This window comes from Roseimarinus sediminis (assembly GCF_050433125.1).
In the GTDB taxonomy this organism is placed as follows: domain Bacteria; phylum Bacteroidota; class Bacteroidia; order Bacteroidales; family Prolixibacteraceae; genus Roseimarinus; species Roseimarinus sediminis.
Genome location: NZ_JBNPXV010000019.1, coordinates 1 through 51,453, shown reverse-complemented (window position 1 = coordinate 51,453; position 51,453 = coordinate 1). Strand labels below are relative to the sequence as shown.

At 38.9% G+C, this 51,453-nt stretch carries 51 protein-coding genes and 1 pseudogene; 2 read left to right on the top strand and 50 right to left on the bottom strand.

Annotation, left to right across the window (positions count from 1 at the left end):
* Nucleotides 1–2,927: 2,927 nt before the first annotated feature.
* Together FHS86_RS17855 and FHS86_RS17850 are read right to left on the bottom strand one after the other, a co-directional pair.
* On the bottom strand, nucleotides 2,928–3,626 hold the full coding sequence (locus FHS86_RS17855) for a nucleotidyl transferase AbiEii/AbiGii toxin family protein (protein WP_429417010.1): 699 nt from the start codon (nucleotides 3,624–3,626) through the stop codon (nucleotides 2,928–2,930).
* Nucleotides 3,619–4,197: a hypothetical protein gene (locus FHS86_RS17850; protein ID WP_429417007.1), complete on the bottom strand. Its 579-nt coding sequence runs from the start codon at nucleotides 4,195–4,197 to the stop codon at nucleotides 3,619–3,621. Before FHS86_RS17850 ends, FHS86_RS17855 begins: the two co-directional genes overlap by 8 nt.
* 418 nt (nucleotides 4,198–4,615) lie before the next feature.
* Between FHS86_RS17850 and FHS86_RS17845 the strand changes: the two genes are divergently transcribed.
* Together FHS86_RS17845 and FHS86_RS17840 are read left to right on the top strand one after the other, a co-directional pair.
* A complete protein-coding gene (locus FHS86_RS17845) occupies nucleotides 4,616–4,948 on the top strand; it encodes a hypothetical protein (RefSeq protein WP_429417004.1) in 333 nt (110 codons plus the stop codon).
* 478 nt (nucleotides 4,949–5,426) lie between these two features.
* Nucleotides 5,427–5,999, top strand: coding sequence for a hypothetical protein (locus tag FHS86_RS17840; RefSeq protein ID WP_429417001.1), 573 nt, complete (start codon nucleotides 5,427–5,429; stop codon nucleotides 5,997–5,999).
* 1,209 nt (nucleotides 6,000–7,208) lie between these two features.
* Here the strand turns inward: FHS86_RS17840 and FHS86_RS17835 are convergent.
* The 48 genes and pseudogenes from FHS86_RS17835 to FHS86_RS17600 form a co-directional block, all read right to left on the bottom strand.
* Complete coding sequence (locus FHS86_RS17835) at nucleotides 7,209–8,348, bottom strand: GDP-L-fucose synthase family protein (RefSeq protein WP_429416998.1); 1,140 nt, start codon at nucleotides 8,346–8,348, stop codon at nucleotides 7,209–7,211.
* Nucleotides 8,349–8,465: 117 nt separating this feature from the next.
* Nucleotides 8,466–9,617: an adenylyltransferase/cytidyltransferase family protein gene (locus FHS86_RS17830; protein WP_429416995.1), complete on the bottom strand. Its 1,152-nt coding sequence runs from the start codon at nucleotides 9,615–9,617 to the stop codon at nucleotides 8,466–8,468.
* A 64-nt stretch (nucleotides 9,618–9,681) separates the two neighbouring features.
* Nucleotides 9,682–10,080, bottom strand: coding sequence for a four helix bundle protein (locus tag FHS86_RS17825; RefSeq protein ID WP_429416992.1), 399 nt, complete (start codon nucleotides 10,078–10,080; stop codon nucleotides 9,682–9,684).
* Between the two features lie 27 nt (nucleotides 10,081–10,107).
* On the bottom strand, nucleotides 10,108–11,289 hold the full coding sequence (gene gmd, locus FHS86_RS17820) for a GDP-mannose 4,6-dehydratase (RefSeq protein WP_429416989.1): 1,182 nt from the start codon (nucleotides 11,287–11,289) through the stop codon (nucleotides 10,108–10,110).
* A 736-nt stretch (nucleotides 11,290–12,025) separates the two neighbouring features.
* Nucleotides 12,026–12,424, bottom strand: coding sequence for a helix-turn-helix domain-containing protein (locus FHS86_RS17815; protein WP_429416986.1), 399 nt, complete (start codon nucleotides 12,422–12,424; stop codon nucleotides 12,026–12,028).
* 201 nt (nucleotides 12,425–12,625) lie between these two features.
* The gene (gene rfbC / locus FHS86_RS17810) at nucleotides 12,626–13,207 is read right to left on the bottom strand and encodes a dTDP-4-dehydrorhamnose 3,5-epimerase (RefSeq protein WP_429416983.1); all 582 of its coding nucleotides are present in this window, start codon (nucleotides 13,205–13,207) and stop codon (nucleotides 12,626–12,628) included.
* 62 nt (nucleotides 13,208–13,269) lie between these two features.
* Nucleotides 13,270–13,656, bottom strand: a complete 387-nt coding sequence (locus FHS86_RS17805; RefSeq protein ID WP_429416980.1) for a GxxExxY protein — start codon at nucleotides 13,654–13,656, stop codon at nucleotides 13,270–13,272.
* 70 nt (nucleotides 13,657–13,726) lie between these two features.
* Nucleotides 13,727–14,599 carry a glucose-1-phosphate thymidylyltransferase RfbA gene (rfbA, locus tag FHS86_RS17800; protein ID WP_429416977.1) on the bottom strand — a complete coding sequence of 291 codons (873 nt, stop codon included), beginning with the start codon at nucleotides 14,597–14,599 and terminating at the stop codon, nucleotides 13,727–13,729.
* 256 nt (nucleotides 14,600–14,855) lie between these two features.
* Complete coding sequence (locus FHS86_RS17795) at nucleotides 14,856–15,530, bottom strand: sugar transferase (RefSeq protein ID WP_429416974.1); 675 nt, start codon at nucleotides 15,528–15,530, stop codon at nucleotides 14,856–14,858.
* Between the two features lie 16 nt (nucleotides 15,531–15,546).
* Nucleotides 15,547–15,843: a GIY-YIG nuclease family protein gene (locus FHS86_RS17790; RefSeq protein WP_429416972.1), complete on the bottom strand. Its 297-nt coding sequence runs from the start codon at nucleotides 15,841–15,843 to the stop codon at nucleotides 15,547–15,549.
* A 466-nt stretch (nucleotides 15,844–16,309) separates the two neighbouring features.
* Nucleotides 16,310–17,563, bottom strand: a complete 1,254-nt coding sequence (locus tag FHS86_RS17785) for a polysaccharide biosynthesis protein (RefSeq protein WP_429416969.1) — start codon at nucleotides 17,561–17,563, stop codon at nucleotides 16,310–16,312.
* Between the two features lie 12 nt (nucleotides 17,564–17,575).
* Nucleotides 17,576–18,511, bottom strand: coding sequence for an NAD-dependent epimerase/dehydratase family protein (locus FHS86_RS17780; protein WP_429416966.1), 936 nt, complete (start codon nucleotides 18,509–18,511; stop codon nucleotides 17,576–17,578).
* Nucleotides 18,512–18,559: 48 nt separating this feature from the next.
* Nucleotides 18,560–19,300 carry a WecB/TagA/CpsF family glycosyltransferase gene (locus FHS86_RS17775; protein WP_429416963.1) on the bottom strand — a complete coding sequence of 247 codons (741 nt, stop codon included), beginning with the start codon at nucleotides 19,298–19,300 and terminating at the stop codon, nucleotides 18,560–18,562.
* A 143-nt stretch (nucleotides 19,301–19,443) separates the two neighbouring features.
* The gene (locus FHS86_RS17770) at nucleotides 19,444–20,244 is read right to left on the bottom strand and encodes a 6-hydroxymethylpterin diphosphokinase MptE-like protein (RefSeq protein WP_429416960.1); all 801 of its coding nucleotides are present in this window, start codon (nucleotides 20,242–20,244) and stop codon (nucleotides 19,444–19,446) included.
* Between the two features lie 7 nt (nucleotides 20,245–20,251).
* Nucleotides 20,252–21,232: a phosphoglycerate dehydrogenase gene (locus tag FHS86_RS17765; protein WP_429416958.1), complete on the bottom strand. Its 981-nt coding sequence runs from the start codon at nucleotides 21,230–21,232 to the stop codon at nucleotides 20,252–20,254.
* A gap of 4 nt (nucleotides 21,233–21,236) precedes the next feature.
* Nucleotides 21,237–21,914, bottom strand: a complete 678-nt coding sequence (locus tag FHS86_RS17760; RefSeq protein WP_429416955.1) for a cytidylyltransferase domain-containing protein — start codon at nucleotides 21,912–21,914, stop codon at nucleotides 21,237–21,239.
* Nucleotides 21,911–22,693: an HpcH/HpaI aldolase family protein gene (locus tag FHS86_RS17755; RefSeq protein ID WP_429416952.1), complete on the bottom strand. Its 783-nt coding sequence runs from the start codon at nucleotides 22,691–22,693 to the stop codon at nucleotides 21,911–21,913. The genes FHS86_RS17760 and FHS86_RS17755 overlap by 4 nt, the downstream gene beginning before the upstream one ends.
* Nucleotides 22,694–22,920: 227 nt before the next feature.
* Nucleotides 22,921–23,607, bottom strand: coding sequence for an acylneuraminate cytidylyltransferase family protein (locus FHS86_RS17750; RefSeq protein ID WP_429416949.1), 687 nt, complete (start codon nucleotides 23,605–23,607; stop codon nucleotides 22,921–22,923).
* The gene (locus FHS86_RS17745) at nucleotides 23,597–24,487 is read right to left on the bottom strand and encodes an NAD-dependent epimerase/dehydratase family protein (protein ID WP_429416947.1); all 891 of its coding nucleotides are present in this window, start codon (nucleotides 24,485–24,487) and stop codon (nucleotides 23,597–23,599) included. Before FHS86_RS17745 ends, FHS86_RS17750 begins: the two co-directional genes overlap by 11 nt.
* Before the next feature lie 4 nt (nucleotides 24,488–24,491).
* The gene (locus FHS86_RS17740) at nucleotides 24,492–24,938 is read right to left on the bottom strand and encodes a YhcH/YjgK/YiaL family protein (protein WP_429416945.1); all 447 of its coding nucleotides are present in this window, start codon (nucleotides 24,936–24,938) and stop codon (nucleotides 24,492–24,494) included.
* A gap of 334 nt (nucleotides 24,939–25,272) precedes the next feature.
* On the bottom strand, nucleotides 25,273–26,370 hold the full coding sequence (locus tag FHS86_RS17735) for an O-antigen ligase family protein (RefSeq protein WP_429416942.1): 1,098 nt from the start codon (nucleotides 26,368–26,370) through the stop codon (nucleotides 25,273–25,275).
* A gap of 91 nt (nucleotides 26,371–26,461) precedes the next feature.
* A complete protein-coding gene (locus FHS86_RS17730; protein ID WP_429416939.1) occupies nucleotides 26,462–27,451 on the bottom strand; it encodes a hypothetical protein in 990 nt (329 codons plus the stop codon).
* Between the two features lie 89 nt (nucleotides 27,452–27,540).
* Entirely contained in the window at nucleotides 27,541–28,677 is a 1,137-nt protein-coding gene (locus tag FHS86_RS17725) for an NAD-dependent epimerase/dehydratase family protein (protein ID WP_429416936.1), read from the bottom strand.
* A gap of 1 nt (nucleotide 28,678) precedes the next feature.
* Nucleotides 28,679–29,929, bottom strand: coding sequence for a lipopolysaccharide biosynthesis protein (locus tag FHS86_RS17720; RefSeq protein WP_429416933.1), 1,251 nt, complete (start codon nucleotides 29,927–29,929; stop codon nucleotides 28,679–28,681).
* Nucleotides 29,930–29,947: 18 nt separating this feature from the next.
* Nucleotides 29,948–30,511 (bottom strand): acyltransferase, encoded by a 564-nt coding sequence (locus tag FHS86_RS17715; RefSeq protein ID WP_429416930.1) that lies wholly within the window; start codon nucleotides 30,509–30,511, stop codon nucleotides 29,948–29,950.
* Between the two features lie 45 nt (nucleotides 30,512–30,556).
* Nucleotides 30,557–31,975 carry a capsular polysaccharide export protein, LipB/KpsS family gene (locus FHS86_RS17710; protein WP_429416927.1) on the bottom strand — a complete coding sequence of 473 codons (1,419 nt, stop codon included), beginning with the start codon at nucleotides 31,973–31,975 and terminating at the stop codon, nucleotides 30,557–30,559.
* Nucleotides 31,976–32,068: 93 nt separating this feature from the next.
* Nucleotides 32,069–33,100 (bottom strand): pseudaminic acid synthase, encoded by a 1,032-nt coding sequence (gene pseI, locus FHS86_RS17705; protein ID WP_429416925.1) that lies wholly within the window; start codon nucleotides 33,098–33,100, stop codon nucleotides 32,069–32,071.
* Nucleotides 33,084–34,079 (bottom strand): hypothetical protein, encoded by a 996-nt coding sequence (locus tag FHS86_RS17700; protein ID WP_429416922.1) that lies wholly within the window; start codon nucleotides 34,077–34,079, stop codon nucleotides 33,084–33,086. Before FHS86_RS17700 ends, pseI begins: the two co-directional genes overlap by 17 nt.
* Nucleotides 34,080–34,082: 3 nt before the next feature.
* Nucleotides 34,083–34,739: a PglD-related sugar-binding protein gene (locus FHS86_RS17695; protein ID WP_429416919.1), complete on the bottom strand. Its 657-nt coding sequence runs from the start codon at nucleotides 34,737–34,739 to the stop codon at nucleotides 34,083–34,085.
* Complete coding sequence (locus tag FHS86_RS17690; protein WP_429416916.1) at nucleotides 34,736–35,641, bottom strand: HpcH/HpaI aldolase/citrate lyase family protein; 906 nt, start codon at nucleotides 35,639–35,641, stop codon at nucleotides 34,736–34,738. The genes FHS86_RS17695 and FHS86_RS17690 overlap by 4 nt, the downstream gene beginning before the upstream one ends.
* On the bottom strand, nucleotides 35,638–36,099 hold the full coding sequence (locus tag FHS86_RS17685; protein WP_429416913.1) for a MaoC family dehydratase: 462 nt from the start codon (nucleotides 36,097–36,099) through the stop codon (nucleotides 35,638–35,640). The genes FHS86_RS17690 and FHS86_RS17685 overlap by 4 nt, the downstream gene beginning before the upstream one ends.
* A gap of 55 nt (nucleotides 36,100–36,154) precedes the next feature.
* The gene (gene pseF, locus FHS86_RS17680; RefSeq protein WP_429416910.1) at nucleotides 36,155–36,820 is read right to left on the bottom strand and encodes a pseudaminic acid cytidylyltransferase; all 666 of its coding nucleotides are present in this window, start codon (nucleotides 36,818–36,820) and stop codon (nucleotides 36,155–36,157) included.
* Nucleotides 36,813–38,024 (bottom strand): UDP-4-amino-4,6-dideoxy-N-acetyl-beta-L-altrosamine transaminase, encoded by a 1,212-nt coding sequence (gene pseC / locus FHS86_RS17675; protein ID WP_429416907.1) that lies wholly within the window; start codon nucleotides 38,022–38,024, stop codon nucleotides 36,813–36,815. The genes pseF and pseC overlap by 8 nt, the downstream gene beginning before the upstream one ends.
* A 134-nt stretch (nucleotides 38,025–38,158) precedes the next feature.
* Entirely contained in the window at nucleotides 38,159–38,521 is a 363-nt protein-coding gene (locus tag FHS86_RS17670; protein ID WP_429416905.1) for a four helix bundle protein, read from the bottom strand.
* A 76-nt stretch (nucleotides 38,522–38,597) separates the two neighbouring features.
* The gene (gene pseB / locus FHS86_RS17665; protein ID WP_429416902.1) at nucleotides 38,598–39,614 is read right to left on the bottom strand and encodes a UDP-N-acetylglucosamine 4,6-dehydratase (inverting); all 1,017 of its coding nucleotides are present in this window, start codon (nucleotides 39,612–39,614) and stop codon (nucleotides 38,598–38,600) included.
* Between the two features lie 17 nt (nucleotides 39,615–39,631).
* Entirely contained in the window at nucleotides 39,632–40,102 is a 471-nt protein-coding gene (locus FHS86_RS17660; protein WP_429416899.1) for a dTDP-4-dehydrorhamnose 3,5-epimerase family protein, read from the bottom strand.
* Nucleotides 40,103–40,411: 309 nt separating this feature from the next.
* On the bottom strand, nucleotides 40,412–40,696 hold the full coding sequence (locus FHS86_RS17655) for a hypothetical protein (protein ID WP_429416896.1): 285 nt from the start codon (nucleotides 40,694–40,696) through the stop codon (nucleotides 40,412–40,414).
* 180 nt (nucleotides 40,697–40,876) lie between these two features.
* Complete coding sequence (locus FHS86_RS17650) at nucleotides 40,877–41,263, bottom strand: GxxExxY protein (protein ID WP_429416893.1); 387 nt, start codon at nucleotides 41,261–41,263, stop codon at nucleotides 40,877–40,879.
* Nucleotides 41,264–41,291: 28 nt separating this feature from the next.
* Nucleotides 41,292–42,146, bottom strand: a complete 855-nt coding sequence (locus tag FHS86_RS17645) for a virulence RhuM family protein (protein ID WP_429416890.1) — start codon at nucleotides 42,144–42,146, stop codon at nucleotides 41,292–41,294.
* A gap of 447 nt (nucleotides 42,147–42,593) precedes the next feature.
* Entirely contained in the window at nucleotides 42,594–42,959 is a 366-nt protein-coding gene (locus tag FHS86_RS17640; RefSeq protein ID WP_429416888.1) for a four helix bundle protein, read from the bottom strand.
* Nucleotides 42,960–43,148: 189 nt separating this feature from the next.
* Nucleotides 43,149–43,445 (bottom strand): type II toxin-antitoxin system RelE/ParE family toxin, encoded by a 297-nt coding sequence (locus FHS86_RS17635; RefSeq protein ID WP_429416885.1) that lies wholly within the window; start codon nucleotides 43,443–43,445, stop codon nucleotides 43,149–43,151.
* 116 nt (nucleotides 43,446–43,561) lie between these two features.
* Nucleotides 43,562–43,804, bottom strand: a complete 243-nt coding sequence (locus FHS86_RS17630) for a hypothetical protein (RefSeq protein WP_429416883.1) — start codon at nucleotides 43,802–43,804, stop codon at nucleotides 43,562–43,564.
* A gap of 215 nt (nucleotides 43,805–44,019) precedes the next feature.
* Nucleotides 44,020–44,223, bottom strand: coding sequence for a HEPN domain-containing protein (locus tag FHS86_RS17625; RefSeq protein ID WP_429417013.1), 204 nt, complete (start codon nucleotides 44,221–44,223; stop codon nucleotides 44,020–44,022).
* A gap of 270 nt (nucleotides 44,224–44,493) precedes the next feature.
* On the bottom strand, nucleotides 44,494–44,817 hold the full coding sequence (locus FHS86_RS17620) for a nucleotidyltransferase domain-containing protein (protein WP_429416880.1): 324 nt from the start codon (nucleotides 44,815–44,817) through the stop codon (nucleotides 44,494–44,496).
* A 509-nt stretch (nucleotides 44,818–45,326) separates the two neighbouring features.
* Nucleotides 45,327–45,860, bottom strand: coding sequence for an ArsR family transcriptional regulator (locus FHS86_RS17615; protein ID WP_429416877.1), 534 nt, complete (start codon nucleotides 45,858–45,860; stop codon nucleotides 45,327–45,329).
* Nucleotides 45,861–47,171: 1,311 nt separating this feature from the next.
* Nucleotides 47,172–48,386, bottom strand: coding sequence for an ATP-binding protein (locus FHS86_RS17610; RefSeq protein WP_429416874.1), 1,215 nt, complete (start codon nucleotides 48,384–48,386; stop codon nucleotides 47,172–47,174).
* Between the two features lie 1,116 nt (nucleotides 48,387–49,502).
* Nucleotides 49,503–49,841: pseudogene (locus FHS86_RS17605) on the bottom strand (PIN domain-containing protein); the annotation flags it as partial.
* A gap of 42 nt (nucleotides 49,842–49,883) precedes the next feature.
* Nucleotides 49,884–50,126 carry a hypothetical protein gene (locus tag FHS86_RS17600; protein ID WP_429416871.1) on the bottom strand — a complete coding sequence of 81 codons (243 nt, stop codon included), beginning with the start codon at nucleotides 50,124–50,126 and terminating at the stop codon, nucleotides 49,884–49,886.
* Nucleotides 50,127–51,453: the final 1,327 nt, after the last annotated feature.

Sequence of the window (51,453 nt, the reverse complement as noted above, 5' to 3'; positions counted from 1 at the left end):
TGCTTGTTGCTTGTTGCTTGTTGCTTGTTGCTTGTTGCTGGTTGGGGGCGTGTGGTGCGGATGTTGGGGTGTGATTATTTGGTTGTCGTTGTTGTTGTTGTCGTCATTGTAATGGTTGTAATGGTTATAATGGTTCCCGCTCCGCGGGACTGCGGCTTCGCCTTGTGTCATGGTTGGGGGCGTGTGGTACGGATGTTGGAGCTATTATTTTTTGATTGATTAATCCTCGTTAGTAAAAAAAAACCGACTAAGTCGGGGGAAAGGTTTACCATTGAAGTTGCTGGCTCCGTTTACACCGCAACAGGTGGCTCCGTTTCACCGATATAAATAGTCGGGGGACAAGTTCGATGTGAGCTTAAGGCCAAAGGCCTTAAAGCAACAGCGCGGGGCGCAGCCCTGCGTAAGGTTGGAAGTTAGCCCCAAAGCCCTGAAAGGGCGCAAGCAAATGATAAAAAGCCTGGTAAATATATAATTGGGCTAAAGCCCGCTCTTAACAACGATCTTTTTGTTACACCACCTAAATGTGGTGCCTATTGAAGAATCGTACCGTATAATCAGAAGTAGGAATATTAATGACTCCCGGTTTCACCGGGATGTGGGTGTAATTGTTAATTTGTTTTTAGTTTAAATCCCGACTGAGTCGGGGGAAAGGTTTACCATTGAAGTTGCTGGCTACGTGGATGTTAGGGGTTTATACCCCCCTTAATCCCCTCCCGGTTGCACCGGGACTCACCGCCCGTCGGTGGACGGTCGGATTCGCCTCCAGGGGGGAGATGGGGCAGTGCGATACGAGTGTTGGAACTATTATGAACCTACATAAACCCCGACTGAGTCGGGGGAAAGGTTTGCCATTGAAGTTGCTGGCTACGGGGATGGTAGGGGTTTATACCCCCCTTAATCCCCTCCCGGTTCCCGGGACTCCTCTACGCTTCGCCTAAAGGGGGGAGATGGGGCAGTACAGTGCGAGTGTTGGAGCTTTTATGAACCTACATAAACCCCGACTGAGTCGGGGGAAAGGTTCGCGTTGAAGTTGCTGACTACGGGGATGTTTTGGGTTTTATACCCCCCTTAATCCCCTCCCGGTTGCACCGGGACTCACCGCCCGTCGGTGGACGGTCGGATTCGCCTAAAGGGGGGAGATGGGGCAGTGCGATACGAGTGTTGGAACTATTATGAACCTACATAAACCCCGACTGAGTCGGGGGAAAGGTTTGCCATTGAAGTTGCAGACTACGGGGATGGTAGGGGTTTATACCCCCCTTAATCCCCTCCCGGTTGCACCGGGACTCACCGCCCGTCGGTGGACGGTCGGATTCGCCTCCAGGGGGGAGATGGGGCAGTGCGATACGAGTGTTGGAACTATTATGAACCTACATAAACCCCGACTGAGTCGGGGGAAAGGTTTGCCATTGAAGTTGCTGGCTACGGGGATGTTAGGGGTTTATACCCCCCTTAATCCCCTCCCGGTTGCACCGGGACTCACCGCCCGTCGGTGGACGGTCGGATTCGCCTCCAATACCCCCTCTTAATCCCCCCTTGAGGGGGGAGATAGGGCAGAGCGGTGCGGGTGTTGGAGCTATTATGAACCTACAAAAACCCCGACTGAGTCGGGGGAAAGGTTTCCCATTGAAACTGCTGGCTACAGGTTTGGTATTTTGTTTTTATTTTCAACCCCGACTGAGTCGGGGTTCAGGTTTTTCAAACCCCGACTTAGCCGGGGGAAAGGTTTCCATTGAAGTTGCTGGCTACAGGTTTGGTATTTTGTTTTTAGTTTTTCAACCCCGACTGAGTCGGGGTTCAGGTTTTTCAAACCCCGACTGAGTCGGGGGAAAGGTTCGCGTTGAAGTTGCTGACTACGGGGATGTTTTGGGTTTTATACCCCTCCCGGTTCCCGGGACTCCTCTACGCTTCGCCTCTAATACCCCCCTTAATCCCCTCCCGGTTGCACCGGGACTCACCGCCCGTCGGTGGACGGTCGGATTCGCCTAAAGGGGGGAGATGGGGGCGTACAGTGCGAATATTTGTGTTGTTATTATTTGGTTGCTTGTGTACCCCCCTTAATCCCCCCTGAAGGGGGGAGATGGGGCAGTACAGTGCGAGTGTTGGAGCTTTTATTATAGTTTCTTCATTGGTAGCATTATGAATTGCTCCCGGTTTCACCGGGACAAGCTGTTTCGCTTTAGCGAACGGCAAGAAGGGTACAAAAATTTATCCGGCCACGGTAGCGGGTTTGAAAATGGGTTATGGCTGTATGGCCGATTTAATCGGCCGGCGTGCAACTGGCTGATTAGATGTGATTAAGCTCCAACTTTAATGTGCGCAATGGAAAGCTTATTTCACTGCGAAACACTTATTTCATGCGGACAGGGTACCGTTCGGGCCATAGGGCTGTATGCCTTTGGGGGAGGGTGGTAGGTGGCCGGGGGGGTGTGGGCTTGATAATGACCCATGAAGGTCGGAAGGTCGAAGGTCGAAGGTTGGTTTCTAACTTGCTTTTTTCTGACCTTTGACTTTGTGACCTTCGACTTTGTGACCTTTGACTTTGTGACTTTTAGACTTTTTATTGATTGTTGGTGTACCATTGGTACATTCGTTCAATTCCTTCGTCGATATCGATTTTGTGGTGCCAGCCCAGTGCGTGGATCTTGGAGGGATCGGTGAGCTTTTTCATGGTGCCATCGGGCTTGGAGGTGTTGAATACCAGCTCGCCATTTAAGCCTACTTTTTCCTTGATCAGCTCGGCTACCTGACGGATGCTGACCTTACGGCCGGTGCCGATGTTGATGTGGGTGTTACGGACTTCGGTTGCTGGTTGTCCGCCAGCTGGTGGACTGGTTGCTGATTTCAGTCTTCGCTGTCTTGCATTGTCCCAATTTCTTCCGTTGGCTAGCGGTGAGGTATGAAGGGGCTTTTACAGTGTCTTTTGTTTATTTTGTAATTGGAAATTCTTTATAAAAGTTCAGCAGGCTCATTGTCTCATTTTTTAGCTTATTACGAACAAAGGTTTTTGTTTTATCGTCCATAAGTTCACCAAGTCCTTGCAATAAATTGTTGTTTTCGTTGCTTTCAAGAAAATCAATACACTTTTGTACGTATTCTTTGTAAGGCATTTTCATTCTCGTTTCAATAATTGATTGATTGATCGGAGTTTGTTTCTGCATAAAAAACCAATTGTCAAAGATATCACGGTTTGTGGCAGTATTTCTGTCAAGTAATGCACAAAGTTTATGAGCAAACATATCTTGTTGTACCATTACTTTCATGGAGATACCCAGGTAGTTCTTTATTTCATATTGATCATCAAATACTCGATTGGATATCTCAATTTTAAGTTTTCGTTCACCTGTTCCATAATTAAGCACTACAATTATTCCAAAGTGTTTTTGTGCTTCATCGTGAATGGTGCCGTATTTCCTGGCAATCTTCCTAAGCTTTGTATAAACGCTTCTCTCAATTGATTTATCCAATAGATTAAAGTCCAAATCAACAGAGAAACGTGGTAGCCCATAAAAGAACATTAAGGCAGTACCACCTTTAAAACCTAAATTATTAGCTAATTCAAAATCGGCATAAATGTCTTTTAGGATTTGTACCATGAAAAATTTATGTCGATTGGTATCAAACATCTTTTAGTATTTTGTTTACCCTTTTTGACAGCGTGGTGGAACTGTAAATGGGTAGAATTTGTTTCACTTTCGTTTTATTTAAGATCGAAGGGTTGTCGATATAGCTATCACCGTTCAGGTAAAGGTAATCAAGAAATGCCCTTTCTGCGCTTGCAACGAATATACCATCATTAATGATATCTATCCCTGTTGTATTTGTCAGTATTTCATTTTTAATTTTTCTATATGAGAAAATAAAACCTTGAAGCTTAACTGCTCTTGAAAGGTAGCTTACTGAGCTGAAAGCAGAATCATACTGGAAAATTACGCCCTCTTTTTGTAAAATATAATCGATTGAAAGGTAAGAAGGTGTAAATATTTTAGATGCTAATTCTTCATTCTTGTATTCCGGCAATGCATAAATACCTTTACGAATGTTGACCAGTTCTTTCTTTTTTACCAGGTAATTAACTCTTTTGTTTAAAGATTGAAAATTTGTTTCTCCCGTCAATAGTGCAATATCTTTCAAACGAAAAACCGTTTGATCCGTTTTGTATAAAACTAAAAGTATGTTTTTTCGTGAACTATCCATTCTTTATTTTGGTATGTTTGGTTCACAAAAATACAAATAAAAGAAGATAGATCAAAATCCGGTTATTACAAAAATATAAAGCGGTCTCTCAATCGGTATTGAATAACCAGGCACGACGTTTCATACCATGAATATTTTAGTTTAAACCCCGACTGAGTCGGGGGAAAGGTTTACCAAACTCCGACTTAGTCGGGGGAAAGGTTTCCCATTGAAGTTGCTGGCTACGGGGATGTTTTGGGTTTTATACCCCCCTTAATCCCCCCTTGAGGGGGGAGATGGGGCTGTGCAGTGCGGGTGTTGTAGCTTTTTATAGCTTCTTCATTGGTAGCATTATGAAACAGCGTTCAACGTAATGAAATGGAGTTAATAGCTCCCGGTTGCACCGGGACAAGCTCCTACATTTATGTAGGGGTCAACAATGGTAACAATTTATCCGGCCAAGGTAGCGCTTAAGACAAAGGTTATTGTTGTATGGCCGGCAAAGGTCGAGGATGTTCAAGGCATTTTATGCCAGAAAGGTTTCGGTGCGCTGCACCTTGGCTTGTTTGGCTTTGCGGATGGCTATAAACATTGGCGGTGCGCTGCACCTGGGTGTTACTTTGGTGAGATGGTGTTGCGAAAAATCTTAAGGCCAAAGGCCTTAAAGCAACAGCGCGGGGCGCAGCCCTGCGTAATAAATTGTGTTAGCCGAAAAGCCCTGAAAGGGCGCAAGCAAATGATAAAAAGCCTGGTAAATATATCATTGGGCTAAAGCCCGCTCTTAACAATGATCTATTTGTTACACCCCATCATCCCGATAATTATCGGGAGGTGCCTATTGAAGAATCGTACCGTATAGTCTATTAAAGACGGGATCACCTCCCGATGTATATCGCGGGTGGGCCTGTTGGGCGTGGTTGCATAGCAGGATTAAAAGAGGGAGGAGTGGATGCAATTAGGATTCGAAAATGAAGGATCTTTTTAAGGTTGGGGTGAGCTATTAATAAGTTGTTGTGCAGAAAGAGTGGATGGCTGAAGCGGCGTACAGTTGAAAAATTGGTGTTTATAAGCCTGTATTAAGGATGAGTATAGGATGAGTATAGGATGAGTATAGGATGAGTATAGGATGAAATTTTATTTTTTTTAGTCATTTTTAAACTAAAAAATAGTTTGAAATGTTTGTATATTTTAAGTTATAAGATTCCCAGTAACCAAACGTACGCTATCTTATTCAATTTAGATTAAAATTCATGGCTGAAGTAAAATCAAACTTGGCCACCAAAGGATTGAGCGGAATGATAGGCAAGACGCTTGTATTTCGTCAATCGTTTGGAAAGACCTATGTATCGGCTGCCCCGGTTCGTAGTGAACAGGAGCCGACAGCGGTTCAGTTAGAGCACCGCGGCAGATTTCAGGAAGCTGTTTTTTATGCAAAAGCAGCGATTCATGAAGCAGAGACAAAAGACGCTTATGCGGCGGTAGCCGAAAAGCGGCAATTACGCAGTGGCTATATGGTTGCTGTGGCTGATTACTTCCATGCGCCGGACATCAAAGAGGTTGATCTCGATGCATATACCGGAGTTGCAGGAGATTTGATTACTATCAAAGTTACTGATGATTTCAAGGTGAAATGGGTGACCGTTGAGATTTACGAATCGGACGGTACCCTGCTGGAGCAAGGTGCTGCTGTTGAGTCGCCCGACGGGTTGAGTTGGGTGTATGCAGCAACAGCTGAGAACAGTTCCCGTGAGGGAGACCGGATTGTGGTGAAAGCCTCCGATCTTCCCGGGAATGTCTCTGAAAATGAGACCACTTTGAGCTAAGCGGTAGCTGTGTTCAACCATGGCGAAGGGTTGCAAATCGTTTGGTTACTGATGAAGCCCTTCGCCTTTTTTTAAGATTTAAAGGTACAAAAGTATAGGTTCGGGGGAACAAGACTTCTTATTGCTTTTTCCCGCCTGGCGGTAAGCGACGGTGGACGGTCGGATTCGCCTGAAGGGGGGAGATGGGGCGGTATTGTGCGAATATTTGTGTTGTTGTTATTTGGTTGCTTGTTGCTTGTTGCTTGTTGCTTGTTGCTGGTTCCCGCTCCGCGGGACTGCGGCTTCGCCTTGTGTCATGGTTGGGGGCGTGTGGTGCGGATGTTGTACCCCTCCCGGTTCCCGGGACTCCTCTACGCTTCGCCTCTAATACCCCCCTTAATCCCCTCCCGGTTGCACCGGGACTCACCGCCCGTCGGTAGACGGTCGGATTCGCCTTGAGGGGGGAGATGGGGCAGAGCAGTGCGGGTGTTGGAGTTGTTATTTTTTGGTTGCTTGTTGCTTGTTGCTTGTTGCTGGTTGGGGGCGTGTGGTGCGGATGTTGGAGCTATTATTTTTTGATTGATTAATCCTCGTTAGTAAAAAAAAACCGACTAAGTCGGGGGAAAGGTTCGCGTTGAAGTTGCTGACTACGGGGATGTTTTGGGTTTTATACCCCCCTTAATCCCCCCTTGAGGGGGGAGATGGGGCAGTACAGTGCGAGTGTTGGAGCTTTTATTATAGTTTCTTCATTGGTAGCATTATGAATTGCTCCCGGTTGCACCGGGACAAGCTCCTACATTTATGTAGGGGGCCAGGATGATCATTAGAACAACCGGCCACGGTAGCGCTTCGGACATAGGTTATGGCTGTATGGCCGATTAAATCGGCCGGCATGTAACTGGCTGATTAGATGTAATTAAATTCCAACTTTAATGTGCGCAATGGAAAGCTTATTTCACTGCGAAGCATCATATTTCATGCGGACAGGGTACTGTTCCGGCCATAGGGCTGTATGCCATTGGCGGTGGGCGGAGCGTGGCCGGGGGTATGGGCTTGATAATGACCCATGAAGGTCTGAAGGTCGAAGGTCTGAAGGTCGAAGGTCTGAAGGTCGAAGGTCAAAGGTCTGAAGGTCAAAGGTCTGTTTCTAACTTGCTTTTATCTGACATTTGACATTTGACATTTGACTTTGTGACTTTGTGACCTTTGACTTTATGACTTTACGACTTTTTACTGATTGCTGGTGTACCACTGGTACATTCGTTCAATGCCTTCGTCGATTTCGATTTTGTGGTGCCAGCCCAGGGCGTGGATCTTGGAGGGATCGGTGAGCTTTTTCATGGTGCCATCGGGCTTGGAGGTGTTGAATACCAGCTCGCCACTAAAACCTACTTTTTCCTTGATCAGCTCAGCCACCTGACGAATGCTGACTTCTTTGCCCGTACCTATGTTGATATGTGTATTTCTAATTTCTTGTTTCTTATTATTTATTTCTTGTTTAGGTGTCACATCTTTAAAATCCACCTTCTCCATGACATACACACAGGCTTCGGCCATTTCTTCGCTCCAGAGGAATTCGCGCATGGGGGCACCGGAACCCCAGATCTCGACACCCCCCTTAATCCCCTCCCGATTCCCGGGACTCCGCTCAGCTTCGCTTGAAGGGGGGAAAACTCCGTACTTCGAAAGGAGCTGCGTGATTTCATCGTTGGTGGCTGTGCCGTTGATGCCTTCGATGGGGCGTTGGTTGAGGTCGGTGCGGATGGCGGTCCAGTCGTTGTTCTCGAGGCATTTGCCCAGGTGGATTTTGCGGATGAGGGCAGGCAGTACGTGCGAGGTCTCCAAATTGAAATTGTCGTTGGGACCATACAGGTTGGTGGGCATCACACTTAAAAAGTTGGTGCCGTACTGCAGGTTGTAGCTTTCACACATCTTGATGCCGGCAATTTTGGCAATGGCATAGGGCTCGTTGGTGTACTCGAGCGGCGAGGTGAGCAGACAGTCCTCGGGCATGGGCTGGGGTGCCTCGCGGGGATAAATACAGGTGCTGCCCAAAAACAGGAGTTTCTTTACTCCGTGCAGATAAGCATGGTGAATGACGTTGTTCTGGATCATCAGGTTTTCGTAGATGAACTGTCCACGGTAGGTGTTGTTGGCCACAATGCCGCCTACCTTGGCTGCCGCCAGAATGACGTACCCGGGTTTTTCTTCTTCGAAGAACTGGTTGACTGCATGGGCATCCATTAAATTCAGTTCTTCAATGCTGCGTCCTACTAAGTTGGTGTAGCCCTTGTTTTGGAGGGTCTTCCAGAGTGCAGAACCTACCAGGCCGCGATGGCCGGCAACGTATATTTTTGAGTGTTTTTGCATGATAAAGAGATTAGATTAAAGATGAAAGATGAAAGATGGAAGATGGAAGATGTAAGATGGAAGATGGAAGAAATCCATCTATTTTTCCATCTTCCATTTTAAGGTTTTCCATTTCGTTTAGATTCCGGTTTCTTTGCGGCGAATTTTGATGCGCATGGTGCCGGGGGGTTGTGTTTCGGCCAGCAGGATAAGGTAGCCGCCTCCGCCGGCGCCGGCGAGCTTCCAGGCTAATGCCTGATTCCGGTAGCTGTCGATGACCTTTTCAATTTCGGGGTTGATCATGGCCGGGAAAAGGGTGGTCTGGGCATTGAACGAGGCGCTAAATGCAGCAGCAAAGCCGTGCAGGTCGCGCTGTTGAATGGCTTCCCAGGCCTGTTCGGCAGCCAGGGTCAGCTTTTTGACATTCTCCGTTGTAATGGCAGTGGTCTTGAGCAGGTCGAGGCCAGGGGGACGGGGCCAGAGCAGGGTCATGAAAATATGCTCTTCGAGCCAGCTAAGCAGGTCTTCATCGTTGTTGCTTTCTATCTTTAGCGGCCAGTACTCCTTATCATAATAATGTCGGCTCAGTCCGGGCACACAAATGCCAATGGCATCCTGGGCGCCCGAGACGAGTTCCGATCCGGGAATGTTTTCATAGTGAAAGAGCATTTCGGCCAGTTTTACCGGTTTGATCAGGGGTAACTGCTGTGGCCAGATTTTTTTGGCTGCATTGCGGGTGGAAGTACTCATGCCACAGCGCTCGTTGTACTCGATGATGGGTTCGAGGGACAACGTGATGGCCCAGCCGGGATGGTACTTGTTCACGTAGGGCTGGTCGATCCAGGTGCCGGCCAGGTCGATGCGATAGGGGAGCTGACAATGGTTGCTACCCCGTATGGCTGTGGTTGAGCGGGCTGGTAGTCCGGCCTCGGGAACGCGTTCGAGCACCTTCAGTTCGATGCCCAGTTCATCGCACAGGGCTTTTTTAGATGGTGAATAGCCATCGTCGTTCACCACAAAAACATCGGGCTGCAGTTTTCTCAGGTCCTCTTCAAAGTCCATGATGCCGCTGCCTGAATTCACAAAGGCCTCGTGAACATAGCGCACGGCTTTGACCATGTAGAGGCGTTCCGCTTCGCTGTTGATGGTCGGGCGGCCTTTCAGGTCCTCGATGGTTTTATCAGAGCCTAGTCCAACGTACAAACTGCCAAACCGCGATGCCTCTTTGAAGAAGGCAATGTGTCCGCTGTGCAGCAAATCATAACATCCGGATACAAAGACTTTTTTCATAATTAATGGAAGATGGAAAATGGAAGATGGAAAAAGAATAAGTAAAAGATAGAAGATGAAAAAATTAGAGGGTTTTTTCGAGGTATTTGATGAAGCCGGATAGTTGTTTTGAAATAGATCGGCACTGTTCGATTAGTTTCTGAGCTTTATTAATATCAATATAGTTCAAATCCGGGGCAACAATCAACATCGATCTTACTTCGCCACAGGAGCCTTTCGATATTACCAGAAAGCGAATAAACTCTTTAGTCGAAGCGCGTTCATGTCCTTCGGCTATGTTGTTCATGATTGAAATTGCTGCACGACAGATTTGATCTTTAAACCCATAGTCTTTACAAGAAGAAAAATGATTATAGATTTCTTTCACTAATGTTCTGGAAATTCTCCAAACTTCTATTTCTTCAAAAGATCTCATAAAATTAGATGGAAAAAGGAAAATGGAAGATGGAAGAAATTTTTTCATTTTTAATTTTCCATCTTCCTTTTTCTATTATTCAAAATAATTCATAATCTGATACCCGCCGTCTTTGAGGTAGCTTTGTTTTTTCATGAGTTTGATGTCGCCTTCCATCATGTCTTTTACCAGGCCCGGGAGGTCGTAGCGGGGGTGCCAGCCGAGGACGGTTTTTGATTTGGTGGGGTCGCCGATGAGGAGGTCGACTTCGGTGGGGCGGAAATAGCGGGGATCGACGCCGACTATACCCCCCTTAATCCCCCCTGAAGGGGGGAAACTTTGGATACGTTCTTTTAAAGATGATAAATATTTTTCGCCAACTTTTTCGTTGAATACCTTTTCATTGATGGCGGTGAGGCTTCCCACTTCTTTGACTCCTTCGCCGGAGAAGGTGATTTCGAGGCCGATTTCGGCGGCGGCGAGCTGGATGAAGTCGCGGATGGTGGTGGTGATGCCGGTGGCGATGACATAATCACTTGGCTGATCCTGCTGAAGGATGAGGTACATGGCCCGGATGTAGTCTTTGGCGTGGCCCCAGTCGCGTTTGCTCGAGAGGTTGCCCATGTACACCTTGTCCTGCATGCCCAGGGCGATGCGTGAGAGGGCGCGGGTGACCTTGCGGGTAACGAAGGTTTCGCCGCGGATGGGGCTTTCATGGTTAAACAGAATGCCGTTGCTGGCGTGCATCTGGTAGGCCTCGCGGTAGTTCACCGTGATCCAGTAGGCATACATTTTGGCCACCGCGTAAGGTGAACGCGGATAAAAGGGGGTTTTCTCGCTTTGGGGCACCTCCTGTACCAGACCGTATAACTCGGAAGTAGAGGCCTGGTAGATGCGCGTTTTCTGCGTGAGGCCCAGCAGGCGCACTGCCTCGAGGATGCGCAGGGTACCGATGCCATCGGCATTGGCCACGTACTCGGGTGTTTCGAAGCTCACGGCCACATGGCTCATGGCTGCCAGGTTGTAGATCTCATCGGGCTGCACCTCCTGGATGATGCGGGTGATGTTCATGCTGTCGGTGAGGTCACCATAGTGCAGGATGAGCTGGCGGTTTTCGACATGCGGATCCTGGTAGAGGTGGTCGATGCGGTCGGTGTTAAAGAGCGAGGCACGACGTTTCATACCGTGTACGATGTAGCCTTTTTTTAAGAGGTATTCGGCCAGGTAGGCACCATCCTGACCGGTGATGCCGGTAATAAGGGCGATTTTTTGTGACATATGTTGGTTGTTTTGGAATTACCCCCCTTAATCCCCTCCCGGTTACACCGGGACTCACCGTCCGTCGGTGGACGGTCGGATTCGCCTCTAGGGGGGAGGTGGGGGCGTACAGTGCGAATATTTGTGTTATTATTATTTGGTTGCTTGTTGCTTGTTGCTGGTTCCCGCTCCGCGGGACTGCGGCTTCGCCTTGTGTCATGGTTGGGGGCGTGCGGTGCGGGTGTTGTACCCCTCCCGGTTCCCGGGACTCCTCTACGCTTCGCCTCTAATACCCCCCTTAATCCCCTCCCGGTTGCACCGGGACTCACCGCCCGTCGGTAGACGGTCGGATTCGCCTCCAGGGGGGAGATGGGGCAGAGCAGTGCGGGTGTTGGAGCTTTTATTTTTTGATTGTTTAACCCTCGTTAGCAAAAAACCCCGACTTAGCCGGGGGAAAGGGTTGCTTTGATGTTGCTGTGTGCAAATTTGGTTATGTATTTTTAGTTTCAACCCCGACTTGGTCGGGGTTCAAGTTTTTCAAACCCCGACTTAGTCGGGGGAAAGGTTCGCGTTGAAGCTGCAGTTAATCATCTAGTTGCGCGCTTGGCTGTATAATTCGAATTGTTTCTCCGACTTATTTTGGGGTAAAGGTATGTCAGTTGGTTATGGCCAAGGGCCTTAAAGCAACAGCGCGGGGCGCAGCCCTGCGTAATAAATTGTGTTAGCCGAAAAGCCCTGAAAGGGCGCAAGCACCTTCTTATTTTTTATCTCCCTGCAATTTCTCCAACAGGGCCACTTTTTCCTTTTCGGCAGCGAGTAAACGCTCGTACAATTCAATTACTTTATCCATTGGATTAAAATGGCATTGGTAGTTAACTGCAGATGAATTATCGTGATAACTATTGGCAATAATATTGAACGTTGCTTCTTCATTCAGGCTCTTTAGGGCCTCTACAGGTACTTTCAAAACACCTGCCACCTTCTCCAATACCTTATCATCAATCTCTTCTTTTTGTTCCAGTTTTGAAATGGTTTGCTGGGTCATTTCCAATTCACTGGCAATGAACTCTTGTTTTACACCCAACATTTCACGCAGGCGTTTGATGTTACGGCCATGGTGTACCATTGTTGCCGGGGTGCTGGTATTTGTTTCCATGATGAATGTATTTTATTGGTTGAAGCTAATAAACAAATATACGAATTAGTTTAGGTAACTGAACACTGTAATGGTTAAAACATATGGTGAAGATTAAGAACAATTGAGATTTTTAAATGGTTAAATAATTTTTTTCTTCGACTATAAAATGGCACTGTTGCTCTACTTCACAATTTGTGCCTTCGTGCTATAGTATTGTTGTTATCGATAGATGACTTCTTTTTTAAAATCTTTGAAATTGAAGCAATTAACTTTTTTAATGAGTGGCTGGTTTTTATCTTTGTCTGACAATTTGATGTCAGTCTCAGGGATGCCCCAGTTGATTCCAATGGCGGGGTCGTTCCAGAGTATGCCACCATCGTATTCAGGTGCGTAGTAGTTGTCGCATTTATAGGCAAAAACAGCGGTTTCGCTTAGAACCAAAAAACCGTGGGCAAAACCTTGCGGAATCCACAATTGACGTTGGTTCTGATCGTTGAGTTTTACCGCTACGTGTTGACCATAGGTGGGTGAGCCGATGCGGATATCTACCGCCACATCGAGCACCTCGCCTTGCAGGCAGCGCACCAGTTTGCTTTGGGTGTAGGGTGGACGCTGGAAGTGCAAGCCGCGTAATACACCATAGGCAGATTTTGACTGGTTGTCCTGGATGAAATTGACTTTTCCTACTACCTTTTCAAAGATGTCTTCACGAAAGGATTCAAAAAAATAACCCCTTTCGTCGCCGAATATGCGGGGCTCGAAGATGAGAACGTCGGGGATTTCTGTAGTGATTATGTTCATGATATTTCGTCCACAAATACACACAAATTAACACAAAAGCATTTGTGCTGATTTGAAATGTTTTATTTTATAATTCGTTTGTATTGTAGTTTGGTATTTCCAAAATTTATTAATAAAGCAACTTTTGTATTTGTTGCTTTTAGATAATTCAACACTTGAGCTATATGTTTGCTATCAAATTCGTTGACAGCTTTAATTTCAACAATGATTTTATTGAAACAAAAGAAATCAGCAATGTATGTTTTCTTCAAACAGTAATTTTTATATTGAATTGATAATGTTTTTTCGCGAATAAAAGGAATTTGCTTTGTTTCTAGCTCAATTTCCAGAGCTTCTTGATAAACAGCTTCTAAAAATCCGCAACCCAGCTCATTATGAACGACCATGCAACAACCTATTATGTCATAACATTCCTGTTTCAGAGGATGTTGATTGGCAAGTAGATCCATTAATAATAGGAGAATAGTTTAAAAAAATCTGTGTCAATTAGTGTCCATTTGTGGACAAAATATTTAAGCTTTATTTCAGTAAACGCAGCAAGTACTCCCCATACTGATTTTTGCTAAGCGGCTCGGCGAGGGAACGGAGTTGGTCGTTGGTGATCCAGCCATTGCGCCAGACGATTTCTTCGGGGCAGGCGATTTTGAGGCCCTGGCGGGTTTCGACGGTTTCGATGAAATTGGCGGCCTGGAGCAGGGAGCTGTGGGTGCCGGTATCTAGCCAGGCAAAGCCACGACCCATGTTGGATAGTTTAAGCTGACTACGGTTGAGGTATTCTTGATTAACTGAAGTGATTTCCAGTTCTCCTCTTGCCGAAGGTTTAACATTTTTGGCAATCTCCACCACGTTGTTGGGGTAAAAATACAGCCCTACTACCGCATAGTTGCTTTTGGGTTGGGCGGGTTTTTCTTCAATGCTTACAACATTTTGCTCATTATCAAACTCAGCCACACCGTAGCGTTGCGGGTCTTGCACATAGTAGCCAAATATGCGGGCTTTTTTCTCTTTCTCTACGGTTTCTTTTGCTTCTTTTAAGAGCGCGCTAAAGCTGTAGCCGTAAAAAATATTATCACCTAATACAAGGCAAACCGAATCTTTTCCAATGAATTCTTCTCCGAGTATAAAAGCCTGTGCTAAGCCATCGGGCGAAGGTTGAACTTTATACTGGAGTGAAATACCCCAGTTCGATCCATCTCCTAGAAGTCGTTGATAAAGTGGTGTATCTTCTGGTGTTGATATGATGAGTATCTCGTTGATGCCTGCCAGCAGTAAGGCGGAAAGCGGGTAATAAATCATGGGCTTATCGTAAACCGGTAACAATTGTTTTGATAAACCGTTGGTGATGGGGTAGAGGCGAGTACCGGAGCCGCCCGCAAGGATGATGCCTTTCATATTTTAAGGGTTATTGTTGAACTGTTGAATTGTTTAAAAATGAATTTGTAATCTATTTTGATGCATAGAACTTGCTGTGTTGCAAGGAATCTGCCGTATCAGTGAGGACTCCACTTACGTCAGGAGAGGGATGGGGTAGTGAAACCCTCACAATAGTTGCGTATTTGCATGGAAGTGGCTTGCACTGATGCAATGTAGAAATAAACTTTTCCACAGTTTCGAGCTTTGGAAAAGGTGATATAAATGAATGTTTATATTATTGCAAATCTGTTGGTCTTTCAGGTAAATCTTTAAACACCCTATAAACCAAATTGCTTTCAGGGGAAACAATGACCCAGGCAGTTAGGAAGATTAGCATTAGATCGGTATATAAAGAAAGGTGTTTTTGATACCATAGCTCTAATTCACCTTTGTAGGGGGAGATGTGTTTGGCATAAAACTCTTCCATGGGCATGGTTGTTTCAGAAAGCAAGCGCTCTTCATCCCTGAATACAATGGAGCCTATGCCTGTTAAGCCAGGTTTTACATTGTAGATATTGGCTTTTACTTCATCGGAATAGGGTGCAAAGGTCTTATCTACCAATGGACGTGGTCCCACAATGCTCATGTCACCTTTGAGAATGTTGATGATTTGTGGTAATTCATTAATTTTTGTTTTGCGCAGAAAACCTCCCATAGGCAATATTCTTGGGTCTTTTCTTGTAGTATGAAGACCGCCAGCCAAACTCGGACTTGCTTTTAACATGGTCGCAAATTTCCAGATGAAGAAGGGTTTGTTTTTATACCCAATACGTTTTTGGAAATAGAACACATAATGCTCGCCAGTGAGTAAGAGTCCAATTATCACTGGAATCAAGATAGGGGATAAGATGGTTAAGGCGATTAAGGACAGGATGAAGTCGATGATACGCTTGAAGAAGTGTTGATACATGGGTTAACTTTTTTTGTTAATAGTAGATTGGTGCTTTAAGTTCCTTCCATTCAGGATTGGTTTTTTGAATGAGTTCAATTTTCTTTTGTCGTGAACCTGCTTTGAGCTGCTTCTCTCTTGTTATTGCATCTTCAATGTGATCGAAAACTTCATAATAAATTAAAATATTCGTATTGTATTTTGAAGTAAATGCATTTTTAAATGCACCAGTTTTGTGTTGATGCACATGATTTGCCAAATTACTTGTGACACCTGTATACAAAACCGTATGGTTTTGGTTTGTTAGGATGTAAACAAATCCTCCTTTGTGCATGAGTATTAAGATTATAATTTGCGAGCTACCTGAGAACATGAGATTGCTTCTTCATTTTTCTTCGTGCCTCAGAAAAATTCATCGCAATGACGAGCGGCTTGAGAAAGTATGGGGATTGCTTCGTCCTCCTTCGTCGTCCTCGCAATGACGGGCGGCTTGGGGTATTGGGAGGGTTGGGGTTTGGCGGCGAAGCCGCCAAACCCCAACCCTTATCCCGTGTGCGAAGCCCGTCATTGCGATCCCGATGAGGAACGAAATCGGGAGAAGCAATCTCATTACCGTGTGAAAAGCCCGTCATTACCTAAAAGTGATTTTCGATTGCGATCCCGATGAGGAACTGCCTGCACCGCAAACGGCGGCGAAGCCGCCAAACCCCTTCCCTTACCACTATTGCGTAGCCCGTCATTGCGAGGGAGGAACGACCGAAGCCGTAACGGAGTGGAGCTTCCTTAGAAAATCTTACTTTTTACATTTTTGAATCCAGCCCTTTGCCAGTTTCGATGTGTTCGAAATTGGGGAGGTAGCTTTTGAGAATCTCCACGATGGCAGCCTTTGTGACTTTATTTGATTCAAACAAGTTGTGAAGCTGATCAAAGATGGTATCGATTTCTTTGATGTCGCGTTTTACAGAGTTCTTGATAACCCCCAGGTTAATGAAGGAATCATTGTCCAGCTCTTCTTTTTCGGTAAAGAATTCTTCAAAGCTTTTTTCGCCGGAGGTGTCGGAGCCGAAGAAGTAGATGGGCCAGGTTGCCGGTTGCTGGTTGCTGCTTGTCGGTTGTTGGTTCAGTGCACTTTGGAGCTTTAGTGCTTTTTTACGGGCTTCCTGTTCGGTTTTGCAAATGTCGGGTTCGAGGTTGAGGGAGTGGAGCAGGTCGATGGCCATTTGGTCAAAGGGGATCATGTCTTTTTCTTCATCCAACTTCGGATAGAAGATATCGCCCGATTCACCCATGATGGAGGCCATGAGGCAAAGTTCACCCGACTCCCGGGGTGATACAAAAAAGCGACGTATGCCTAAGGGGCACGACCAGGGTTGTTGTTTATTCAACCTATCGATAAAGCCTAAGGGCAAGCTACCGTTGGAGAAAGCCACGTTGGCAAAACGTGCGGTTTTGATGGGTAGCTTGTTGGCATAAGCCATTATCAATTCTTCCATCAATTTTTTGCTGGCACCCATAATATTTACAGGATTGGCGGCTTTGTCTGTGCTTACGCAAAAGAAATGCTCGGGCGGGTATTGTAGTAATAAATCCAACAGTTTGCGGGCACGCAACACGTTGTTCTCGATCATAGCCTCTATGGAGAAAATGTCTTTTTCGCTGCGCACGTGCTTGTGGGCAGCAAAGTTTGCTACGATCTCAAAAGGACCATGATGGCGAAATATTTTCTCAAATACAGGATGTCCAAAATTCACAGGGTAGGGGATAAACTCCTCAGGGATGTTGTAGCCTTCGGAACTGCGTAAGTCGCGTACCAGTTCGGTTAGCCCGTTTTCATTGATATCAACCACCACTAATTTGGCTATTTTGAATTTTAATATGGCCTTAATGTAGGAGGAGCCAATGGTTCCTGCACCACCAATAACCAACACCTTTTTACCGTTGATGCGTTTACTTAACTCGTAATTGTATTTTTCGAAATCCTCTTTCAACAAACTTATGTCACGCTTGGTAACGAAGGTTTTGATGAATTGATCGAGGTTGAAGTTTGTTTGCATAATAATTGTAATTTATTTCTTAAATGACTCCATTGTTCTTTTCAATCCGTCTTCGGCAGTAACAGGCATCTTTATAATCCCCAAAGCCGTTTTAAGCTTTTGGTTCGATACCACATACGATTCGGTTAATTTTTTGAGGCGTTCGCTGTTTAAAGGCAAATGAAGAAAATCGCCTATGCGGGCAAGTACTTTAATAAAATTAATAGGAATACGCCAAATATTAGCCTGCTTGTTTTGTGAACCTGCTATAATACTGATCAGCTCATTTGTAGCTAAAGCCTCATCATCGGCAACTTGGTAAATACCCGACTCAATTTCTTTTTCTATGAGTTGCTGAACTGCATAGATAAGATTTCCAATAGAACAAAACGAACGCTTATTCTCAAAAGCCCCCAATGGCCATGGAATACCTTTTACCTGAACCTGATACAAAAGGTTTAGGTTCCCCTTGTTACCAGGACCATGAATCATGCAAGGCCGAAGAATGTAAACCTTTTTATTTTCTGATAGAGCCTGGCTTAATATATATTTTTCAGCTACTATTTTACTTTCACCGTAAGGTCCTATGGGAGCTGGTTTAACATTTTCAGTCAATACATCTCCAATAACCTTGTCGGCCACTGCTTTTACCGAGCTGAAGAAGATAAACTTACTGGCATTGGATTTTAAAAACCAGTCGAATATTTGCTTGGTTAACCCGGTATTGATGTCAAAATATACTTGTGCGTTGGTTTGGTTTTTAGTATCGTGGGCTTTGCCTGCCAAATGGATAACTGCGTCAACTTCTGGTATATTATTGTTTGCAAGTTCAGCCCACGAAAAGTTTTTTTGGATCCCTTCTTTCTTGGGAGAAACAATATCGAGACCGTACAACGTATGTTGCATATGCAATGCTTTTGTTAAGTTCGAGCCTACAAAACCATGGATGCCAGTAATTAGAATGTTCATAATTATTTTGGTAATCAATACTTGGTGAGAACGGGTTTCTTTTTAAACTTAAAGACTACGTTCGTTTATTATTTTTTTTCTTTCTTGCCACCAAAGCTTTGGCAATATATAAAGATAAGGTAAAACTCTTGTAATTTGTTTTTTTGGTTCACTAAAAATACGGCTTAACCAGATGAAACGCAGTGTACCTAATCGGGTTTTTGGCAGCACTATTTCTCCAACATAGAAATTAAAAGCTGCTCCAATACCAAACATTATACCGGAATTGATGTGGGGCAATAATTTTGACATAAATATTTCTTGTTTGGGTGCCCCCAAGGAAACCCAAATTATTTCAGGCATGCAATGGTTTATTTCCAGTGCTATTGCCTCGTAGTCAAACTCATCAACAGGCATGAACGGAACCTGCATAAAAGAAAGATGATCAGGTTCAATACCTTTCAGTATTAATTTTTTTTTGATTTTTTCAACTGTTGGCTCTGTACTACCCAACAAAAGTTGCTTGTATTTTTTCTCAATATATATTTCAAAAATTTCAGGTCCGTTGAAGGCTTTATATTTTTTTTTGTGAAGTAAACCTGCCAGCCACGCAATGGAACTGCCATCGCAGCAATTTATAATTGAATTGTTTAATATTTCTCTGTAGTTTTTATCTTTTTGCCCAATGGTTAGTACATTTGCATCTACTACGCAAACATAGCCCTTTTGCCGATCTTTGATTGCTACGTCAAGAGTATGATTAAATATTTCTTGATTGAATTCGAGTTTAATATTGAAGTAAGTGCTCATCAAAGAAATTTAATTTGATTTAAAATAGAACAGATAATAGTGTAGTTAATTAACTACACTATTTATTATTATTGTTATTATTGGATTACTGGTGATGTGTTAAATATTTATAAATGTTTTATTTCAATAATACTACTCTTAATTTAAAAAAATGATTCCAAATCTCTTTTCTCAAAAATAGTACATTTCCCATTAATTGTAGCATCGTAAATGAATCTTTCGTCCATTTCAAACTCCTGTTTAGCAATACGATAGAAATATTCTGTTGCTACTATATCAGGTGTTTCCCATTTTGATCCTTTAGGAAAATAATTGGGTGCAAAATGGTTTATATCTCGTTCCTCGTTTCTTTTTTGAGCTTCATTCGGTTTTCCTTTAAATTGAAAACTATGATCCATACCAATTATGATTACTTCCTTGAAGCCCATATAGAAGATAATTTGAAGGGCAGCATAAGTAACGGTAGCAGCTGGAGTTAAGGATTTAGAAATGTCTTTAGAAAATTTAATACTATTTAAACCATTTCCAACAAAGTAGATGTCATTATCATTCTTATAAATATTGCGACTTTCCCAGTTGAAAAATTTTGGCATTTTTTCATTGTGGAAGTCATTTGCAAATTGATTTAAAACGAGTTTATTAATACATACAAGATAGTTTGGTGTAAATTCCATATTTGGATAATTCAGATAAATCCGATTTAAACCAAAGGTTATCTCATTTGCTAAAAGATTAATATTTGTATTCGTTAAGCTTGGTCCATTGGCAATCAAAAAGCATCTTTCCCCAGAGTGTATATTATAAAACCTTTTAAGTTTATTACGATTATCTTTAGCAGCCTGTGAAAACACCCATGCAAACTTATGTGGAATATTAATTATTCTCCTTTGTACACCCTTAAAAATTCTTTTTAAGGATAGTTCTTCTATTTTATATTTATTCATGACTTTTTTAATCTTTGCTAACTTTTAAGTTTTCTTCGATAAGTGCATTATTATTAAGACTATTGCCGTTAATAAAATGAATGCAATCTTCAGCTGCTCCCAGTTCCATGAGGAATCGTGATTTCTGTGCTGATGCACCCATGTGAGCTGTGAAAATAACATTATCTAATTTGGTTAGATTACCTTCATATGGTTCTTCATTAAAAACATCTAAAGCAGCACCACCTAAATGGTTTTGAATTAGTGCATCATAAAGAGCATCTTCATCAACCACTGGACCACGAGAAGTGTTTATTAAAAAACTTCCTGTTTTCATCCATGCTATGGATTCTCTGTTCGTGTATTTAAAGTTCTCCTTATTACTGGGAATATGTAGTGAAATTAAATCACTTTTTCGGAATAAGGTTTCTTTATCCACCAGTTCAATTTTTAATTCTTTTACCAAATCGGTTTTATCAATTATTTCGGTGGCTAGTATTTTTGTGTTAAATGGTTGCAATAGTTTAGCTACTTTACTACCAATTCTACCTAAACCAACAAGGCCAATGGTCATTTCTTCCAAAAGGAAGCCCAAATACCTGTTCCATGCTCCTTCACGCACGGAATGGTCTGATTTCAATATCATTCGACTTAGGTTTAATATGTTTGCAACCGTAAGTTCTGCAACACCCTGAGACGGCGCATCGGGCGTATAGGCAACAGTAATTCCTTTTTCCTTGCAATAATTAAGGGGGACATTATCAAGACCAATACCTACTCTGCAAATTGCCTTTACGTTCGAATTTTCAATTGCTTCAATAGGGTAAGGTTCTGTTCCTGCAATGATTATGTCAAAATCTTTTATCAAATCAGGTATTTCAGATGCTCTAAGCCTTCGGTTTAACGGATTATTCACTACAATGTGCCCTGTTGATTCCAGGATTTCCAATGGTTTAATACCACATTTGCCAAATGGATAGGTAGTGATTAAAATTTTATATTTTTCCATCTTATTAAAGTTCTTGATACAACATTAAGATTTCAGCCAATTTGTATGATAGTCCATCTTCCAACTCAATCGCTTCGATAGAAGAAATATCAAATAGAAATGGTTTATTACCGATTCTATGATTTGTAGCATTAAAAGATTCTTTTGTGAAAATATAGAAACATGAATTTTCTTCATAAACAGGATCTAATTTTCTTGTTCTTATGAGATGTTCTTTTTCGTGATTTATTGGCTGATTATGGTGATTATAAAACCGACTTTTATAGGTGTTTACAGAAAAAAGTGAATCATACTGATCTTCCAATTCAACAAATTTTTTCAGTGCTTTTGCGATTGTTTCTTTTTTCAATAATGGTTTATTGATATGGGTTTGGATATATATTTCACCATCTGGACTTTGTGAAACATCATATTTTAGAACATCATTAATATCAATATCAGAACCTGATAGTTCTAAGGGGCGTGAAACGAATTTAACTTTATTGTAAAGTTTTGCTAATTCGGATTCAAGCTCTTTTATGTCTGTATCTACAAGAATTTCGTCGATTGCAAAAATATTTTCAAGCTTATCCAACAACGATTTATAAAGTGGCTTGTTATTGAACATTCTTAAATTCCCGTTTATTAGCTCAGTGTCGGCTTTGATTGGAACAAGGGCAGTTACTTTTTTATTGTAGATCATAACGAGTTATTTATTTGGTTTAATGCATTTCGACAATTCGATCCAATAATGGTAATATCCAAACTATATGCTATCATGTTGTAGCCCATACTGTGCTTTTCAAGTACTTCTTGTGGGTTTGGTTGCACAACATGAATTCCGCCAATAATGTTGTGCTTTTTACAACCAGAGTTAATTTTTTCTAAAACTTTCAGATAATCGGGATGGTCAAATTGACCAGTTATTCCCATTGATGCTGTTAAATCGTAAGGTCCAACAAAAATGGCATCTAAACCCTTTACTTGTGCCATTTCTTCAAAATTATTTACAGCATCAATATGTTCTATTTGAATGGCTATGAAAATGTTATCCTCTGCATCTTGCATGTATTGATCGAATGCAAAACCATAAGCATGACTTCGACCGTATCCGACCCCTCTATTGCCTAATGGGGGATATTTTACTGACTTAATTAAGTATTCTACTTCTTCTCTGGAATTAACTAAAGGTGCAATCACCCCCAAAGCTCCCGCATCAAGGTAACGTTTGGTGTCGGCATAATTATTCCCTTGCATTCTGACCAATGGAGTACAAGCAGGATTTCCCGCTTTTATTGCCTGAAATAATTGCAATGAAGTATTAATATCAATGGCCGAGTGTTCAGCATCAATACATAGAAAGTCAAAGCCTGCATTACTCATTATCTCAGCTACAATTGGACTTGCAGTGTTTATCCAACTACCCAGAATCAATTCTTTATTACCTTTCTGAATACTTCTAACTTTTTCAATAAATTTCATCTCTTTATTTCTTTTAAGTTACTGATTATCTTTATGGATCGAAACTATTTTTATCATAACAAAAATGCTACCCTGATGGAACTCCTATGAGAAATATTCATCCTCCTGTGTGTCAGATTTTTATCATGGTTGTTTCATTTGTTTATTTTTTGTTATTTTTTGTCACATGGAACTCGCCATCATAATCATCTACCTCTGTGAGAGATAACACCTTATGGCTTGTTTCATTAAATATTGTTTAATGTTTTGTAAATGTGTTGGGCTAAATTAAAATTGAACTCAGTATCGATATCTACAGCCTCCATAGGTGGCATCTCAAACATAAATGGTTTTACACCGATGCGTTTACCTCCTGATGCTTTAAATGAATCTTTTGTGAAAATATAAAAGTTTGAGTTTTCTTCGAACATTGGTGGTAAATCCTGCGTACGTAAAAGTTCCTGCGGATTGTGGTTTATCGGTGAGCCATCCTGCCAGTAAAAACGGGTTTGCCATTTGGTAACAGAGAACACGGAATCGTGTTTATCTTGATTTTTAAAAAAAGCCTCAATACCCTTATCAAGGGTGTCAACTGTCAATAGTGGATTGGTACTGTGTGTTTGAAGAAATACCTGACCATTAATTTGTGATAAATCGTATTCAATAATTTTATTCATTGAAACAAAATCACCCACTAGTTCTGTAGGACGATTTATTATCTTAACTGAAGGAAAAAAATCACTTACATTCTCAATGATCTTTTCAGAATCGGTATTGATATAAACATTTTCCAAATATTTACTTTTTAATAATTCTTCTAAAACATAATGGAATAGAGGTTTATTTACAAAAATTTTTAGGTTCTTATTGGGAACTCGTTCCGAGTGACCTTTCATTGGCATTATAAAATTTACTTTTGGCATATTATTTATCATTGAGGTTTATTTCATTTGAAATATTCTTTATACATTCTAATAATCCCTGCCCCAAATCTATATATGGATTTGCAATTAGTTTTTTGCTTGAAGTGGGATGAAATGAGTAGGGGGTTATTTCATAATGGTCATGTTCAGCACTCGTGTTTAATTTGATATTGAGTTCGATGTTCATTATTTCGGCAATCATTTTGAATAATTCAATCCGTTGCATTTTCTCCAGTCCAGTCAATATTAGATGTTGATTTACAAATTTTTCACTTTCCAGAATGTCAACTGAAAGGGAAGCTGCATCAGCTGCATGGATATATTCCCGGTATTCTTCACCATTTCCTTTATGATTAATGGAATGTGTTGATATTGCTTCTTTAATTAGATTGTAAATGTAGTTGTTGTGATGGTTTTGCTCACTATAAAGTGAGCCATACCTTATTATGGAATAGGCAAGGTGGTATTTTATCTGAAACTCTTCGATTATCTTCTCGGATGTTAATTTGCTTATTCCATAGAATGATCCTTTTGAACTCATGGCATAAGCGCTACTTGCATAGATAAATCGCTGGATGTTATTGTTTGCGCATGCCTGAAGTATATTCAAATTTCCCAGAACATTTAATTGAAAGGTTAAGTGGGGATTATTATTAGCATCTTCCAGGTTTGCGAATCCGGCAAAATTGTAAACGTAATCAACCCCTTTTCCAATAATTTCATTAACCTTTTTAGCATCAAGAATATCACACCTTTCAAATTGAGCTGATTGTAAATATCTCGGTTCGCTAAGATCTGCAACAATTACATTGTAGTTTCGTTTTTGTAGCTCGTTAACTACATAACCTCCAATAAAACCACCGCCACCAAAAACCACCACCTTTTTATTCATGCAACTAAATTTTAACCTTAACAACTATTTTTTTCACCGTTGAATTTTCAATGTATTTAATGCAAGGTTTGTGCAGATCATGTGGATAAAAAATGATGAATTCTCCTTCTGAAACCTTCATGTTTACTGTATGATCATTAAAAAAGGCAACGTCATTTTTGTATCCCTCATTTATAGGATTCTGTTCATATAATAAACAATGCCCCATCATCTCAGTCCCAATATAAACATACTGAATGTCGATGTATTCAAGATGAGCCTCCAATTTGCACGCTTCCTCATTTTTAGTTTCAAATTCCTGAACAAGTGCAAAGAGGTTACTTCCATCAATTTCGTACTTTCCTGGTTCTATTTTTGAAAAATCCGTTTCAATTATATATTGGAAAGCCTTTTTGAATTTAGGATGAATATCAAGGTAATTTTGGTAGCTTGTAATTTTGTCATATATCATGTTGGTAGTATTTATGATTAATAGTTATGTCACTATATTTTAAGTTTTAAAAAAATTGTTGATAGAAAGAATATAGTTTAATTTTATAAGCATACCAAATATAATTTGTTGGGTATAGAGATACTCACCAATATTAAATACTAATGTTATCAAGTCTATTAATTTTTATGGTTGCTCTTTTATATAAGGTTTCATGCTATAATGTTAAGTTTTGTCTTTTAATACAAACAGACATAAATGTATGATTTGGCTTTTATTCACAATTTGAATTTAGTTATAATATGTATATTATTCGATAAATTAGGTAGTTATAGATATTACCTAATGTTACATTTTATGACTTTACTTTATTCAATGTTTCTTCTGCGTTAAACTTAAATCTAAGAGTAGTTAAAAGTGGAAGGCAAAAGATAAAAGTATACCTAAAATATGCTTCGGAAAATGAAATGAAATAGATAATAAAAACGATGAAAAGTGAATAAAGCATGTCTTGGTTTATTCGATAGAAGGAATTATACAATCCTAGTGAGAACAGAAAAAATCCGAAAAATCCATATCTAACAATAAGATCTGTAGTTCCATTTGTAATTGAAGCATAATGCTCATCATATTCCAAAAGTCTAGTTTCATTAGAAACTCCCCAGCCAAATATTGGCTTTTCAATAATCTGATCGAGATCTCTAAAAAAATGTACAAATCTAGCACTTGAATATTTTTGATGTCCTGATCTATAATCCAATCCATATTCAATCTGATTATTTATCTTTTCCGATAAAAGATTAGAATTCATGTACATGTATGTTGAAATTGAAATTAGAGATAATAAGAGAATTGGTTTAAATACCTTATTGATCTTATGATTTTTATATAAATGAAATATAGTGATTAAGAAAAGTGCTAAAATCCCGGTGGTAGATTGAGTTGTTAATAAAGTGATTGAAAATAGAAAATATCGTTTTGTAAAGGTATTTTTATTCAATAGAAATTCAAAAATTAATGCGATTATTAAATAACCAGCAAAAGCACCTGGTTCCCAGAATGGTCCAGGGTTTCTATGTCTGTAATTATCCAATAAACTATAAAAAAGTATATTATTTATTCCAAAAGATTCAGAGCGTATTGCATGATTTTTTACAAATTCAAAAAGTGATGGAAATAATGTAAACGATATGAATAATATTAAACTAATTTTAGATAAGAAAGTAAATATCTTCACATAAATATTCAGTATTTTTTCTTTTAGTAAGCTAAATACAAAAAAGCCCGCAAATATTCTGGATAGTATTCCAAAAATTGTTCGAGTTGGGAATAAAGAATTCGAATAATAATGAATAAAGATAGATATTATAAATATACCAATAAAATATATAAGTGTACGGCTAAGTTTAAGTTTGTTGTTTATTAAATACCAAACAGCTAAAACATTGATCATTGTCAGAAATATTATCTCATGATCAACGAAAGAAGGAAATCCGGATATGGCGATGACTATAAATACCAAAACATAGTCATAAATTTTTATTTTATTTATCATTATTACAAAAAATAGTCAAAATCCAGGTATTGATTGAATACTTTTCACGAACAAGCATTTCTTGATATGGAATATTTAAAAATTCTTTTAGGAAGCTTTCATTACGAGGATTAATTATGAATACGTTATTGGGAGAATATATTGGCTCAAAAAGAATTGTCTTATTGATTGTTATTAGTTTTTTACAACTACCTAAAGCCTCTATTGATCGCATCGTAATTCCAGTTTGATCAGGATCGTGAAAATCAACAATAGCATTGCTCATGTCAAAAAGATTTTTTGTTTCTTCAGAAGATAATGTATTGAATTTCACATTTCGTAATAATTTTCCTTTTAGTAACATTTTTAGAAAGAACTTATAATCAGTATAAAGATGAATATATACATTTAATTTATTCTCGGTTGCATATTTTCTGAGATTTTCAACGTACTCATATCTCTTAAAATGGTTTTTAAGCTTACCAACAAATAGCAGATCATATTTAAAATATTCATTTTTAAAGCGTGTGACATTGTAAGAATTTATATAAAAAAGTGGAAGATAATTGATTACTGTGTGTTGAGCTGCATCTTGGTAGTCGAATGAAAAAATACGATCAAAATATTTAATTAAATTTAAATAATCATGTTTTTTCAAAGAATCCCAATGATACATTATAAAGAGTGCCTTAGGTAATTTTTTTTTTAGCTCTTTATAAAACCATTCGTCTTGCTGAAAACCCTGTATAACGAAGACATAATCAAAAGAATCATCATGTATTCTATGGATAATCTTATCCCCATAATTTTTTAAATATTTTTGAAGAAGATTTTTCGATATTAGGTTAAGAAAGGTATATACATTTCCATATTTAACAACTGGATAAAATTTAACTAGAGCTTTATAATATTCAAGTGTCTTTATTATTTCTTTATGATAATTATAAAATTCGATTCCTAAATATAGAATTCTTTTATTTTTAAGTTTGTTTATAGCCATCGGTTTAATCTAAATTCTTTAGCATTAAAAGTTTTTGTATTTTATTTAGTTCTTTCTTAAATTCAGTATAGTTTTTAATTATAGAATTTTTATTTAAATAAATTCTTATTTTTCATTTCTTCAATTGCAGTTTCATATAGAGAAGGTATAATTTTCTGCTGTTTCACCCAATTTGTAAAAGATAATATTCCCTCACTGAAACTGACTTTATGCTTAAAACCTAAGGTTTTTTCGATCATTGTAGTGTCTGCAAAATTATGTCGAATATCACCAATTCTATAATTGCCACTAATTCTATAATTACTTTGACTACTATAGTTTTTCAAAAGTGTTTTTGTTACGTTTTCGACATCTATTGGTATTCCTGTTCCTACATTAAGTGCACAATTGTTAGCTCCATCTTTTTCCAAACATAAAGTAGTTGCATCAACTACATCATCTATATAAATAAAATCACGACTTTCCTTTCCATCTTCAAAAATATTTATTTCTTTTTCTTGCAGTATCAAATTTGAAAAAATAGATAGAATACCTGTATAAGGATTGGATAATGATTGACCAGGACCAAAGACATTTTGATAACGCAAAGCTACAGTGTTAATCCCTAGTACTTTTCCCATCAATAATACCATTTGTTCCTGGTTTTGTTTTGTTATTCCATAAATTGAATTTGGATGAATCTTGGAATCTTCAGTAGTAGGAAGTAAAGATATTGTTTTATTACATAGTGGACATTTACAATCGAAGTCACCTGCAAGCATATCCTTTTCATTTCTTTTATTTGGATAGACACTACCATGTGTTCTGCATAAGTATTTTCCTTCACCATAGATTGATCTAGAAGAGGCAACAATTATTTTCTCTATTGAGTGTTTTTCATTTGCTAATATATCAAGCATTATTGCTGTGCCTCTTATATTCACATCGCAATATCGATGAATTTCATACATTGATTGACCTGTACCTGTTTCAGCTGCCAAGTGAATAATCGCATCTTGCCCATTTATGGCTTTTATCCAGTCTTCTCTTGAAGTAACTGTTCCTTTTATAAAATCTACTTTACCAATTATTGTCTTATATAAGGGAGATGTACTTTCAGGCTTATTGCCATGTATCTGAGGTGATAAATTATCTAATACACGTACTTTGAATCCCATTGAAATTAATTTAATAGCAATATTGGAACCAATAAAACCAGCACCACCTGTAATAAGAATTTTTTTCATTTTAGACGTTTTTTGAGTATTTGTTTTCAGAAATATATTCAAAACTTTTAATCTTTCTCCAACTTGAGAATGTAATAATGAGGAGAAATACTAGTACTAATATACCTTGAAACGATTTGGCGTATGCTACATTCTCGATTGTAAAATTTGAAATTATTAGCAAAAAAACTAGTATTGATACATAACTAAAAAGAGAAACTAAGTTCGACCACAATAATGCCTTTAGGTTTAGAGAAATATATAAAACGTAACTGAATGGTTTTGATAACAACAAAGCAATAATGCCTGGTATCATAATGAATAGAAATTTGAGTTGCTCAATTTTGTCAGGAAAGATAGCACCAATAATTAATTCACCGAACAAAAACAATACAGATGTAGAAAGAAACGCATATAAAGTAAGTATAAAAAAATAGTTTTTCGCAGAATTTATGGTTTGTTTTAAATTACGATTTGTGTAATTATTTACACCGGAAGGCATAAATAAAGAATTTAAATTGACAGGGAATAAATTAAAAATAGTAATAAATGTTGTTGCTAAATAGAATTGACCTAATGCTTCTAAAGAAATTGCCTGAGCGATAAAAAAGCGATCAATTTGATTGTTTAAGAGAACTGCAATTCCACTTAAATAAGGAATAAATCCAAATGAAAGCATTTTTTTTATGATTGTTATGTCAAGTTGTATTTTGCTTGGAACATATTCTCTCTGTAATATAAAGAAAAGCACAACAAAAACAACATACATGCTACCAATAGATATAATTGCACCAATTACACCCCAATAAAATATAGTAAAGGCCAAAGCTGCTGATACAATAGCGCTACAAAAATTTAAGATATTAATTTCTTTTAGTTTTTTGCGAGCTATGAGTAAATTTGAAAACCAATTCTTCAATAAGGAAAAACCGCCGGTTAATGAAGCAATTAGAAAAATTATTAAATCAAACTCAAAAAAAAATGAGAAAAGCAAAGCACCTGAAACAAGTAAGAATGTAATTATAATGACATAAGTAAAGATTGAGTTATTTGTAGTTTTAAAATTATTCTTTTCATTATCAATTGAAAAAATTCTAAGTCCCCCGTTAAACAAACCTACTTGGGCAAGCCCCAGTAACGATATAACAGCCTGAAATAGCATAATTGCACCTAGATCTTTGTCGGGCAAATATTTTAAAAATAGCAGCAACTTTGTGAAAAGGATTCCACTACTAAATATGTTTACAGCAATAAAACTTATTTTTCTTAACATTTTAGGTGCAAATGATCATTAGATTTTTTCCCAAATCTTTTTATCAAGGTTATACTTTTTAATTACTTTTGCAGGAGCACCAACTGCTACACAATAATCAGGTATGTCTTTTGTAACAACAGAGTTTGCACCAATAACACAATTTTTCCCTACTGAAGCACCAATGACGCAAACATTTTCGCCCAACCAAGCTCCATCTTTAATTGATACACAATTAATCTGTTTAATAGGTTGGTCAATAATTGGAGTACTGATATCTTCAAATGAATGTAAATTATCGCTAATGTATACTTTATCTGCAATCAGTACTTTATTCCCTATTATGATTTTTTTAGTACAATAAATATGATTGAAGTTTCCAATGTATGTTCCATTTCCAATTGACAGCAATGATGTCCCATCTTTATTTTTTGGAACTGATGCCATCCAAGTATTGTACCCAATTTTAACATTATTCCCAATACTAATATTTTTTAAGCCCTGTAGTTGAATTGGAAATGAAATTCTAACATTATTTCCAATCCTCTCAAATTTATATTTATATATCGTACAAAATAATTTTGAGAAGAAGGTATTTATCATTCTTTTTAATATCATCTGCTAGTAATGTTACAATATTTTTTATGATTAGTCACTTTTTGAATCCATTACTTCAACTAATGAACTATATATCTGAATAATATTTTTATCATCATTAGCGCATTCTTTGTCATGATGATATGCGCCTTTGTAAAGCGATGTTATGTATGCTGCACAAAATAGTTTTAGTTCTTTATCGTATTGAGAATGATTATCATAAATTGAATCATCAATATTTTTCAAAGCACTTGTTAAGTTATTTATGTTTTTAATCACTTTTGCAAATTTAAATTCTTTGTAATATGTATTACCTAAAATAATTACAGGCTTTCTCATTATAATAGCCTCAAAGCCAGTTGTTCCTGTTAAAACTATTACAGCTTTTGATTTATTAATTAATTCAAATGTGTCTTCCCATGGGTTAATAATAAACACGTTTGGGTAACGTTTTAATTCTTTATAAAAGTCAGTCTTTCTATGCCCAAGTCTGGCATAGTGTTCTTTTACATATAAAACTGAATTGCCAGGTATTTTTTTTGCAAGTAGATCTATTGCAAGTATTTGTTTTTCATAGTTTTGTGCAAATGTTAAAGTTGTAGCTTCAGGTTGAAAATGAAGAGGGAAAAGATAAAATGTTTTTGTAAAATCTGGTTTGTGATAAAACTTTTTATGACTCTGATATTTTATATAGTTTATTGCATTATAGGCTACACTTTTTTTATCATTTTCGTAATTTATTTTTGAATTGTGAGTAAAAAGCAATGAATAGAAGTAATAAGAAACTCTAAATAGATCTTTAAATTTCAAAGCTGGTTTTTTTCCGGTTTTTATCATATAATCCGGTTTCTTTTTATGTACCCTTATTTTTTCAATGAACTTTGATGCCAATTCAATTTCATTGTCCGAAAATTTGCCAGTTTTATATTTATTTTCTAATGAATGGATGGTATATTCATCATCAAAAGAAACATAGAAATAATTATATGAATATTGACTTGCACCTAATGCGAGATATGTGCAATTATGTTTTTTACTAAGGGAATAAAACAAATATGACGAAAACAATGCAATTAATTCATTAATAAAAAATTTTGGCTTATGTGTGTTGTATATTTTTTCAACGAAAGCAACATGGAGTTTTACATGTTTTTCTGAGTCTTCAAAATTGTATTTAGTTAAGTATCTGTCTGTGTAAAATAATCTCCATATAGAATCAATAGAATATTTATTTTCAATATCGCTCAAATTAATACTTTTAAGAATATTTTCATTATCCCAATTTTTTTCAATAAAAGTCATCAAATTATAGATAATTGCATTTTTATTGTATTTTCTTATGTTTTCCTCTTCTTTTTCTTGATTTATAATATAAACAACTTTAAATCCATTTTTAATAAAAATGCTTCCAAGTTTTGAAAATAGTAAATTATGCCCAGAACGAGCATAAAGGCAAATAGTGTTATTCATTTGTAGAAATTCTGAGTTAATAATGAGGGATTTGTTTCATATATTCATTTATGTAAATATAAAATAATGTAATTCATACATTAAATATTTTAGTTATTTAAAAATAATCATCCTATCTAGCGGCTCCCCTTTTTTCATATTCCTTTCTACTTTTCTCCACAATATTTCTTTTAAATATTTCGGGTGCAAGCCATAGCCCGGGCGAATGGCACGTACATTATCTTCGGTAAAAGGTTCGCCGGCTTTTATATCCTTTACAATGAAGAGTGAGCGGCGACGATTTTTGTCATTTTCTGAAACATCGTAACGTACTTTACCTAAAGCAAATTCAACTTGCCTAATAGACTGAACCATTTCCTTAAACTCGTGAGGTTCCATGGAGAAAGCAGAATCGGGACCGCCCAGATTGCGGTCGAGGATAAAATGCTTTTCTACAACCGTAGCACCCAATGAAACTGCAACCGTTGGTACAATACTTCCCATGGTATGGTCTGAAACACCTACTTCAACTCCAAAAAGTTTTTTCATGTCGGGAATAGTCAATAGGTTGGCATCTTCAATGGTTGCAGGGTATTGCGATGTACATTTTAGCAAGGTGATGTCATTGTTGCCCACATTCCGGCATGTCTCCAAGGCCAGTTGTATGTCCTCAATTTCAGCAACACCGGTAGAAATAATCATTGGTTTTCCTTTGGATGCAGCGTATTCTATCAGCGGGATATCTGTTATCTCGAATGAGGCAATTTTATACATGGGAACATCGATACTTTCCAGAAAATTGACTCCCTCCTTATCGAATGGTGAGGAAAAGAAAACAAGACCCAAGTCTTCGGCAATTTTTTTTAGTTTAGGTTGCCATTCATAGGACATGGCAGCTTCTGAATATAGTTTCCAGGGGGTGTATCCCTTCCACAAACCTTCTTTTTTTGGTGCAAAGTAACCGGTATCTGAATCAATGGTTAAACTTTCGGGTTTGTAGGTTTGTACTTTAACCGCATCGGCTCCGGCTTCAGCCATTGCTTCAATGGTTTTTGCTGCCAGTTTAAAATCGTTGTTGTGGTTAGCTGACAATTCCGCAATTACGAAACAATTATTTTTAGGATTCATGTCAATTAATATTCTCAATTATTTTAATAATTCGATTTGTCCCTTTCAAGTCGAGTAATTTTTTTCCTCTTTGAGATAATGCTTCTCTAATTTCATATTGTTGAATCATCTCGAGACTATATTCGATTTTTTGATTATTTAAATTACTAATTTCACCTAAGCTTAGAAATGCATTTGTTTTTTGGGCTAAAACATCAGAAGCTTCTGCATTACTCTTTTGATGGCCATAACTAATTAATGGAATTCCTAAATACAAAAACTCATAAGTGCTGACTCCAAATGATGTAATTAAGATATCATTTGTTAAAATTTCTCTATGATTAAAATGTTTAAACTGGATGTGATTTGGTAATTCCTTTGGTATTGATTCAGCATGCATAAAATCAAGACCATAAAAAAAATTATAAGTGATTCCTTTATTGAATTTGGCAAAATAATTATATAGAGTCAATAAAGTATTTTGTGGGTCACTACCTCCAGCTGCAATTGCGATAGATGATAATTTATTGGATATATTTTGCTTTTGTTCGATTTTGGTAATTACAGAATTAAATGTAAAATATTTTAATCCTATGTATATCTGAGTCCGTTCATTAAAATCGTCAAAAAAAGCATCATTCTGGTGGATGGAAGGTAAAATAAATATATCAGCATTTTTTTTTGATTTACTCAAATTTTGATAAAAAATTATTTTAACACTATTTTTGAGTTTGGAAATAAATTCTTCGCTAAATTCGATAATACCATCGACATAATAAATTTGAATTTTTTGTTTGGTCACGTATTGCAGTGTTTGTTCTTCTGCTTTTTCAGATTCTAAACTTACAGATAGAAAAGGGAAATCATTTTGAATTTCATTTTGCCAAAAGTCAGAATTAATATACGAAAAAAAAATATTATGCCCTCTTTTGCCTAATTGAGTGGCTAAATTCATGCTCCGATAAAAATGTCCTAAGCCAATTTTATTGCCAGCATCAACCCGAAATAATATATTCATATTCTATTTAGTATATCCAATTATTCTGGCAGGGTTTCCAACTACTTTTGCATAGTCCTCAACATCCTTAAGTACAACTGAACCAATACCAGTTACAGACCATTTCCCCAATGTTATAAATTCTAATGTTGTTGCGTTTGTTCCCAAATATGCCCCTTCCATTAAATGCACATCTGCTCCAATACAGGCATTATTAGCTACATAACAATAGTTGTCAAGTTTAGCTCCATGACCTATTAATGACTGAGCAAAAATCTGAACATGATTTCCGATTTTGGTATTTGGGCCGACTGAAACAAATGGCTGAATACAAACCCCAAAACCTATTTGTGAATATTTAGAGATTACTGATGTTGGGTGAATAATTGTTGCAAATCTATTTTCAGGAATTTCCAGATCTAATAATTTGGAAATATATTTGTAGTTAAGCTTTACAGAAATTAATGAATAGAAAAAATAAACATCAGGATCTTTAAGATAGAAATCAATATTTTGCTTATCAATTTTTCCTAGTACTGGATATCCGTTAATTGGCTCCTCTTCGCGGTCATTTAAAAAGCCAAGTAGTTCCCATTCTTTATTAATTTTATTAATATCTTCAATGGTAGATTGTACGACTGTGCCATTGCCAAATCCTCCGATAATTATCAGTCTCTTCATTGTGATAAGTTTTTTTTAGATTCAATTAATTTAATTTTGTCCAAGATTTTTTTTGCTGCTATCACCATTGGAGGTCCTATAAACTTATTGTTTACAACAGCAACTCCTTTTCCTTCTTTTTCTGCCTCCTCTGCCATTGTTATCATTTCTTTGGCATCGTTCATTTCCCCCTCAGTTGGTGAGAAATATCTGTGAACTAAAGGTAATTCTTTGGGATTTAATACCAACATACCTTCGTATCCTAGATTTTTGGCAATGACAAGATTTCTCTCTAAGTCGATCAAGTCATGTACTCTAATGTGAACCGTATCAATTGGTATTACATTGTTTGCTCTTGCAGCTAAAGCAATCATTGCACGTGGGGTGAAAATGCTTTGCCCCCCATGGTCGTGTATTCCTTCTAAATCGGTAACAAAATCTTCACAGCCAAATGCAATTGCTACAACTCTATTTGAAGCTTGACATATATCCTGTGCATTTAAAACAGCAGCTGCCGTTTCAATTAGAGGTATTAATTTAAATGTTCCGACAGGAATTCCTTTCTCATATTCAATAGTATCAAGTAGTTTATCAATGAAATAAACATCTTGACCAGTATAGGATTTGGGATACATAAAACCAGCAACACCAGGTATTGTTAATTCTGTTAAATCTTTAAGTAGCTGCCCGCTTTCTCTATCATTTATTCTTGGAAAAATCACATGATTTTTGAATGCACCTGCACCTATATATTTTTGTATATTTTCTCTAGCTACTTGTTTATTCGATACAGGTTGAACTGAATCTTCTATATCCAATAATAATACATCGGCTTCACTTCGAGCAGCACTGTTCATTAAACGATCGTTATGCGCAGGAACAAACATTAAACTGCGCATGAGTAGTTGAGAAGAATTTTTCATAAGTCACGTTTTTTTATTAATACATTTCTTCTAAATCTTAATACCTCTTTTCCATTTTGATTGTAAGCAATAGTTTCAACATAAACAATTCCTCTATCGCTTTTAGTTTTTGATTCTTTTTTTGAAAGAATCTCTGTTTTAGCATAGATTGTATCCCCAATAAAAACTGGAGCTAAGTGTTCAATTTTTTCATATACTAAATTGGCAATTGCCTTACCACTTATATCAGGCACCGTTATTCCAACTGTAAGTGAAAAAACCAACGTTCCAACTACCAAAATTTTTTCATGTTGGTTTTTGGATGCATAATCAATGTTAGTATGTACCGGATGGCAGTTCATTGTTAAAAGTGAAAAAAAATTATTGTCACTTTCAAATATTGTCTTTGATAGTTGATGTTTGATATTTTCACCAACCGTAAAATCCTCATAGTAATTACCTATTTTAAATGCTTCCATGATATCAAACTTGTATTTAGATTAAATATTAATTGTTTTTATAGTTAAAAAAACCTTAAAACATCTTATGTTTCATTTCAGCAATTTCCCAGTCTTCTTTTGTGTCAATATCCTGAACTAATGATTCAGAAATTTCAAAACCGTATTTATTTGTTCCTCTTAAGCCTGCATCGTATGTCATCCAATAAAACTGCCCTGCGTCATGATATGCCGGTTCCAAATCTTGTGAGCGTGTATTTTGATGTTCAGGATAGAACATATAAATTTTTCCATTGTTCATTTTAATAGCACGCTGTATCGGGTAGGAAAAGCGTGCTACCGGCCGCACTGAGTCTGCATTTTCTTTTTTGAGCATTTCAAATGCTTTTATCAAATTATCAACTGTTAATAATGGTGCAGTAGGTAAAATACAACATATATAATCGAAATTTTTATTTAGAGATAAATATTTATTTTTTACTTCATCAATTACATCGGCCAATGTCGCAAAGTCGTTTGCATTTTCACTTGAGCGAAAGAAAGGAACTTTTGCTCCATATTTTTCTGCCACTTGTGCAATTTCCTCATCATCGGTAGACACTATTACTTCATCAAAAAGCATTGATTTTAATGCCGCTTCAATTGAATAAGCAATAATGGGTTTCCCAAGAAACTCTTTGATGTTCTTCCGGGGAATGCGTTTGCTTCCACCGCGAGCAGGTATAATAGCAATGTTACTCATAGAACTCAGTAATGGATTTAATTACAAATTTTTGTTCTTCGTTGGATAGTGTTGGATACATCGGCAAACTGATGCAGCGACTGTAATAAGCTTCAGCTTGCGGCAAATCCCCTTCTTTCCAACCGAATTGTTTGTAGTAGGGCATCAGGTGTACGGGCACGTAATGGATTTGTGCAAAAATGTTGTGGGCACGTAGATGTTGGTACAAACCCATTCTGTTTTCTACTTCCAATACATATAAATGGTAGGCATGTCCATTTACAATACCGGATTGGCTCTTTATAAAAGGTTTTCTGTTGAATGCTTCGAGATACGTTTTTGATATTTCCTTTCTCCGGGCTAAACCTTCATCGGCTCGCTTTAATTGCGAATGCCCCAATGCTGCCTGAAAATCGGTTAAGCGGTAATTGTAACCCAAGTCTTGCATTTCGTAGTACCAGCCGGGAAACGCTTCAGTTTTCAAGTTAGAGGTTTCAAGTTTTTCGCCGTGAGCGGTTTTGAGCGTGTTTTGAAAAATTCCAGCATCTTTTGTAATACCGTGGGTGCGGAGGGAAAGGAGTTTTTTATACAGTTTCTCATCGTTGGTGGTGACCATACCCCCTTCGCCTGCTGCAATGTGTTTTACCGGATGAAATGAAAAAACCGATAGCTCGGCAAATTGCCCATTTCCACACCGTTGTTTTTCCCCTTTGCTATCCACAAAATAGCCACCGGGTGCGTGGCATGCATCTTCAATCATCCACAAACCGTATTCATCGGCCAATTTTCTGAATTCTTCCAGGTTAACGGCAAAGCCTGCAAAATCGACAGGGATGATTCCCTTAAAGGTTCCTTTTGGGTGGGATTCAAGTAAGACTCGTACTTTTTGGATGTCCAAACAATAGGTCAAGGGATCAATGTCGGCAAAATGCACTTCACCTCCACAATAGCAAATGCAATTGGCACTTGCTGCAAAGGTTATGGGTGTGGTAATTACCTTGTCACCGGGTTGTACATCCAAGGCCATGGCTGCCAAGTGCAAGGCAGCAGTTCCATTGGAAACCGCTACGGCGTATTTGCAGCCTATGTAGTCGGCAAATGCTTCTTCAAATTGTGCAATAGCCGGGCCTTGTGTCAAAAAGTCGCCTTTCAATACCGTTACTACGGCATCGATGTCTTCTTGTGTAATGTTTTGACGACCGTAAGGAATTATTTTGTTTGTCATTTACGTTGTGTCATTTTGCGCTTCGCGCGTCATTTGTTGTCATTTGGCTATGCCTGTCATTGATGGCTATTTGCTTCGCGTCATTAAAGGCCTTTGGCCGTCATTAGCTTTGCTTCATTTTGCGCTAACGCGCTTCATTGGTGGTCATTTTTTCCGATGGAGTTGATGTAGTTGTTGAGTTTTACTCCAATAGTACCAATGTTTGTCATAAATTTTTGAAATTCATCATCAGAAATTAGATTTCGATTATAGGCTTTTGTAAGCCAGGTTTTGGTTTCGTATAATGAGCCTCTGGAGTAATAACCGAAATTCTTAGCTTCTTTGAAATGGTATCTGCCAAAACCTTCTGATAAATTTGCAGCAACCGAATCAGCCGCTCGAACTAATTGTTTGCCAATGGTATCTTTGGTGAAATAATCCCATTTAATAACAATATCCCAAACTTTTTCACCCATTTCCATCGCCATTTGATAAACTCTTAGTTCTTCTAACTTCATAACATTTTGCATAATAACAATAAATAACTATGAATTACTTTCTCAATGACTACTTAATGACTCATTTCAGTGCCTTTTAAAGCGGTTTAAAACTTGGATCTACAAATTCAATAATTTTCTCTCGTAGTGTTTCAATGGTTTCCCATTCTTCATTGGTTCCTGAATTGTATTTAAAACCTTCGGGTACAGGTATTGCTTTATGATGTGCAATAAAGTCGTCCCTGTGTTTAGAGAATGAGACTGAAGGAAGAATTGCATAATACTTACCTAAATCTATGGTATTTAACGCATCCGTTTCGGTAATCATTTCTTCGTGCAACTTTTCGCCCGGGCGTATGCCAACATTTTCTGTTTTGCATGAAGGTGCAATTGCTGTGGCTACATCCAGAATTTTGTATGAAGGAATTTTGGGAACAAATATTTCACCACCCAAATGATTTTCAATGGCAAACATGACCAGGTCAACCCCAGCTTGCAAAGAAATATTGAAACGTGTCATTTCGGCATGGGTGATTGGCAAAACTCCTTCTTGGCGTTTATCCATGAAAAAAGGAATAACAGAACCCCTTGATCCCATTACATTGCCATAGCGGACTGCTGAAAAGCGAATATCACGACTTCCTCTCATGTTGTTGGCTGCGGTAAAAAGCTTGTCGGAAACCAACTTGGTGGCCCCGTATAAGTTAATAGGAGCACAAGCTTTATCAGTTGAAAGAGCGACCACATCTTTTACGTTGGTTGCCAATGCTGCATCGATTACATTTTGAGCCCCATGCACATTGGTTTTAATGCATTCATCGGGGTTGTACTCAGCCGTGTCGACTTGTTTAATGGCGGCAGCATGTATTATTACATCAATACCTTCGCAGGCACGTTTAAGACGTGCAGCGTCGCGTACATCGCCAATAAAAAAACGTAGCTGTGGGTATTCTTTTACAGGATATTTCTGTTTGAGCTCGAATTGTTTGAGTTCGTCGCGAGAATAAATAACAATGCGCTTTACTTCGGGATAACGTTCTAAAATAGTTTCTACAAACTTTTTACCAAAGGAGCCGGTTCCACCGGTGATGAGTACAGATTTGTAATTGAGCATTTGTATTTGCTTTTTAATTATTTTATGGATTGCCAGTCGAGCCACTTATCAGCGCTAAACCTTATTTTTTCATTTAATGATTCTTCAAGATAGAAGTCGGAATAAACCTGAATTATAGAACCTGTTACTAGTGCCTTTAATCCATTGGCATAGCCTTTGGGAATCAGCAGGAATTCGTTGTTTTTTTCTTCTAATATTTTATATTCTGCTTTTAAGTTTTTAGCAGGAGATTGGAAGTTGTCAATTTTCACATATCCAACAATAAATTTTCCCTTTATCACTTTGAAAAGCTTTTGTTCATATTGATGCCCCTGCCAGGCTCTTATTGTATCCGTTTTTGGGTGGGTGATGTAATAAGTGCGTTTAAAGGGGCTTAGATCAAGTGCATTAAATGAAGAAATAGTTCCACGGTGGTCATGGAAGATTTCTTCGGTGTATAGGGTTGGGGTTGTAGTGTTGGTCATATTAAGAAAAAAGTCATTGGTCATTAAGTCAATAAGTCATTGGTTAGTTGCTTCCAGCCCTTTTATTCTTAGTTTTTTGTGCAGTGGCTTCGGCCAGGGCGGAGGCGTTTTAGCAGGGCGATGAACGGCCTGATGTGGAACCGCTTTGGCGGGGCGATTTTATGAGCCCCCGCCGGAGCGAGTGACACACAGGGTGTGCGAGCCCACTAAAAGCCGGAGACCGTTAAGGCCGCCTAAAAATGCTTATCGTATAAAATAGGATTACACGAATTAAATTTCTCGGATTAAAGCGGATTTAGCGGATCGTGCTAAGCCGCCTTCCTGTTCAGTATTTTACATTAACTCCACATCGGCCGGCATTCTCATGAACTTGCTTCGCTCATTCATTACCCGTACCACTTCGACATTAATAAAGAAACGCTCGCAGAGTTGTTGTTTGATTTCGCGGGCGGCGGCCTCGTTCATGCGGCGGCTGGTGAGGTAAATTTCGAGTTCGCGGCCGGGGGTGCGGACACCGGGTCCCTGCAGGACGATGCGGGCCTGCGGGTCGTAACGGCGGATGAGGGTTAGGATGATGTCGTGCTCGGTGTGGAGGAGGAGGTCGGTTATTTGTTTCATGGGGGTTATGGATTTCGCGGATTAGAGCGGATTACGTTTATAAAGATTACGCCGATTAGAGCGGATTACGTTTTATTGGATTTAGCTTCGCTGATCTTCGATTCGCGGATTAGAGCAGATTACGTTTATAAAGATTACGCGGATTAAAGCGGATTACGCGGATGCGGATTACGCGGATCGCTATTCGAGGGCCTTGCTGTTGATGAAGCGTTTCCACTTGAGTGATGGTTCTCCGAAATTTATCAGAAGGCCAACTGCTTTTTCCGCGGCGTTAATATAATTGATTACTTGTTTTTGATTATCGGGATGTAAAAAATTAGCGGCTTTTATTTCCAGGATAATTTGGTCAAAACATAAAAAATCAGCTTTGAAATATTTATCCAGGGGTTTACCGTCGTATAGTACATTCAACCTACATTGTCGTTTGTAGGGAATGTTTCTTTTTGTGAATTCTCTTTCCAATGCTTCTTCGTATACTGATTCGAGAAAGCCATTACCCAGTTCTTTGTGGACCGACATGCACGCTCCTATAATACTGTAGGTTTCCTTTTCGAAAAGTAAGTCCATGACTTATCAGGGTAATACATTAAGTAATTTATTCGTACACCCCGTCCAGTTTATTAAGCATTTCCTGGGCATTGAGGTTAATTTTTGAGAAGGCAAACCATTTCTTCCCAAGGTCTTTCAATGAAGCTCCTATATGGTAAACCGTTTTATTGTCAATAATTAAAAATCGGTCGTGTGCTTTGTTGAATTGTTTTAACTCAATCTTGGCGTATTGTGCGTTATGGCGTTCTAAATCGAGTTTTATTTGTTTTGAAATATTGCTTGTGTAAATGATTGCTTCGACACCTTTGGCTCGTTTTGAAATTAGTGTTAATGTGCTATCGTCGATGTAATTGTCAATCAGTACAATTGACTTTTTTGCTGATTTAAGCAACTTTGATATAAATTGATGGGCATCGAAAATCTGGCCGTCGTAAAAAATACCTTCGTTGGGTGGGAGGTTAGTATGGATTTGAAAATCAATTGCATCCACTTTGGTTTTTAAATACCATACATCACCTTCAATTTTCTCAAATCGTTGATTGATGGCATGCCCTTTTAACAGATAGTCTTTTAATATTTTGTTTGCCCATATACGGAATTGAACACCTCTTTCTGATTTTACACGGTAACCGACCGAAATGATCATGTCGAGATTGAAATATTCTACCTGATAGATTTTTCCATCGTTTGCAGTTGTCGCAAATTTTGCGACAACTGAAATGGATTTTAGTTCTTCTTTTAAGGAATTGGTAATGTGTTTACCAATTGTTTTTATATCCCTATCGAAAAGGAGTGCAATTTGCTGTCTGTTTAGCCAAACCGTTTCATCTTCAACGCGAACTTCGAGCTGGAATTCGTTGGTATCGGATGCCCTGTATATTACGATTTCACCTTGATGCATGGTTGTTGTTTAAAAGTGGCTGTAGGTGAATGAGAATCTAAGTCAATAGTTCATCCTGTGAAATAGCTTGTGTAGGTAACATATTCTCCGGTGGAATAAAGTTGATATTTGTTAATCGCATCATCAAAGATTTTATTTCACGGGGTTCACCCTGTTGAATAACGCTTTGCGTTAAATCTTGGATTTATTCCACAGGGTAAAAAGTCAAAGGTCAGTTGCTTACAGTCCTTTTATTCTTAGTTTTTTGTGCTTGCGGCTTCGGCCAGGGCGGAGGCGTTTTAGCTGGGCGATGAACGGCCTGATGTGGAACCGCTTTGGCGGGGCGATTTTATGAGCCCCCGCCGGAGCGAGTGACACACAGGGTGTGCGAGGCCACTAAAAGCCGGAGACCGTTAAGGCCGCATAATGCTGGTTACTGGTTACTTGTTGCTAGTTGCTGGTTGCTGGTTAGCTACGCCAGCTGGTTTCTACGTATTGGATGAACTTATTAATTTTCATTCCCAGGTTATTGTATCTAATTTCAAGATCACTCCATCCTGCTTTTTCCGGATAGAGCGCAATGATTGTTCGAATTTGATTTAAACATTCGTCATTTGATCCTTGGGCATAGATTAAAAATTTTATGAATTCAGCTTTGTAATGCTTTCTACCATAGCCTTCAACGATTGTATCTTTTACGCTTTTTGATGACCTTCTTACCTGGCTCCCCTGTTCATAAAGTTCAAACTTTGGTAGTTCTAAGCTGAGCTTATGAACTTCAATGGCAAGTTGGAACGATTCTTTATAAATTTCAAGATCCAGATAGCTGCTCATGGTTGCTGGTTGCTGGTTGCTGGTTGCTGGTTGCTGGTTGCTGGTTGCTGGTTGTTGGTTGCTGGTTGCTGGTTGCTGGTTGCTGGTTACTGGTTGCTGGTTGCTGGTTGCTGGTTGTTGGTTGCTAGTTGCTAGTTGCTGGTTGTCAGTTGCCTGTCCGCCTGCCGGCGGCTCGGTTTGTTTTTAGCATTAAAATCTTTTCTTTTTTGGGGATTGGCGGTTGTCGAAGAAATTTAAAATTACAATCTGTTTCTTGTCTACATGGTAAAAGATATTTATTTGCTTTACAATTGTGAATGCGCGTATTGCTTTTTCCTTGTTCTCAATGGTACCCAGATTGGGAAAATCTCTTAGTGTGTCAATAAAATCATAAACTTTTTTTATAAAAGTTGCTGTAACTTGCTCGTCCCATTCGGTCATTAGATACTCAATTATTTTATCGAGTTTTTTTTCTGCCCGTTTGGTCCATCGAATTGTTAAAGCCATTGTGTTGAAAAGTGTCGTATTGCATTACAAATATTACAATGGGTAATGCCGATACTACAACAAAGGAGCAATCAGAGCGAAGCGTATGAATGCGACATTTTGTTGTTAAATCGGTATTAAAGCCATTTTTTATGCTTTAATTTCATGTCATCATGATTAATCAAGTTTTCAGGATTTTTGCTTTCTTCGAATGAAAGTAAAAGTTCCTGTTGTTCTTGTTCGCTTAGATTATTCCACAACTGCCCTTCTTTTGCTATCGATCTTTTCTTTATAAGATCGTAAAAGCTAATGAGGAGATTTTCATTATCAATGCTGTCGATCAGGTGATGAAAGCTTTGTTTTATGTCTATTGTGTTCATTCTGATGTTTTATTCAAATATACAAATTTTGTAGAAATATTGATGTTATTAAAATGGGCATGGTTGATTGTCAGTCGACTGTCGGATTGCTGGTTGCTGGCCTGTCCGCCTTCCGGCGGATTGTTGGTTGTTGGTTGTCGGTTGCTGCCCCGATAGCTATCGGGGGATGGTTGTTGGCCTGTCCGCCTTCCGGCGGATTGTCGGTTTGTTTGGTGCTATTTTATTGTTTTATAAATTGTATGATAAAGGTGCTCTGCCAATAAAAAGAAATCTTCAACCTCGTTTCGGGAAGGTTGTGTGTATTTAGGTCCAGGATATCTATCAGTTTCGTAGTAGTCACTGATGGTTATCAAATCATCTATGTCAACATCTTTCAACCCGGGTGTTTTGTCATTTGCATAACGAAAAAGGGTTATCAGCGAATGAGTTTTGGGTATGGGGTCACCCCAATATGCATAGATTGCTTTAAACGATTTTTCATTCGACTAAAACAAAATTTTTAATTGTGTCTCATGGAACTCGCATATATTAAGTCATTTCATTTATTGATGGACAGCATCATGCTCGTTTCAATAGATTGCTGTATTTCGATAGCAATGCTGTCGGTGAAATGATTTTCGCGAATTAACAACTTCGCAGTTAACAAATGCCTGTTTGCGAAATTCAGCCATTCAAGAGAAAAGGTTTGATTAGGCATAGATTACTTTCCCTTTTGTAATAATATCCTCGTAAAATCGGTCACCCAGCTCAATTCGTTGATTGATCCTCTCTTGATTGTCGACAAGTAAATCAAATTCAATTTTTTGATCTTTAAATAGATTCCACAATGCTTTTTTAAGCATCAGGCGATAGTCCCGAACTTTTGAGGCAGGTATATCTTTAATTACGAACAGGTCAATGTCACTATCCTCATTGGGCTGACCATAGGCATATGATCCGAAAAGAATTATTTTTTCCGGCTCAGCCTTTTTGAGCTCTTCTACAATGAGTGGTATGTATTGTTGGTAATTCATGCCTTCAAAGTTAGTGAATTTTTGCTTAGTGGGTTGTCAGTCGGTTGTCGGTTGTTGGTTGTTGGTTGCTGGTTGCTGGTTGCTGGTTGCTGGTTGCTGGTTGCTGGTTGCTGGTTGCTGGCGGATTGCTTGTTGCTGGCCTGATAGCCAGCTGGCGGATCGGTTGTTTTCAATCGTTTTCAATTACCTTCTATTGCGTCCAATTGCTTTCTATTGCTTCCAATTGCTTCCAATTGCCTTCTATTGCCTTCCTTCTTTTCACAGCTTCCCGCTGCGCGGGACTTCGTCGCCTAAGACTCGCCATTGTATGGCTTCGCCTCCTCAGTCCCATATTGATGTTGGGTGAGTGACCCCCCAGCCCCCTAAAGGGGGGGAATCCTACCAGCTAAGGTAGTGTCGTTTTATTTTCGGCCCCCGTTCCTAAAAAGTGAGCTTGTTTTTTTAAGATTTAGCATCTTAAGTGTGATAACAAGTCCCCTTTAGTGTCTGTCCCGCTTTTACGGGAGGATTTAGGGGTTTTTACTCCACACCAGCAGCCGGGGTTCGCTGTCGGGGAGGTAGTCGGAGAGCTCGTCGGGGCTCACGGCCATGTAGCGGATCCGGAAGGATACCAGCTCTTCGGCCTTTTTGATCAGGCGGCTGATGTAGGCCTGATCGAGTGGCTGCCCCACCAGCAGGATGTCGATTACCTTTCCCTGTATGCCACGGGCCATATCGCCAATGATGTAAGCCTCGACCAAATTGCCCACTTCGTTGATGACCTTATCAACCAGGGTGTCGATGCCTACGTATTTCATCAGCAGATGATGGATGTCGTGGAAAAAAGCGTGCCCGGTGTTGGCACTGAAATATTTGCGGTTGCCCTGTGTTTCGGACACCAGCAAACCGGCTTCCTCAAAACGGTTGAGCTCGACCCTGATCGCATTGGACGATTCGCCAAACTCGGTCTCCAGACTGCGCAGGTAGGACTTTGTTTGGGCATTCACAAAGAATTTGACCAGTAATTTGATCCTTGTTTTCGATGTGATCAGGTTTTCAAGCATTGTTTTGAGTAAGGGTTTTAGTCATTTTTGAGCAAATGTAGGGCAGTGTTTTGAGAAAGTCAATAGGGGGAGGTTAAAATTGAGTAAAATTTTAGCACAATATCGAAATGAGTGATGAATGATGAATGGTGAATGGTGAATGGTGAATTATGAATGGTGAATGGTGAATGGTGAATGGTGAATGGTGAATGGTGAATGGTGAATTATGAATGGTGAATTATGAATGATGATGGTGAATGATGAATGTTGAATGGTGAATTGTGAATGGTGAATTGTGAATGGTGAATGGTGAATGGTGAATGGTGAATGGTGAATGGTGAATGGTGAATGGTGAATGGTGAATGGTGAATGGTGAATGGTGGATGGTGAATGGTGAATTATGAATGGTGAATTATGAATGGTGGATGATGAATGATGAATGGTGAATGATGAATTATGAATGGTGAATGATGAATGATGAATGTTGAATGGTGAATTGTGAATGGTGAATGGTGAATGAAAAAAATGGTAGCAGGTATAAGGAAAAGTGATTTGGTTGTTTGTGACTCACGGCGTCGCTAAACTACTCACGGCGTCGCTGAGAGCGACACCGTGAGTGCAAGCGCTTATGCCGGATCGTTCATGCACTTTTTCTTTGTGATCTTTGTGCGTACGTCGTGTACTTTGTGGTAAAGAAAACAGACATTAGTCATTGGTCATTAAGGAAAAAGGAAGATGGAAGATGGAAGATGGAAGATGGAAGCAAGACTTTAGACTTTTAGACATTAGACTATTAGACATTAGACATTAGACTTTTAGACTTAGGAACTCAGGCACTCAGGCACTCAGGCACTCAGGTACTTTTATTTCTTTCACTTGTCGTGATGTACGTGTGGAACTAATTATGGTAGTCACTATCCCTCCCCTTCAGGGGAGGTTAGGAGGGGTATTTCTTGATTAAAGACACAGGTATCAAGTAGCAGGACACAAGACACAAGACAAAATAAATAATAAATAAGGAATAATAAATAAGGAATAATAAATAAGGAATAATAAATAAGGAATAAAAAATAGAAAAGGGACTTAGCACTCATGAACTTAGGAACTCATTCACTTTTCCTTTGTGATCTTTGTGCGTACGTCGTGTACTTTGTGGTAAAGAAAACAGACATTAGTCATTGGTCATTAAGGAAAAAGGAAGATGGAAGATGGAAGCAAGACTTTAGACTTTTAGACATTAGACTATTAGACATTAGACTTTTAGACTTAGGAACTCAGGCACTCAGGCACTTAGGCACTTAGGTACTTAGGTACTCATGCACTTTTTTCTGCTTACAGTATGGTGTTCAGAAAGTGGGCTATGTGGTAATGCTGTATTCCTTCGATATTGTCGTGCCAGTTTTCTTCGCTTGTTATTACATATTTGGGATGGTTGTCGCTAATGGCCATAAGGGGTAAGAATTCCCTGTCGATTGTGCTTTGGTCGCTGAGACGCCAAGCCACTTGTATGTATATTTTTTCATTCTGTTTTACGGCCACAAAGTCAATTTCTTTGGTATTGAGTTTCCCTACAAACACCTTGTATCCTTTACGTTTAAGCTCAAGCATCACAACATTTTCAAGTACTCCGCTAATGATACGGTCTTTATGGCCCATTAGTGCGTACAACAGTGACTGATCACCCACGAAGTATTTTTCGTTAGTTTTCAATATTTCTTTGCCTTTAAGGTCGTACCGTGGTATCCGGTAGATGATGAATGCGGCTTCGAGAGCGTAGAGATAATTGTATACCGTGTTAAGGTCGATACGGCGCTGCTGGCTTTTAAAATAGTCGGCAATGGTTTTGGCCGAGAAATTGTTGCCTACATTGTCGAAAATAAATTTAACGACCCGTTCGAGTAGTTCTACATCGCGAATGTTGTGTCGTTGTATGGTGTCGCGAAGGATGGCCGACGAGTAGATGTCGTACACGGCTTTGTAAATCATATCGTCGGAATAGTTTCCGGTGTGGATGGCTGGAAAACCTCCTTTTCGCAGGTATAGGTTGAACTCGTTGATGATGTTTGGCTGCGTAATGCCGGAATAGTGTTTGCGGAATTGAAGGTACTCTTTGAACGACAGGGTGAAAACAGGTATTTCGATGTAACGTCCGGCAAGGTAGGTAGCCAGTTCGGACGAAAGCAGGTGTGAATTAGAACCGCTTATGTAAATGTCGGCATCGAAATCAACTCTCAATGCATTGACTGCTTTTTCCCAGCCTTCAACTTCCTGTATTTCATCGATTAACAGGTAATGCTTTTGATTGTTGTTGATTTTGGTTTTAACATATTGATAAAGTTTTTTATAGTTATCGATGTCAGAAAACTCGAAGCTTTCGAAGTTGATCAGGATGATGTTTGTCTTTTGGATTCCCCTACGAATAAGCTCATTGCTTAACAATAACAGCAACATTGATTTTCCGCTTCGACGAAGTCCGCTTATGACTTTCACAAAGGGTTTATCGATGTAACTGGTGATCGTATGCATGTAATTTGTTCTTTCGATCATGTTATTTAGGGTTATAGCCTTAAAAATAGTATTTTAATTTGAAGTTTTTATGGTTGTAGCCGGAAAAAGAATAAAGACACAAGACAAAAAAGTCATTAGTCATTGGTCATTAAGGAAAAAGGAAGATGGAAGCAAGACCCCGTTGAAATATTCTCCTTCGTCGAATTTCACGGGGCAAGCAACAAGAACAAGAAAGGCACTCAGGTACTCAGGCACTCAGGTACTTTTGTTTCTTTCACTTGTCGTGATGTACGTGTGGAACTAATTATGGTAGCTGCCATCCCTCCCCTTCAGGGGAGGTTAGGAGGGGTACTTCTTGATTAAAGACACAGGTATCAAGTAGCAGGACACAAGACACAAGACAAAATAAATAATAAATAAGGAATAATAAATAAGGAATAAAAAATAGAAAAGGGACTTAGCACTCATGAACTTAGGAACTCAGGAACTTTTCCTTTGTGATCTTTGTGCGCGTACGTCGTGTACTTTGTGCTTAAGAATTGGTAGTCGGACAGAAAACAAAATGGGGCTTTGCCCCAAACCCCACTGACTTTTTTGTCTTGACACAAAAAACTCAGGAAAAAAAGTCATCCCGACAATTGTCGGGACCCAAAAAAAAGCATTTTCATCTTCACAATCACTAAGTGCGGCCGGGTGATCTTCTCCCTGATCGGGAGAAGCTTCCCGGTCTTACTAAGTGATTGTTTTGCTTCGAATGCATTTTTTTGGAGGCCATAGCGCTATGAAGTTGCCTGCTTGATGGCATTCAGGCACTTTTCCTTTGTGGTCTTTGTGGTAAAAAAGATACAGGTATCAAGTATCAGGTATCAAGTATCAGGTATCAAGAATCAAGAATCAAGAATTAAGACAAAAAATAAGAAATAAAAAACAAGAAATAAAAAATAAGAAATAAAAAACAAGAAATAAGAAAGGGACTTAGGACTTGGGACTCACGTACTCATGCACTTTTTCTCTGTGTACTTTGTGCGTACTTCGTGGGCTTTGTGGTAAAAAAGACACAAGTATCAGGAATCAAGACAATGACTGCTGCTCTGCTGGATTGCTGGACAAAAGGAAAAAGTCAGAAAGTCATATACCTTCCCTGGAGCCGGTTGCTTATTGGTTGTCCCCCTGATATAGTTTGAGTCCATCAATAAAATCGAAATCTTTCTTGTTGTATGTTAACAGCGGAAAACCAGTGATCAGTGAAGTGGCAGCTATCAGACAATCAGGCACGGATATAGTCTTCTGACCAGAAATATATTTTAACATGATCTGTACTGCCATTTCAGAAATTTCACGATTTAGTGGAATTCCATGGAATGCACTAAAGATTTGCCGGATTGTTTCTTTTTTTGTTTGGGTATTGGCGCCAGTTAATAATTCAAGTTGAGTGATAACAGAAAATGCAGTAAGGCCTTCGATTTGTTTTAAATCATTTCTTGCTTTATTGTCTTTTCTGAATGCTTTGTATTAAGACACAGCTGTCGATAATGATCAGATTTTTGGCCATGCTGTTTTTCTTATTTCATCAATTGTTGGGAAATCATATAAGAGATCAAATAATGAAAATGGGTTTTTTGCATTCTCAAGCGGTAAAATCAAATCAAATTCTTCCTTACTGCCCGATAATTCCTTTATAGAAATTGAAGTATTGTCATTCTTTTCAAGTTCTCTTGCGAGAAGAATGAGTGCTTTGTTTGCGGGTTTATTCTTTTTTATTGTAATTATTGTTGTCATTGCTGCTGTTTTTTACAAAGATAGTAAATAATCGAATGCATTGTGACTCACGGCGTCGCTATGAGCGACACCGTGAGTGCAGGCACTTATGCCGGATCATTCATCCATTTTTACTTTGTGATCTTTGTGCGCGTACGTCGTGTTCTTTGTGGTAAAGTTTGGTAGCAGGAATCAAGACAAAAAAGTCATTCATGAAAATGGAAGATGGAAAAATGATAATTGCTTGATAATTTGGTAGCCTTTATCCCTCCCCTGACTTGTCCGTCCCCTGACGGAAGGGGAGGCTAGGAGGGGTATTTCTTGATTAAAGACACAGGTATCAAAGTAGCAGGACACAAGACAAAATAAATAATAAATAAGGAATAATAAATAAGGAATAAAAAATAAGGAATAAAAAATAAGGAATAAAAAATAGAAAAGGGACTTAGCACTCATGAACTTAGGAACTCAGGCACTCATGCACTTTTCCTTCTTTCACTTGTCGTGATGTACGTGTGGAACTAATTATGGTAGTCACTATCCCTCCCCTTCAGGGGAGGTTAGGAGGGGTATTACCTGATTAAAGACTCAGGTATCAAGTAGCAGGACACAAGACACAAGACAAAATAAATAATAAATAAGGAATAAAAAATAAGGAATAAAAAATAGAAAAGGGACTTAGCACTCATGAACTTAGGAACTCAGGCACTCATGCACTTTTCCTTCTTTCATTGGTCTGATGTACGAGCGCATCATTATCTGGTAGCCTTTATCCCTCCCCTGACTTGTCCGTCCCCTGACGGAAGGGGAGGCTAGGAGGGGTATTTCTTGATTAAAGACACAGGTATCAAAGTAGCAGGACACAAGACAAAATAAATAATAAATAAGGAATAATAAATAAGGAATAATAAATAAGGAATAATAAATAAGGAATAAAAAATAGAAAAGGGACTTAGCACTCATGAACTTAGGAACTCAGGCACTCATGCACTCATGCACTTTTCCTTCTTTCACTTGTCGTGATGTACGTGTGGAACTAATTATGGTAGTCACTATCCCTCCCCTTCAGGGGAGGTTAGGAGGGGTACTTTCTGATTAAGAACTCAGGAACTCAGGAACTTTTCCTTTGTGATCTTTGTGCGCGTACGTCGTGTTCTTTGTGGTAAAGTTTGGTAGCAGGAATCAAGACAAAAAAGTCATTCATGAAAATGGAAGATGGAAAAATGATAATTGCTTGATAATTTGGTAGCCTTTATCCCTCCCCTGACTTGTCCGTCCCCTGACGGAAGGGGAGGCTAGGAGGGGTATTTCTTGATTAAAGACACAGGTATCAAAGTAGCAGGACACA

Bases quoted from the DNA above. Each gene is read 5' to 3' on its own strand.
- FHS86_RS17855 (WP_429417010.1), bottom strand. From the start codon at position 3,626: ATGTTTGATACCAATCGACATAAATTTTTCATGGTACAAATCCTAAAA.
- FHS86_RS17850 (WP_429417007.1), bottom strand. From the start codon at position 4,197: ATGGATAGTTCACGAAAAAACATACTTTTAGTTTTATACAAAACGGAT.
- FHS86_RS17845 (WP_429417004.1), top strand. From the start codon at position 4,616: ATGGTAACAATTTATCCGGCCAAGGTAGCGCTTAAGACAAAGGTTATT.
- FHS86_RS17840 (WP_429417001.1), top strand. From the start codon at position 5,427: ATGGCTGAAGTAAAATCAAACTTGGCCACCAAAGGATTGAGCGGAATG.
- FHS86_RS17835 (WP_429416998.1), bottom strand. From the start codon at position 8,348: ATGCAAAAACACTCAAAAATATACGTTGCCGGCCATCGCGGCCTGGTA.
- FHS86_RS17830 (WP_429416995.1), bottom strand. From the start codon at position 9,617: ATGAAAAAAGTCTTTGTATCCGGATGTTATGATTTGCTGCACAGCGGA.
- FHS86_RS17825 (WP_429416992.1), bottom strand. From the start codon at position 10,080: ATGAAAAAATTTCTTCCATCTTCCATTTTCCTTTTTCCATCTAATTTT.
- gmd (WP_429416989.1), bottom strand. From the start codon at position 11,289: ATGTCACAAAAAATCGCCCTTATTACCGGCATCACCGGTCAGGATGGT.
- FHS86_RS17815 (WP_429416986.1), bottom strand. From the start codon at position 12,424: ATGGAAACAAATACCAGCACCCCGGCAACAATGGTACACCATGGCCGT.
- rfbC (WP_429416983.1), bottom strand. From the start codon at position 13,207: ATGAACATAATCACTACAGAAATCCCCGACGTTCTCATCTTCGAGCCC.
- FHS86_RS17805 (WP_429416980.1), bottom strand. From the start codon at position 13,656: ATGGATCTACTTGCCAATCAACATCCTCTGAAACAGGAATGTTATGAC.
- rfbA (WP_429416977.1), bottom strand. From the start codon at position 14,599: ATGAAAGGCATCATCCTTGCGGGCGGCTCCGGTACTCGCCTCTACCCC.
- FHS86_RS17795 (WP_429416974.1), bottom strand. From the start codon at position 15,530: ATGTATCAACACTTCTTCAAGCGTATCATCGACTTCATCCTGTCCTTA.
- FHS86_RS17790 (WP_429416972.1), bottom strand. From the start codon at position 15,843: ATGCACAAAGGAGGATTTGTTTACATCCTAACAAACCAAAACCATACG.
- FHS86_RS17785 (WP_429416969.1), bottom strand. From the start codon at position 17,563: ATGCAAACAAACTTCAACCTCGATCAATTCATCAAAACCTTCGTTACC.
- FHS86_RS17780 (WP_429416966.1), bottom strand. From the start codon at position 18,511: ATGAACATTCTAATTACTGGCATCCATGGTTTTGTAGGCTCGAACTTA.
- FHS86_RS17775 (WP_429416963.1), bottom strand. From the start codon at position 19,300: ATGAGCACTTACTTCAATATTAAACTCGAATTCAATCAAGAAATATTT.
- FHS86_RS17770 (WP_429416960.1), bottom strand. From the start codon at position 20,244: ATGAATAAATATAAAATAGAAGAACTATCCTTAAAAAGAATTTTTAAG.
- FHS86_RS17765 (WP_429416958.1), bottom strand. From the start codon at position 21,232: ATGGAAAAATATAAAATTTTAATCACTACCTATCCATTTGGCAAATGT.
- FHS86_RS17760 (WP_429416955.1), bottom strand. From the start codon at position 21,914: ATGATCTACAATAAAAAAGTAACTGCCCTTGTTCCAATCAAAGCCGAC.
- FHS86_RS17755 (WP_429416952.1), bottom strand. From the start codon at position 22,693: ATGAAATTTATTGAAAAAGTTAGAAGTATTCAGAAAGGTAATAAAGAA.
- FHS86_RS17750 (WP_429416949.1), bottom strand. From the start codon at position 23,607: ATGATAAATAATATGCCAAAAGTAAATTTTATAATGCCAATGAAAGGT.
- FHS86_RS17745 (WP_429416947.1), bottom strand. From the start codon at position 24,487: ATGAATAAAAAGGTGGTGGTTTTTGGTGGCGGTGGTTTTATTGGAGGT.
- FHS86_RS17740 (WP_429416945.1), bottom strand. From the start codon at position 24,938: ATGATATATGACAAAATTACAAGCTACCAAAATTACCTTGATATTCAT.
- FHS86_RS17735 (WP_429416942.1), bottom strand. From the start codon at position 26,370: ATGATCAATGTTTTAGCTGTTTGGTATTTAATAAACAACAAACTTAAA.
- FHS86_RS17730 (WP_429416939.1), bottom strand. From the start codon at position 27,451: ATGGCTATAAACAAACTTAAAAATAAAAGAATTCTATATTTAGGAATC.
- FHS86_RS17725 (WP_429416936.1), bottom strand. From the start codon at position 28,677: ATGAAAAAAATTCTTATTACAGGTGGTGCTGGTTTTATTGGTTCCAAT.
- FHS86_RS17720 (WP_429416933.1), bottom strand. From the start codon at position 29,929: ATGTTAAGAAAAATAAGTTTTATTGCTGTAAACATATTTAGTAGTGGA.
- FHS86_RS17715 (WP_429416930.1), bottom strand. From the start codon at position 30,511: ATGATAAATACCTTCTTCTCAAAATTATTTTGTACGATATATAAATAT.
- FHS86_RS17710 (WP_429416927.1), bottom strand. From the start codon at position 31,975: ATGAATAACACTATTTGCCTTTATGCTCGTTCTGGGCATAATTTACTA.
- FHS86_RS17700 (WP_429416922.1), bottom strand. From the start codon at position 34,079: ATGAATATATTATTTCGGGTTGATGCTGGCAATAAAATTGGCTTAGGA.
- FHS86_RS17695 (WP_429416919.1), bottom strand. From the start codon at position 34,739: ATGAAGAGACTGATAATTATCGGAGGATTTGGCAATGGCACAGTCGTA.
- FHS86_RS17690 (WP_429416916.1), bottom strand. From the start codon at position 35,641: ATGAAAAATTCTTCTCAACTACTCATGCGCAGTTTAATGTTTGTTCCT.
- FHS86_RS17685 (WP_429416913.1), bottom strand. From the start codon at position 36,099: ATGGAAGCATTTAAAATAGGTAATTACTATGAGGATTTTACGGTTGGT.
- pseF (WP_429416910.1), bottom strand. From the start codon at position 36,820: ATGAGTAACATTGCTATTATACCTGCTCGCGGTGGAAGCAAACGCATT.
- pseC (WP_429416907.1), bottom strand. From the start codon at position 38,024: ATGACAAACAAAATAATTCCTTACGGTCGTCAAAACATTACACAAGAA.
- FHS86_RS17670 (WP_429416905.1), bottom strand. From the start codon at position 38,521: ATGAAGTTAGAAGAACTAAGAGTTTATCAAATGGCGATGGAAATGGGT.
- pseB (WP_429416902.1), bottom strand. From the start codon at position 39,614: ATGCTCAATTACAAATCTGTACTCATCACCGGTGGAACCGGCTCCTTT.
- FHS86_RS17660 (WP_429416899.1), bottom strand. From the start codon at position 40,102: ATGACCAATGACTTTTTTCTTAATATGACCAACACTACAACCCCAACC.
- FHS86_RS17655 (WP_429416896.1), bottom strand. From the start codon at position 40,696: ATGAAACAAATAACCGACCTCCTCCTCCACACCGAGCACGACATCATC.
- FHS86_RS17650 (WP_429416893.1), bottom strand. From the start codon at position 41,263: ATGGACTTACTTTTCGAAAAGGAAACCTACAGTATTATAGGAGCGTGC.
- FHS86_RS17645 (WP_429416890.1), bottom strand. From the start codon at position 42,146: ATGCATCAAGGTGAAATCGTAATATACAGGGCATCCGATACCAACGAA.
- FHS86_RS17640 (WP_429416888.1), bottom strand. From the start codon at position 42,959: ATGAGCAGCTATCTGGATCTTGAAATTTATAAAGAATCGTTCCAACTT.
- FHS86_RS17635 (WP_429416885.1), bottom strand. From the start codon at position 43,445: ATGGCTTTAACAATTCGATGGACCAAACGGGCAGAAAAAAAACTCGAT.
- FHS86_RS17630 (WP_429416883.1), bottom strand. From the start codon at position 43,804: ATGAACACAATAGACATAAAACAAAGCTTTCATCACCTGATCGACAGC.
- FHS86_RS17620 (WP_429416880.1), bottom strand. From the start codon at position 44,817: ATGAATTACCAACAATACATACCACTCATTGTAGAAGAGCTCAAAAAG.
- FHS86_RS17615 (WP_429416877.1), bottom strand. From the start codon at position 45,860: ATGCTTGAAAACCTGATCACATCGAAAACAAGGATCAAATTACTGGTC.
- FHS86_RS17610 (WP_429416874.1), bottom strand. From the start codon at position 48,386: ATGATCGAAAGAACAAATTACATGCATACGATCACCAGTTACATCGAT.
- FHS86_RS17600 (WP_429416871.1), bottom strand. From the start codon at position 50,126: ATGACAACAATAATTACAATAAAAAAGAATAAACCCGCAAACAAAGCA.